This window comes from Streptomyces sp. NPDC059816 (genome assembly GCF_042732055.1).
Classification (GTDB): Bacteria; Actinomycetota; Actinomycetes; order Streptomycetales; family Streptomycetaceae; genus Streptomyces.
The window spans coordinates 57,672-115,342 of sequence record NZ_JBHWIQ010000021.1; the positions used below are offsets into that span (position 1 = coordinate 57,672).

Sequence of the window (57,671 nt, forward strand, 5' to 3'; positions counted from 1 at the left end):
TCTGCTGCGGGCCGGCCGGATACGGCCCGAGGAACTGCACCCGCTGGTCGCCGCCGCGCTGTTCCCGCACGCCGGCCCCGTGACCGGCCCGCCCGACCCGCGGATGCCCGAACCCGTCAGGGTCCGCTGCGGCGGCGCATGGCACGAGGTCGTGTCGCGCGACGGCGTACTGGCCGGCCCGCACACCGAACAGGAACGCCAGCGCGAGCTGGCGCTGCGCGCCTTCGGCGGCACCATCAGCGGCTGCTTCGCCGCGCAGGTCAAGTGGACCAGCGGCGAGGGACAGCTACCGAAGGCCCTGCGGGAACAGCGCAACGCCCTGTTCCTGCACGCCCAGCACGGCGACACGCCCGCCGTGACGGCGCTCCTCGACGCCGGCACCGACCCGCACGTCCGCGACCGCAAGGGCCGCGGCCTGCTGCACGCCCTCCACCTCCTCGACCACCGCGCGTTGCTGCCGCGGCTGCTGGCCGCCGGGCTGGACCTGGAGGCGCAGGACGGAGCGCACCGCACCGCGCTCCAGAACGCCGTCAACGAGGGCGGTTCCGCCGACCTGGTCAGGGATCTGCTCGCCGCCGGCGCCAGGATCGACGTCATCGACGAGATGGAACTGTCCCTCGCCCAGGTCATCCGCCGCTACGAGCGGACCGATCTGACGTTCCTGCGCATGCGCGTACTGCGGGAGCACCCGGGCATCGGCTCCGACTGGTTCGACAGCCACCTGGACGAGCGGTACTCGGCCGATGCCGACGTGGACGCCGACTGGGACGAGGAGGAGCCGGAGGAGGACGAGGAAACGGCCGGGGAACCGGACCCCTCCGCAAGCCCGAGCGAGGACCGCACCGCCGGCGACCCTGCGGCAGACGACGAGGACATGCAACCGTGACCGCCCCCGTACACGCAGCCCTCGCTGCCGCCGACGACCTCAACACCCGCCTGGGCACCACGAGGACCGAACCGGCCACCAACCCCCAACTGGAGGCCCTCGCCCTGGCAGTGACGGCGAACCAGCCCGTCCTGCTGTGGGGCGAGCCGGGCATCGGCAAGTCCGCCGGCATGGAACAGCTCGCCGACGCCCTCGGCGTACACCTGGAGACCGTGGTCGCCAGCGTCCACGAACCGTCCGACTTCGCCGGACTCCCGATCGTCGGCGACGACCCGGCCGGCTCGGGCGTGCCGATGGCGCCGCCGGACTGGGCGGTCCGACTCGCCCGCACCGGACACGGCCTGCTGTTCTTCGACGAACTGTCCTCGGCACCACCGGCCGTGCAGGCCGCCCTGCTCCGCGTGGTCCTCGAACGCCGGGTCGGCAGCCTGGCACTCCCCGCGTCGGTACGCATCGTCGCCGCCGCCAACCCGCCCTCCAGCGCCGCCGACGGCTGGCACCTCAGCCCGCCGCTCGCCAACCGCTTCGTGCACCTCGACTGGACGCACGACCCCCGTACCGTGGCCCGCGGCATGGCCGGCACCTGGCCCGAAACCGCCCTGCCGACGGTGGATCGGGGGCGCGCGTCCGGTTCGGTCGCCCGCGCCCGGGGCGTCATCAGCGGATTCCTGACCGCCCGTCCGGGCCTCGCCCACCACATGCCGAAGGAGGCCGAGGGTCGCGGCCGGGCCTGGCCCTCACCCCGTACCTGGGAGATGGCGCTGCGGCTGCTGGCCACCGGATACGCCTCGGGCGCCGGGCGCGAGGCACGGGCCACCGCCCTGATGGGCGCCGTCGGTGAGGCCGCCGGCATCGAACTCCTCGCCTATCTGGAAAACTTGGACCTGCCCGACCCCGACCGGGTGCTCGCCGACCCGTCGGCCTTCGCCCTGCCCGACCGAGGCGACCGCCAGCTGGCGTTCCTCATCGCCGTGGTCGCCGCCGTGCAGAGCGAACCGACCCGCCCCCGCTGGGAAGCGGGCTGGGAGGTCCTCGCCAAGGCGGTGGACGCCGGAGTGCCCGACGTGGCGGCACGGGCGGCCCGTGACCTCGCCGCGATGCGCGAACCGCACTGGCCCATCCCGCCCGGCATCGACGCCTTCCTCGAACTGCTCCAGCTCGCCGGCGCGCTGCCGGGCGCGCGCTGACCGGCCGTCGCTCCGTGACCCCCGCACCGGGCGGCGGCCTCGACCGCGCCAAGCTGCTGGCCGCCCGCTACCAGGCCGCCGAGGCGCGCCCGTACCTCGCCTCCGCCCTGTACGCCCTCACCGTCGTGCCGTCGGACCGGGTGAGCACGATGGCGGTGGACCGCTACTGGCGCTGCTACGTGGCGCCCGCCTTCGTCGACGCGACCGCCGTCGAGGAACTGGCCGGGGTGTGGATCCACGAGGCGGCCCATCTGCTGCGCGATCACCACGGCCGCGCCGACCGGCTGCCGGCCGCGGACCTGCGGGACCACCTCCGGGTCAACATCGCCCAGGACTGCGAGATCAACGACGACCTCATCGCCGACGGTCTACGGCTACCCCCCGGACGTATGGAACCGCAGCTCTTCGGGCTGCCGGCAGGGCGGCTCTTCGAGGAGTACCTGCGGGACGTCCCGGCCTCGCCCCCGCACCCGCCGAACTGCGGATCGGGGTCCCACGGCGTCCCCGCCCCGTGGGACCTGGGCGAGCACGCCGGCACCGGCACGGCCGGTGTCGGCCCGGTGGAGTCCGAGGCCCTGCGCCGCCAGACCGCCCAAGCGGTCCGCGCCCATGCACGGTCCCGGGGAACGGTTCCGGCGGGCTGGCGGCGTTGGGCGGAAGAGCTCCTGGAGCCCACCGTCGACTGGCGCGCGGCACTCACCGGCGCCGTCCGTGAAGCCGCGGCGTGGGCGGGAGGCGCGGTCGACTACACCTACCGCCGCCCCTCACGCCGCACCCCCGCCCTCGGCGGCCGGGTGGTACTGCCCAGCCTGCGCCGGCCCCTGCCCCGCGTGGCCATCGTGGTCGACACCTCCGGCTCGATGGGCGAGGACGACCTCGCCGCCGCCCTCGCCGAGGTCTCGGGCGTACTGCGCGAGGTGGGCGTCGGCGGCAACCGGGTCGCCGTCCTCGCGTGCGACGCGGACGTCCAGGCCGTCGCCCGGGTGACCGCCGTCGACCAGGTCGAACTCGCCGGCGGCGGCGGTACGGACCTGACCGTCGGCATCCGTACGGCACTCGCCGCCCAGGACCCGCCGAACATCGTCGTCGTCCTCACCGACGGCTACACCCCCTGGCCACCGGAGCCCGTCTCCGCCCGGCTGATCGTCGCCCTCATCGGCGAGGACCCGCCCCAGCCCCCGCCCTGGGCGGAAACCGTACGCATCCCCAACCCCGCTTGACGTGCGCGCTGGTCCCGGGCGGTGGGGGGATCACGGCGCGACCACTTTCGATCATTCAACATCTGACGTTGCGCTCGGGTTCATGCCGCGTGCACGAGGGGCCTCGACCGTGAGTCCCGGCCCGCTCCGCACCGTGAGCGGGTCGTGGACGCAGGTGGTTGATGGAGGTCACTGATGGTCAGGCGTCGTGAACTGCTCGGGATGGTCGGCGCGACCGTCGGAGCGGGAGTACTGGCAACGGGCGCGGCCGAGGCCGCCCCCCGGGGTGGGCGGAAGCACGGTGGGCCCTCACACCGCAAGCTCAAGGTCATGCAGTTCAACATCTGGCTCGGCGGCAGCCGGGTGCCGGGCGGGCGGGCCGGCATCGCCGACACGATCGCCGCGGTCGAACCGGACGTGGTGATGCTCAGCGAGTCGAACCCGGAGCGGGTGGCCCATCTCCTGGCCGATCTCGCCGACCGGGGGCTGACCTACTTCGACAACGAGAACCCGGTCGATCCCGCGGTGATCTCGCGCTACCCGATCATCGAGCACGCGTCGTTCCCGTCCTGGTCGAAGGCGGTCGTCTCGGTCGACGGCACCGAGGTCGCGGCGTACTCCGGGCACTTGGAGTACCGCTACTACGTCACCTACCTGCCGCGCGGCTACGGCGGCGGCACCCCGTCGCCCCTGGAGACCTCCGAGTACGGCTGGGGCGAGATCCCGACCGGTCCGATCACCGATGTCGACCTGATCACCCGGCTCAACACGGCCTCGGGACGCACGAAGGCGACGAGGACGGTGCTCGCGGATGCCGCGAAGGAACGGGCCAGGGGCCGGCTGACGCTGTTGGCCGGTGACTTCAACGAGCCCTCGCACCGGGACTGGAACCGCCGGACCCGCAACCTGTTCGACCACAACGGCGCCGTCGTCCCGTGGTCGACGACTAAGGCGATCGAGGACGCCGGTTTCCGCGACAGCTACCGCGTGATCCATCCGGACCCCGTCCGCAGGCCGGGCTTCACCTGGCCGAGTGACAACCCGGGCGTCGACGTCGGTCAGCTCACCTGGGCGCCGAAGGCCGACGAGCGGGACCGGATCGACTTCGTCTTCTACCACCCGGACCGGCGGATCCGGCTGCTCGACAGCGTCATCGTCGGACCGTCCAGCACCATCGTGCGCAACGAGCGGGTCGAGGAGTCGGGCAGGGACAGGTTCTGGGAGCCCACCTGGACCTGGCCGACCGACCACAAGGCCGTACTCAGCACCTTCCGGGTCACCACGCGCTGAGCACGTTCGCGCCCCGGTCCGGCCCTGCGCCGTCGCGCCCCGGCGTTCGCCAGCGACGCGCAGGGGCAGCGGGCCCGTTGACCCACCGGTGCAGCGCGGCGACGGCCTCCGTACGGTGACCGGGGGACAGGCCCGCGATGGTGACGTGGTGGTTGCCGCCCTCGACCCACCGCACGCGAAGCTGCGGGGTTCGATGGCGTTCGGGTACTTCAGGAGTCCGTTCAGATGATCGGTGGGCACGGTCAGGTAACCCATCTGGGTGCCGAGTTGGTACCAGTAGGGAATGAAGTTCCGGGTCGGCGCTGCCGATGATGCGGAAGGTGTCGTGGGCGGCGGCAGCCCATGCCTCGTAGCGGGCGACCAGGTGCGTGCGACGCAGCAGTACCTCCCGCTGCGCCGCCTTCAGGGCGTCGCGGGTGGCTGCGGGGCCCACCCGTTCCAGGAACCGCACGTAGGCGGAGTCCTCGTGGTCGTCGACGTTGTTCGGGGCGGAGTAGGCGACGGTGCCGTCCACGTCGTGGGGGTGGAAGCGGCGGTGGTGCACGCTGGCCATGCCGCCCTTGCTGCCGCCGGTGGATATCCATGCGCCGGGGTAGATCCGACGGAAGAGCTGGACCACTCGGTGGTGATCGTCCGCCGCTTGACGGATCGTCAGGTGAGTGAAGTCGTCGACCGTCGGACGCGAGGCCCCGAAGAAGCGGTGCTCGATGCCGAGTTGGTTGCCGTCCAGGAGGACCGTCGGTTCGGTCCGCCGCGCGGTGAGCGGCACTTCGTAGCCGGTGCTGAACAGGATCGTGGGGCGATCGGGGGATCCCCCGGGCGAGGGAACGGCCTCCCTCTGCCGGGGGAGACTCCCCCGAACGGCGATGCGTCGGCGTGCGATCCGCCCGGCCCGCGCGGGAATAGCGGCCCTGGGAGCCCGAGTTACGGAAAGCACGGCATCCGTACGGCAATTCGGGAGGGTTCATGACAGTTCAGGGCACGGTGGTCGACGGATTCGAGGGGGTACGGGAGGAGTTCGCCGCCTTTCTCGCGGGTGAGGAACACGCTCCGGGAGCACAGTTGGTGGTGCACCGGGGCGGCGAGCAGGTGGTGGACCTGTGGTCGGACGGGGTGACCGGGGAATCGCTGCTCGGCGTCTTCTCGTCCACCAAGGGCGCGGCCTACCTGGCGACCGCGCTCCTGGTCCAGGACGGCCTGCTGGACCTGGACCGCACGGTCGCCTCGTACTGGCCGGACTTCGCCGCCGAGGGCAAGGACGGGATCACGCTGCGCGAACTGCTCGCGCACCGGGCCGGGGTGCTCGGCCTGGACGCCGGGCTCACCCGGGAGGAGCTGGCCGACGACCGGGCGATCGCGGCCCGGCTGGCCGGGCAGCGCCCGTTCTGGCAGCCGGGGCGGGCCTTCGGCTACCACGCGCTCGTGATCGGCGCGCTGGTCGGCGAGGTGGTGCTCCGGGCCACCGGGCGCACTCTTCAGGAGTGGTACGAGGAGCGGATACGCGCCCCGTACGGGCTGGACCTGTGGCTGGGCCTCCCGGAGCGAGAGGAGCCGCGCTTCCTGACCACCCTGCCGATGATGCCGACGCCGGAGCAGGCGGCAGAGATCGAGGCCGCTGCCTACAGCCCGTACAGTCTGACCGGAATCGCCCTCAACGAACATGCGCCGGACCACGCCGAGCTGTACTCCCTCCCGAACTCCCGTACCGTCCGCGCGAAGGGCCAGGCGTCGGCGGCCGGTATCGGCTCGGCGCGCGGTCTGGCCGGCGTGTACGCGGCGGCCGTGTTCGGCCTGGACGGCCAGAGTCCGCTGCTGAAGCCGGACACGGCGGCCGAGTTCGCCCGGGTCCACTCCGAGGGCAAGGATCTGGTGGGCGGTGAGCCGGATGCGTTCGGCCTGGGCTTCCTCGCCTTGGACGTGCGCTTCCCGTTCCTCGGCGCCGGCTCCTTCGGCCACGGCGGCGCCGCGGGCTCCCTCGCCTTCGCCGATCCGCGGCAGGGCTTCGCCTACGCCTACACCCGCCGCCGGTACGCCTTCCCGGGCGGCCCGGCCCCGGAGAACGACCGTCTGCTGCGCTCGGTGGTCCGGGTGCTCGGCTGACCGGGCCGGCCTGCTGCTCCCTCAGGACGGCGTCGACTCCGCGCGCGGCAACTCCAGGACGAAGGCGGTGGCGCCCGGCTCGCTGCTCAGGGTCAGGGTGCCGCCGTGCGCGGCCACCAGGGAACGGGCCACCGCGAGGCCGAGACCGGTGCCGCCGCCCTCACGGCTGCGGGCCTTGTCGACGCGGTAGAAGCGGTCGAAGATCCGACGCTGGTCGGCGTCCGTGATGCCGGGCCCCGTGTCGGCCACGACCACCCGGGCGGACTCCGGCGTCAAGTCCACCGTCAGGGACACCTGCGTCCCCTCGGGAGTGTGGACGGCCCCGTTGGTCAACAGATTGTCGAGCACCTGGCGAACTCGGACGGGGTCCAGGCTCAGCGGCAGCGACCGGGGCCCGATGTCGAGGGTGAGCGGACGGCCGGGGTGGGCGGCGCGGAAGGCGTCGGCCGCCTGCCGGGCGAGGTCCGCCAGATCGCACGGTTCCAGGCGCAGCGACGCGTCCACCTCGGCGGCGTCGAGTCGGGCGAGCAGCAGCAGGTCGTCGAGGAGGACGCCCATGCGGGCGGCTTCGGAACGCAGTCGGGCGAGGTGCTTGTCGCGTTCCTCGGGGACGTTGGCGGCGGCGTACTGGAACAGGTCCGCGTAGCCGCGCACCGACATCAAGGGAGTGCGCAGCTCGTGTGAGGCGTCGGCGACGAAGCGGCGCAGCCTCTGCTCGGCCTCGGACCGCACGGCCAGGGAGTCGTCGATGTGTTCCAGCATCGTGTTGAAGGCGGTGCGCAGTTCCTCGACCTCGGGTCCGCCACCGGACCGGTCGGCGCGCAGGGGCAGCCGGGCCGCCGACTCGGTGAGGTCGTGCGAGGCGATGCCGTGTGCCGTGTGCGCCATGTCGCTGAGCGGTTTCAGACCGCGCCGCAGCAGGAGCCGTCCGGAGACGACGAGGGCCAGCAGGGCGACCGTGAACGCGATCACCTGGACCGTGATCAGTTGCTCCATCGTGTCCTCGGTCTCCGCCATCGGGGCGGCGCTGACCAGGACGACCCCGGGCACGACCTCGCAGGCCCGCAGCCGGTAGGCACCCATTCCCCCCACGTGCGCGGTGCTCGTCACATCACCGGTGGAGTCGGCGCGCCGCTGGGCGAGGGCAGTGAACTCCTCGATGTCGTCCGGCACATCGGCTGGTCGGCGCAGCGCCGCGGTGCCGTCGCGGACGTCGTACACAGCCGTGTACCACCCGTAGTACGGCTGACGTGTGACCGTGCCGTTCTCGGCGGCGTCCTTGGCCTGTACGTTCTGCACCAACTTCAGCTGGGCGATCTGCTGGTGTCCCAGGTAGTCGCGCATGTACGCGGTGAGGGCCGTGCCGACGACGGCGAACGCCACCAGGGAGAGCACGCCGAGACCGAGAGCGAGCCTGGTTCCGAGGCGGAGCCTGCGGTAGGTGTGGCGCAGCCGTGCGCTCATTCGGCTCGCCTGACCACGTAGCCGAAGCCGCGCACCGTGTGGATCAGTGGACTGCCGGTGGCGTCGAGCTTGCGGCGCAACCTGCTGACGACGAGCTCGACGACGTTCGAGCGGCCGCCGAAGCCGTACTCCCACACATGGTCGAGGATCTGCGCCTTGGTGAGTACGGTCGGGGACTTGCGCATGAGGTAGCGCAGCACGTCGTACTCGGTCGGGGTCAGTATCAACCGGCTTTGCCCACGCCGCACTTCCCTCGTGTCCTCGTCCATCGTCAAGTCGGCGACCCGTAGGAAGGACCGCTTGGATCCCGGCCCGGTGCTGCGCCGCAGCACGGTGCGGAGCCGGGCCATCAGTTCCTCCACCGCGAACGGCTTGACCAGGTAGTCGTCACCGCCGCGGGTGAGCCCCGCGACCCGGTCGGCGACGGTGTCGCGCGCGGTGAGGAACACCACGGGCACCATCGTCCCGGCTGCGCGCAGCCCGTCGAGCACGCCGAAGCCGTCGAGGTCGGGCAGCATCAGGTCCAGGACGACGATGTCCGGGGGCAGGCCGGCGGCCGACCGCAGCGCTTCGCGGCCCGAGTTCGCCGTGACCGCTTCCCAGCCCTCGTAGCGGGCAACCGTCGCGACGAGGTCGGCGATCGCCGGGTCGTCGTCCACGACCAGCACTCGTATCTTGTCCACCCGTCCATCCTGCGGCACACGGACGGCAGCGCGACCCCTGCTGGTCTGCGCCGGGGCACTTCGACACGGAGTTGAAAGTCCCCTGACAGGGAATCGACAGGTCCCGGCGGTCAAGCTCTCTCCACCGACTCGATCCAGGAGGTACCGGCCCGTGACCGTTGTCCCCTCGACGTCCGCACCGCCGCCCCCCGCACCGGCTTCGCCCGTTCCCCCCTCTTCGCTGCGCCCCCGGGTGGCGGCCAGAGCCGGCCTGTACGCCCTGCTCGGCGCGAACGCGGCGGCCGTCGGGTACTTCTTCTCCCAGGCGGGCTTCGCGTCCAACGCACTGATCGTGCTCGGTCGTCTCTGCGGCCTCTACGGCGCCCTGTTCATGGCCTTCCAGCTGCTGCTGGTCGCCCGGCTGCCCTGGCTCGACCGCCGCATCGGCATGGACCGGCTCACTGCCTGGCACCGCATCACCGGCTTCGGACTGCTGTGGTCGCTGGTCGGACACGGCGTCTTCATCACCTTCGGCTATGCCCAGGCGTCCTCGCTCGATCCGGCCGACCAGCTGATCGACCTGGCCGAGACCACCGAGGGCGTGCTGCGGGCTGTCGTCGCCATGGTCCTCATCCTGGTCGTCGGCGGGGCCTCGGCCCGCTGGGCGCGACACCGACTCGCCTACGAGACCTGGTACTTCATCCATCTCTACTCCTATTCGGACACCTCCGTCCCTCCGTCGACCTCCTCCGGCACCCGGGTGAACACCGGGGCGACCATCCCGACCGAGAAGGGTGACGTACAGGTCGAGGTGACGCTGACGGCAGGCAGAATCACTGCGGTCAAGGCCCTCAAGGCTCCCGCACACCCCCAGACCACGGCAGCCCTGCCGAAGCTGATCGAGGCGACCCTCGAAGCCCAGAGCGCCGACATCGACGCGGTGACCGGGGCGACGATCACCAGCGACGGTTACCGGGAATCCCTCCAGGCGGCCCTCGACCAGATGAGCGGCACCTGACGTGATCCGAGTCGAACACGTCATGGGTCTGCCGGTCTCCCTGCGCATCGACGACACGCACGTTCCCGCGGGGGCCGCGGACGCGGTCTTCGCGTGGCTCCGGGAGGCCGACGCACGGTTCAGCCCGTTCGCCCCCGACAGCGAGGTGTCCCGCCTCAACCGGGGCGAGCTGAACCTCACCGACATCAGCGCCGACCTCGCCCGTGTCCTGGAACTGTGCGAGCACTACCGGCGGGCGAGCGGCGGCGCCTTCGACGCGCGCATGCCGGGCCGGGAGCTCGACCCGTGCGCCGTCGTCAAGGGCTGGTCGGTCCAGCTCGCCGCCGAACTGCTGACGGCAGCCGGTGTACGAAGGTTCTGTGTGAACGCCGGCGGCGACGTGGTCGTCGGCGGCGGCCCCTGGAGGGTGGGCATACGCCACCCCGAGGACGCCAGCCGACTCTGCGCGGTGCTGGAGCTGACGGATGCGGCTGTCGCGACGTCCGGCCACTACGAACGCGGCGCCCACGTCCTCGACGCCCGGACCGGCCGCCCCGCCACTGGTCTGCTCTGCGTCACGGTCGTCGCGCCGACGCTCACGGAAGCGGACGCGACGGCGACAGCGGCGTTCGCGCTGGGTACGGAGGGCGTCGCTTGGGCGGCCGGGCGCCCGCACTGCGAGGTGTTCGCCGTCGACACGAGGCGCAAGGTCCTGAGCACGGCGGGGCTACCCACGCCACGCACACCCGCGCGTACCTCTTGACGGCCGCTGCTCCAGGTACCCCTCCCTGCACGTCTCGCTATCCGTCCAGTCGGATCCGGATGCCCACCGAGCGCTCGGAGCCGCCGCGCAGCCTGCTGCCGAGCAGCCCGACGCGGGCGATCAGCCCGTACTTCCGCTTCATCAGACCGGTGACGTGCGCGCTCTCATCCGGCGCCAGCACCTCGGCGAAGCCGGGTACCGAGGCGCCGAGCGGCCTACCCCGCACGTCACAGGGGCCGACCGTGACCTGACCGCCGTTACGGATCCGCTTCACCTTCCCGGAGTCCGCCGCGCTCCACACCGCCAGCGTCTGACCGTCGAGCATGACCCAGACGGGGGTGGGGACTGCTCTGCCGTCCCTGCGGAAGGTGGTGAGGAGCAGGTACTTGCCGGCGGCCAACTCATGCAGGACCGCGTCGATATGAGTCATAGCCGTAGGGTAACCGGTTAGTCAATTAGACTGCCGCCGGTACGGCCGACGGATGCGAACGACGCATTCGCGGTGTCCGCCATGGGTCGGGCCCGGTTGCGCTGGCAGTCCTGGCGGGCTCGCCGGAAGTCGTCGTCCGCGGTACGGGCGGGCTCGGCGACGGGCACACCCTCCGGCAGCGCAACGCCGGTTCGGACGGCCGCGGGCGGTCGGCTCTCCGGCCCCGCAGGGCGGCGTGCGCGCCGGATCTTCGAACGGTACGGCGTGGTGGGCTTCGGCATCGTCGGCCCCGCCCTCTTCGGCACCTGGGGCTCGTCCCTGCTCGGCGCCGCGCTGGGCATCCCCCGTTGGCGCCTGATCCGCTGGCTGATGGCCGGGGTCACCCTGTGGTGCACCGTCATGCTGTTCGCTTCGGATGCGGCCTTCGACGCCTTCGGATTCGGATGACCTGCCTGTGCACAGCCCCGTCCACGGCACTGCGTCGACCGGGTGGTCCCCCACTACGATGACCCGCATGTCCCGAGCCGAAGCCACCAAGATGCGTATCCTCCGGGCCGCCACCGACGAGTTCGCCGCGCACGGCATCGCCGGAGCCCGGGTGGACCGGATCGCCAAGGCGGCGTCGGCCAACAAGAACCTCATCTATGTCTACTTCTGCAGCAAGGACCGGCTCTTCGACACGGTCTTCGACACCCATGTCACCCACGGCCTGAACACGGTGGCCTTCACCCCCGACGACCTCCCTGGCTATGCGGGGCGCCTCTTCGACTACGGCCAAGAGCACCCCGAGGTCATCCGGCTCGCCATCTGGCACCGCCTGGAGCGCGGCGACAGCCCAGACCGGGACCCGGCCGCCGCGGCACCGACACGCGACGCCAAGCTGGAGGCGCTCGCCGCAGTACAGAAGGACGCAGGCATCGGCGCCGCCTTCTCGCCCACCGCGCTGCTCACCCTCGTGCTGAGCCTTGCCCTAGCGTGGAACCCCGGCAACGCCACCGGCATGTCCGCCGCCACGATCGAGACGGAGAGCACCGACGACCGCCGCCGCTCGATCGTCGAGGCCGTGCGCCGCCTCCTGTGAGTACCGGTCGCACCGGAGAATACCCGCACAGATACGAGTCGGGCCGACAGGGCGTGAACCTGTGACCCTTGACCCCCAGGAGTGCGGTTCACCAGGAATGTACGGAGATAACAGACTTAATGCGGGGGCAGGTTGTGCATGGAAGCCCCTCGCACGCCCCGACAGGACAGCCCGGCCCTGCACATCCGCTCGCACCAAGGGGCACCGCGAAAGGACAGCAAGCGCTCACCGCAGCCTTCCGGGAAGCGCGAGGGCGGGGACATTCACTGGCTCCCTCCGCGGCACTCCGCCTGCGGGATGCCGCACCGACCGGGCAGGGTGCTGGTAGAGGCCGTCCGCGGTCGCTCCGGACGGTCCGAAAGACGACGACGGCAGCTGCTGCCACGTGCAGCCTGACGTGGCAACGAACACGATCGCGGCCAGCACTTCCCGGTCGCCGTGCCGATGTCGACCACCGCCCTGCACCCGCGACGGCGCCTCTGGCGCCACTCGCTGGGACGACCCCACCACTCGTCCGGCGCCAGCCGCTCAACGATTCCCACGCCGGGCGGCTACCGACCGCAAGGCAATGAGTTGCAGTCAGCGGCCCATTCGGCGCTGCTCGTCGAACCGAAGCAGCACCCGCACCAGACGCCATACTCCGGCCACCGCTCCGAGCAGTGCACCCCCTACCCACACGCCTCTCCCCGTCGATCCAGAGAGGTCAAGGACCAAGGCGAGAGCCCAGGCGGCGGCAAAGATCACTCCAGCCAGCACGGCGGCCGTCACCAGGGCGAAAACGATCTCCACCGTCATTGCGTCCTTCTCCCACCGCGACTCACGCCCCATGTCCATGCTTCAAGTCTCACACCACGTTCAAACCAACGGGCCCGCCTTGGCCTCCGATGTGCACGGGCGGCTCGGTCACCAATGGAGATGACTTCTTGGTGTCGGGTCCGACCGACCTCCCGGTGACGGGGAGTGTCCGCACCCTCGTCCGCGCGTGCTGCCCGGCGCTCTGGGTCCGCCCGGCGGGACCACCGGCGACCCTCCGCTGCGGGAACGGCGACTTCGGCGGTGGCCCGCGTTCGGTGCGGCTGGCGCGCGGGACGGATGGCCGTAGCCGATCGGGCCATCGGCCGTCCTGCCCGCGCGACTCCCCGGACGCACAGCGGCCTGCGGTGCGGGTCGCGGGCGCACCACCCCGGGGAGCGACTCTTTCGCGAAGGTCGAGTTTCAGCCGCCGCATTCATCTCCGCCGTGAACTGTTCGTGATCACGCTCTACCGACTACCTCCCTTGACTGGCGGTTTAGAGATCACGTAACGTAATTCACGCAGCACGGTTGGTGCAGCGAAGTCATTCGAGAATGAACACCGATCCCAGGAGTTCCCTCTCAAATTCCTAATGGTGTGCGAACGCAACGAACGCGGAGGAAGCGTGAAAGAGCCGCCCCGCGATGACAGAACCGAAGAGAGTCACCGACTTCCCCTCGGTCGCGGGCTCTCAAGGGTCGACACACCAGCCGTGTTCTTCTTTCCGGTGACGAACCGGCATGCTGCATCGGCGAACCACTCATGAAATCACCACGTCCCCGTCCGGCTGTGTGCGGCCGAGCCTCAGTAACGACCGGCGGTGAATGTTGTTTCACCTCCGGATGCAGACAAGATTTTCCTTGTTCGTTTGTTTGCGCGGAAATCTCTTCCCAGGGGGATCGCAAAAAATGATCAGAACTCGGGCGGACCTGTCCAGCACCCGAAGCAAGGAACAACGGGCGCCCAATTCACCTCCCGGCACAGTACGCAACGGTCGGCCCGAGCCGGAACAGCTCCTCATGACGAAGGTCGGGCTGCGCTTTCCTCCGAATCTGAGCTTCCATGAGTGGGAACGAGCCGGGCGGCGTCTCTCCGACATCGTGGACTCGTCCTCCTGGTGCTTGGGCGACTGGCTGATCTACGGGAAGGAGCACTACTCCGACCGGTATCAGCGGGCCTTGCGGGCGGCCGGGCTCCAGTACCAGACGCTGCGCAACTACGCCTGGGTCGCCGGTCAGTTCCCCCTGGCGCAGCGGCGGTGCGGGCTGAGCTTCCAGCATCACGCTGAAGTGGCGTCGCTCGCGCACGACGAGCGGGACCGGCTGCTCGACAAGGCGGAGCTCAACCAGTGGACGACCAAGCAGTTGCGTGCCCGTATCCAGGTGGAGCGCTCGGGGTGCGGGAGCGAGACCCCCGATCTCGCGATCATCCCGCGTATCCAGGTGCCCAGCAGCAGGCTGGTGTCCTGGCGCCGGGCCGCGGACCACAGCGGCAGCGACTTCGGGAGCTGGGTGCTCTCCGTGCTCGACCACGCGGCGGAACAGACCCTCGCCGAGGGGACCGAGCCGGCGGCCTGAACGCCCCGCCCGGCGAACCGGGTCGGTACCCCCGGGGCCGGAACCGAGCACGGTTCCGGCCCCGGGGGTCACTCTTGCGGCGGGTCAGGCACGCGGCCCGCTGATCGAGTACGGGTCGAGCAGATCCTCCGGACGGCCCTCGATCGAGACCTTGGTGCCCAGCCCCAGTTCCTTGGCGAGGTCCATGAACACGTCCAGCGCCAGATGGTCCTCGAAGGCGAACCCCGTGGAGTCGAAGACCGTCAGCCGGTCCCGGTACGCCTCGTCGGGCGAGGCGCACACCTCGGCCAGCGTCGGGCCGATCCCGTCGTCCGCCAGCTGCTGGCACTCCCCTTCGCGCAGCGCCTGGCCGCGGTGGTCCGGGCAGACCAGCGCCCGCCGTAGCAGGGTGACCGGTAGTTCGGTCTTGCCGATCTCGTCCGCGCCGATCGAATTGATGTGCAGATGCGGCGCGTGGTCCCCGTCCGGGAACACGGGCCCCGCCCCGACCGGTACCGAGGTCGCGGTGCACAGCACGTCCGCCGCGGCGAGGATCTCGCCGGGTCGGGCCGAGCGGACGTCGAGGCCGAGGAAGTCCGCCCGCCGGGCGAAGGTGCGCTCGTGCGCCGGGTCGATGTCGTGGACGAGGACCCGGTCGATGTCCAGCACCAGGCTGAGGCCGTGCAGTTGGGTGACCGCCTGCGCGCCCGTGCCGATCATGCCGACGGTCCGGGACCCGGCGTGCGCCAACCGTGTGGTCGCCACGGCGGACGCCGCACCGGTACGGATGGCCGTCAGCAGGACCCCGTCGGTGAGGGCGACGAGCCGACCCGTGTCGTCATCGACGCGCGCGATCGTGCCGAGGATCGTCGGCAGATGATGGTCAGCGATGTTCCGGGGGCTGTAGGAGATGGTCTTGACGGTGACCCCGGCCCGCGGTTCGCGGTGCGGCATCGTCTCTATGACGCCGGGGACGTCTCCTGTCCGGGTGAAGCCGGTGCGTATCGGTGAATCGGACCACAGGCCCTGCCCCAGTTCCGTGAAGCCTTTCTCCAGAGTGGAAATCATGCGGCGCATCAAGGCGTCGCGGCCGACGATGTGCAGGATGCGCGCGACGTCGTCCTGACCGATCAGCCAGGTGTTCTCCACAGAGCACTCCTCACCTCAGTTCGGTGGCTGCACGACGCCCAGAAATCCGGCAGCGTGCTGTGATCCGATGACATTCCGGGACAACGGGCCGAGGGAATTCCCCATATGGCCGGTGGATCGCGGCCGGCGGTCCCGCAGACGGCGAACAGCCGCCGGGTAGCAAAGCGAAAGGTCACGCTAGCAGCCGGTCGGCGCCCTTCGCGAACACGTGGACGATCCCTTTCCCGGTATTCCGCGCACCACCGGCGCTGTTCGTCCTGTCGACAGGACGGCACCCACCTGTCGGCAAGCCTGCCCCAAGTCTTTCAAGCGAGTTGACCACCTGGTGCGCAGCCCTGAGTCTGAGGGCCTCCGCGCGATCTCCAGTTCCCGCTTTCCGCCGTTGAGGAGATGTCCGCATGCGTTCTTTGAGTGTGTCGTCGGCCCAGGAGCGCTTCTGGCTGGCGCAGCAGTTGACGCCGGACGTACCGAACAACGTGACGGCGCTCTGGGACGTCGCGGGCACGGTCGACACGGAAACGCTCGGCGCCGCCCTGCGGGAAGCCTTCGCGTCCACACCGACCCTGCACGTCAATTTCCGGGAGGAAACGAAAGGATTGCGCCAGGTCACCCGTGACCTCGGGGACTGGCAGCCCTTCTCGGTCGATCTCCGCGCGGAGCCCGACCCGGAGGCGGCGGCACGGGACCTGATCACCGGACTGATCGCTCAAACGTTCGATCTGGCCCATGACGTGCTGTTCCGCGCCGGGGTGGTCCGACTGGCCGCAGATCGCTGTCTGTTGGCCCTGGTGTTCCCCCATGTCGTCACCGACGCGCATGGGGTGTTCACCCTGCTGTCGCACCACATCGCCCGGGTGTACTCCGCGCTGCGGGCCGGGACCCCGGTACCGGAATCCGGGTACGCGGAGCCCGGGGTCCTCGCCGCCGCGGACGCCGACTACCGTTCCTCGCCCCGGTTCACCCGCGACGTTGAGTTCTGGCGCGGCTACCTCACGGACACCTCGCAGGCGGCCCGGCTCCCCCGCGACCTCGTCTCGGCGCCCTCCGCGCCCTCCGCGCTCTCCTCCGCCCCCGGCGGGGGCCGGGGCGCGCCCCGGCGGCATCCGCGCGACTGGGGCGAGGTGACCCGCGTGCTCGGCGTCGGCAACCACACCGTGGCCGTTCCCCGGCGGGACACCGATGCCTGGGCCCGCGCGGCCCGGGAGGCGGGCATGGACCTGGCCGGCCTGCTCGGCGCGGGAACCGCGCTGTTCCTGCGCAATCTGAGCGGACTGCCCCAGCCGCTCTTCTCCGTGACGGTCGGCAACCGCTTCGGACCAGGACGGCTGACCCCGGGCGTGCTCTCCAACATCCTGCCCCTGCGGCTGCCCGTCACCCCGGAACAGAGCCTGGGCGACGTGGCGCAGGCCCTCGGCGACGCCCGGCGCCGGGTGTTCCGGCACGCCGGGCTCCAGGTCTCGGAGATCCGCCGGGCCACCGGGCCGACCGGCTCCGGGCGGAGCCCGTTCGGCGCCATCGTCAACGTCATGCCCCCCGTGGAGCCGCTCGACCTCGCGGGCACCCCGGCCACCTTCGTCGGCGGCTCCTTCGGAGTGGTCGACGAGGTGATGGTGTCGACGTACGGCGACGGCCACGAGGACGGTGAGCTGTACGTCCGGGTCGACACCCCGCCCGGTCTGTACCGGGACACCGACGCGGCCGTCCTGTGCGAACGGCTCGTCGCGTTCCTGCGCACCTGCGCACAGGCCCCGGCAGCGCCCGTGCGGGCCCTCGGCATGCTCGGCGACGACGAACAACGGCGACTGCTCACGGAGTTCAACGCGACGAGGACCCCCGGGCCCGGGGACAGCATCCCCGAACTCTTCGCGCGGCAGGCCGCCGCCACCCCCGACGCCGAGGCCGTGCGCTTCGAGGGCGCCACCCTGACCTACCGCGAACTCGACGCCCGCTCCCACCGGCTGGCCCGGCTCCTGCGGGAGCGGGGCGCGGGCCCGGAACGGATCGTCGCGGTGGCGCTCCCCCGCTCCCCGGAGCTGGTGGTGTCGCTGCTCGCGGTCCTCCGGTCGGGGGCCGCCTATCTGCCCGTCGACCCCGGATACCCCGCGGACCGGGTCGGGCACGTACTGCGGGACGCGGCGCCCGCGCTGCTGCTCACCACCACCGGTCTGGCGGACCTGCTGCCGGCCGCGGACACCCCGCGACTGACCGTGGACACGGTCCTCCCCACCCGGCACCGCCCGGACGACACGGACGATGCGGGGCCCGACCGGCCGCCCGCCCCGGCCCATCCCGCGTACGTGATCTACACCTCCGGCTCCACCGGACAGCCCAAGGGCGTCGTCGTGTCCCACGGCGCGATCGCCAACCGACTGCGGTGGATGCAGGAGGCGTACGGGCTCGATGCCACCGACCGGGTGCTCCAGAAGACCTCCGCGGGCTTCGACGTGTCCGTGTGGGAGTTCTTCTGGCCGCTCGTCACCGGAGCCACCCTCGTGGTCGCCCGTCCGGAGGGACACAAGGACCCCGCGTACCTGGCCGGGCTGATCCGGCGCGAGGGCGTGACCACAGCACACTTCGTCCCGTCGATGCTGGCGGAGTTCCTCGGTGATCCGGGCGCGGCCTCCTGCACCAGTCTGCGGCGCGTGGTGTGCAGCGGTGAGGCGCTGCCCGCTGAACTCGCCAACCGGTTCCGGCACGTGCTGGACACCCCGCTGCACAATCTGTACGGGCCGACCGAGGCGGCCGTCGACGTGACCGCCTGGCAGTGCCGCGCCGGGGTGTCCCCCGTACCGATCGGGCGCCCCATCCACAACACCCGGCTGTACGTCCTGGACGACTGGCTGCGTCCCGTACCGCAGGGCGCGCCCGGCGAGCTGTACCTGGCGGGAGCGGGTCTGGCCCGCGGCTACCTGGGCCGGCCCGCACTGAGCGCCGGGCGGTTCCTGGCCGACCCCTTCGGCGGGCCGGGAGAACGCATGTACCGCACCGGTGACCTCGCCCGGTGGAACGACGACGGCGAGATGGAGTTCCTCGGCCGGGCCGACCAGCAGGTCAAGATCCGCGGGTTCCGGATCGAGCCGGGCGAGATCGAGGCGACGCTGCTGCTTCATCCCGGGGTGGCGCGGGCCGCGGTGGTCGTACGGAACAGCCCGGCGGGCGGTGGCCATCAGCGGCTGGTGGCCTACGTCGTCCCGGTGGGCTCCGGAGGGGTCGGCAGCAGTGTGGCCGGCCGGGCCGGGGACATCGACTTCCGGGCGGGTGTCGACGCGGGTGAGCTGCGGACCTTCACCGCTGCCCGGCTGCCCGACTTCATGGTGCCCGCGGCGTTCGTGACGCTGGACCGGCTGCCGCTCGGCCCCAACGGGAAGCTCGACCGGGCCGCGCTGCCGGAGCCGGAGTCCGGCGGGGGCGTCCGGCGCGCACCGAGCACCCCGGAGGAACGGGTCCTCGCGGAGGTGTTCGCCGATGTCCTCGGGCTGGACGGGGTCGGCGCGGACGACGACTTCTTCACTCTGGGCGGCGACAGCATCCTGGCGATCCAGGTGGTGTCCCGGGCCACCGGGTTGGGGCTGCGGCCCCAGGACGTGTTCCTGCACCGGACCGTCACCGCACTCGCCGGAGCGGCCCGGACCGCCACAACCGCCGGTGCCGACGGTCCCGTACCGGAGCCGGCGGGCACCGGACTCGGCCGGATGCCGCTGCTCCCGGTGGCGGCGGCCCTCGCCGCACGGGGCCCGGGGCTGGACCGGTTCGCCCAGTGGATCGCGCTGGACCTGCCGTTGGGCATCGACGCGGACGGTCTCGCGGCGACCCTCGGCGCCGTGCTCGACCGGCACGACGCGCTGCGCGCACGGCTCCTGCCCGCGACCCCGGAGACCCCCTCGGTCCCCTTGGGCACACCGGCCCTACCGGACGCGCCCGACGCGCCGGCCCCGGCAAGCGCGCCGGGCGGGAGCGTTCCGGCCCGCGAGGACGGTGCGACTGACGGCACGGACGATGACCGCGACGGGAGCAGTGGGCCGTACGGGAGCCTGCTCGTGCCCCCGCGCGGCAGCACGGACGTACGGCGACTCGTCCACCGGGTCCGCTGGCATCCGGACCCGGCCGACGACGGCGAGGGCGGCCGACCGACCGACGACCTGATCCGGCGCGAGGCCGCCGCGGCCGTGGCGCAACTGGACCCGGCGGCCGGGGTCATGATCCGCTTCGTCTGGCTGGACCCGGGGCCCGAACGGGCCGGACAGCTGCTGGTCGCAGTGCACCACCTGGCCGTCGACGGGGTGTCGTGGCGGGTGCTGCTGCCCGATCTCGCGGACGCCTGGCGGCAGGTCGCCGCGGGGGAGAGCCCCGAACTGCCGGACGTGGCGACCTCGTTGCGCGGCTGGACGCACGCACTGCTGGCGGAGGCCGTCCGACCGGGACGCACCGCGGAACTGCCGCTGTGGCGCCGGATCACCGAGGCACCCGAACCGCTGCTGGGGACACGGCCCGTCGATCCCGCCGTGGATCTGATGTCCACGGCGGACACCGTCCGGGTGGAGCTGTCGGCCGCGCTGACCCGCGCCCTGCTCACGGAGGTCCCCGCGGCCTTCCACGGCGGTGTCGAGGACGTCCTCCTCGCCGCGCTGGGGATGGCCCTCGTCCGCCGCCGCCGGAGCCGGGGGGAACGCGGCACCTCGGCACTGATCCGGATGGAGGGCCACGGCCGCGCCGAGGACATCGTCCCCGGCGCCGATCTGTCCCGTTCGGTGGGCTGGTTCACCACCGTGTTCCCGGTCCGGCTCGACCTCGGCGACAGCGACCTCGACCAGGCGTTCGCGGGCGGCACCGCAGCGGGCGAGATGATCTCAGCGGTGAAGGAGCAGGTACGGTCCGTCCCCGACAAGGGCATCGGCCATGGACTGCTCGCCTACCTCAACCCGGAGACGGGTCCACAGCTGCGGCAGTGCCCGCCGGGACAGATCCAGTTCAACTACCTGGGCCGGTTCTCGCACACCGACATGCCCGCCCGGCTGCGTGGACTCGGCTGGACCCGGTCGGCCCGGACCCCCGAACCGGTCGCGGCACCCGGCCCGGCGACCCCGGTGGCGGCCGCGCTGGACATCGGGGTCGTCGTCACCGGCGACGGACCGGGCACGGAGCGGCTGACGGGGCTCTTCACCTTCCCGACCGGGGTCCTGTCCCGTACCGAAGTCGAGGCGCTGGCCGGGCACTGGTCCACCGCGCTGAGCGGGCTCGCCCGTCATGTCACCGAGCACGGCGGCGGCGGTCTGACCCCCTCCGACCTGCCGCTGGTCCAGGTCGCAGCGGACACCGTCAGCGCCTGGGAGCGGCGCTTCCCCGGCCTGTCGGACGTATGGCCGCTCACGCCGCTCCAATCCGGGCTGCTGTTCCACACCCGGTTGTCGGACGAGTCGTCCGACGCGTACCAGATGCAGTACGTCCTGCATCTGAGCGGTCCCGTCGACCCGGAACGCCTGCGGACCGCGGGCCGCCGGCTCCTCAACCGCTACCCGAACCTGCGGACGGCGTTCGTCACGGACCCCGCGGGCGATCCGGTGCAGCTCGTCATCGACGGGGTGGCCCTGCCGTGGCGGCAGGTGGACCTCAGCGGCCTGCCGGAGGCGGAGCGGGACGCCGCGTTCGAGGAGCTCCTGACCAACGACCTGGCGACCCGTTTCGACCCCGCGGCGCCGCCCCTGCTGCGGATGACGCTGGTGACCCTCGGGCCGGACCGCGCCGAACTGGTCCTCGGGGTCCACCACGTCCTGCTCGACGGCTGGTCGCTGCCGGTCCTCATCGGTGATCTGCTGCGCCTGTACGCGGAGCGGGACACCGCTGCCGCGACGGCCCCGGACCGGGGGTACCGGGAGTTCCTGCGGTGGCTGTCGGAGGTGGACCGCGAGGAGTCGCTGCGGGCGTGGGCCGAGGAGTTGGCCGGGGTCGCGGAGCCGACGATGCTCGCGTCGGCCCTCACGACCCGGCCCGCGGCATCCGGCGTCGGCCACACCGACGTACCCCTCGACGCGACGGACGCACGGGCGCTGGCCCGCTGCGCGGCCGGGGCGGGGGTCACCCTCAACACCCTGGTGCAGGGCGCGTGGGCGGTGCTGCTCGCGGAGGTGACGGCCCGTGGCGACGTCCTGTTCGGGACGACCGTGTCGGGACGTCCCGCCGGGCTGCCCGGCGCGGACACCATGGTCGGGATGTTCGTCAACACCGTGCCGGTACGGGTGCGGTGCGCCCCCGACGGGCCGTTCGGGCCGCTGCTCGCGGGCCTCCAGGAGCGGCAGGCCGCGCTGCTGGAGCATCACCACTGCGGGCTGGCCGACATCCAGCGTGCCTGCGGGCACGACGCGCTGTTCGACACGCTCGTGGTGTTCGAGTCGTTCCCGGTGGACCGTGCCGCGCTCAGCGACGCCGACGCCTCGGCCGGGCTCACCGTCACCGGTATCCGTCCCTTCGCGGCCACGCACTACCCGATGACCCTCCTCGCGGTGGCCGACCCGCTGCTGAGACTGTCCCTCCAGTACCAGCAGGACGTGTTCGACCAGGGCACGGCCGACCGGCTCGCGCGGCGGCTGGCCCACGTGCTGCGCCGGGTCGCCCGGGACCCCCGGCTCCCGGTCCGGGAGATCGGCGTGCTGGAACCCGCCGAACAGGAGCTGCTCGACTCCTTCAACGACACCGCGGAGCCCACCCCGGAACTCACCCTCGTCGATCTGTTCGAGCGCCGGGTGGCGGCAGCGCCGGACGCCCTCGCCCTGGTCTGCGAGGACGTGTCCCTGTCGTACGGGGAGCTGAACGCACGGGCCAACCGGCTCGCGCACCAGCTCATCCGGCGCGGCATCGGCCCGGAGTCGGTGGTGGCGGTGGCGCTGCCCCGGTCGGCGGAGCTGATCGCCGGCCTGCTGGGCGTCCTCAAGTCCGGTGCCGCGTACCTGCCGATCGACCCCGAGCACGGTTCGGCCCGGCTCGCAGCGGTGCTCGCGGCGGGCTCCCCCCGGCTGGTACTGACGGACACCCCGAGCGGGGCGGTGCTGCCGGACACCGAGGCGCCCCGGCTGTACCTGGACGAGGTGGGGCACGGCGACGGCTGGGACGACGATCCCACCGACCGGGACCGTACGGCGCCCCTGCGGCCCGGCCTGCTCGCGTATGTGATGGGGACCTCCGGGACGACCGGGGTGCCCAAGGGTGTGGCCGTCACCCACGGCGGCGCGGTGAACGCCGTGCTGCGGATGCCCGACTGGCTCGCCGTGCCCGAGGGCTCACGGATGCTCGCGGGAACGTCCGTCGCCTTCGACATCTCCGTGTTCGAGGTCTTCGCGCCGCTGTGCTCCGGCGGCGTCCTCGAACTGGTCCGCGACGTCCTGGTGCTGGCCGAGCGCGACGGCTGGGCGGGCGGGGTGATCAGCACCGTGCCCTCGGCGTTCGCCGAACTCGTGGAGCAGATGACGGGGCGGATCAAGGCGGACACCGTGGTGTTCGGCGGTGAGGCACTCCCCGCCGACCTGGTGCGCCGCGTCCGTGAGGCGATCCCCGGGGTCCGGGTGGTGAACACGTACGGTCCGTGCGAGACGTTCTACACGAGCGCGTTCACGGTGGCCGGGCCACGACCGTGGGACGGTACGGGCAGTGTCCCCATCGGGACCCCGCTGCCCAATCTGCGCATCCACACCCTCGGCCCGGGGCTGACTCCGGTGCCCCCGGGAGTGGTGGGTGAGCTGTACATCGCGGGGGACGGCACGGCCCGCGGCTACCACGGCCGCCCCGGCCAGAGCGCCGAACGGTTCGTCGCCGACCCCTACGGTCCGCCCGGCACCCGTATGTACCGCACCGGTGACCTGGCCCGGCTCGACACCGACGGGCAACTGGTGTTCGTGGGCCGCGTCGACCACCAGGTCAAGATCCGCGGCCATCGCGTCGAACCCGCCGAGGTCGAGGCGGTACTGACCCGGCGGCCCGGTGTCGCCCAGGCGGTGGTCGTCGCCCGGGAGAGCCGCGCGGCGGGCGGCGGACGCTATCTCGCCGCCTACGTGGTGCCCGGGGAGCCCCGCACCCTGCCACGGCCCGGCAGCCCGGACCCGGCCGGCGACCCGGCCGACCTGAACGGTGAGGTGACCGCGTCGGCCCTGCGCACCTACGCGGCCGGCGCCCTGCCGGACTACATGGTCCCCGCCGCGGTCCTGGTCATGGACCGGCTGCCGCTCACTCCCAACGGCAAGCTCGACCGGTCGGCGCTGCCCGAACCGGAGTTCACCGGCGGGACGCACCGGGCGCCGCGCACCCCGCGCGAGGAAGTGTTGTGCGCCCTGTTCGCCGAGGTGCTCGGGGCCGAGCGGATCGGTCTCGACGACGACTTCTTCGCATGCGGGGGCCACTCGCTGCTCGCCACCCGGCTGGTGGGCCGCATCCGCGCGGCGCTCGGTGCGGAGATCCCCGTCCGCTGGGTGTTCCAGGCCCCGACGGCCGCCGCACTGGCTCTGCGGCTGACGAGCGGCGGACGGGTGCGGCCCGCGCTGGGACGCCGGGTGCGGCCGGACCGAGTGCCGCTGTCGTTCGCCCAGCGCAGGCTGTGGTTCCTCCACCGCTTCGAGGGGCCGTCGGCCACCTACCACATCCCCATGTCCGTGCGGCTGCGGGGCGAGGTGGATCTCGACGCGCTGGCGGCGGCGGTCGGGGACGTCGTCGAACGGCACGAGAGCCTGCGCACCGTGTTCCCCGAGGACGCCGACGGCACCCCGTACCAGCGGGTCCTCGACCCGGAACACGCCCGGCCCGCCGTCCCCGTCCACGAGGTCACCCCCGGCCTGCTGTCACAAACGGTGGACGCTCTCGCTCGACGGCCGTTCGACCTCTCGGCGGACGTGCCGCTGCGGGCCGATGTCCTGCGGACCGGACCCCGGGAGCATCACCTTTTGTTGACGGTCCATCACATCGCCGCGGACGGTGCCTCGATCGCACCGCTGACCCGCGATCTCTCCACCGCGTACGCAGCCCGCCGGGACGGGACGCGGCCCGTGTTCCCCGAGCTGCCCGCGCAGTACGCCGACTACACGCTGTGGCAACGTGAACTCCTCGGGGACGACAACGATCCGGGAAGCATCGCGGCGGTCCAGGCCGCCCACTGGCGGGACCGGCTCGCCGGGGTCCCGCAGCCGCTGGCACTTCCCGCCGACCGGCCACGGCCCGCCGTCGCCGGGCACCGGGGCGAAACCCGTTCCTTCCTGCTGGACCCCGCGCTGCTGGGCGCGGTCGAGGAGTCGGCCCGCGAACGGGGCCTGACGACGCCGATGTTCCTCCAGTCCGCACTGGCCGTCCTGCTGCACCGGCTCGGCGGCGGCTCCGACCTCACGATCGGCTCGCCCATCGCCGCGCGCACCGACGAGGCGCTCATCGATCTCGTCGGCTTCTTCGTGAACATGTGGACGCTGCGGGTCGACCTCGGTGACGACCCGACGTTCAGCCAGCTCCTGGACCGCACGCGTGACACCTCGCTCGCGGCCTACGACCACCAGGACCTGCCCTTCGAACGGCTGGTGGAACTGCTCAACCCCGCGCGCTCGACCGCGTACCACCCACTGTTCCAGGTGATGTTCGTCTGGCAGAACACGGCCCGGCCCGAACTGGAGTTGCCGGGTTTGGATGTGACGCTCGATCCGGTGACGACGGGTACGGCCAAGTGCGACCTGTTCTTCAATCTGGCGCCGGGGACGGACGGGGGTGCGGTCGGGGGCATCGAGTACGCGACGGACCTGTTCGACCCCACCACCATCGAACTGATCGCAGAACGCTACGTCCAGGTACTCCACCACCTGGTCCACAACCCCGACCAACACGTCTCCCGCATCGACGTCCTACTCCCCGGCGAACGCGAACGCCTACTCCACACCAGCAACGACACAGCCCGAGAACTCCCCGACACCACCGTGCCCGACCTCTTCGAAACACAAGCAGCCCGCACCCCCAACGCCCTCGCAGTCGTCTGCGGCAACGACGAACTCACCTACCACCAACTCAACACCCGCGCCAACCACATCGCCCACTGGCTCACCGAACAAGGCGTCGGACCCGAACAACGCGTCGCCATCAAACTCCCCCGCTCCACCGACCTCGTCGCAGCCCTCCTCGCCGTCCTCAAAACAGGCGGCGCCTACATCCCCATCGACCCCGAACACCCCACCCACCGCATCAACCACGTCCTCCACGACAGCCAACCCATCGTCACCCTCGAACCCACACACCTCGCGCTGGACCTCACCGGATACCCCACCAACAACCCCGACCGAACCACACTCCACCAACACAACGCCGCATACGTCATCTACACATCAGGCTCGACAGGCAAGCCCAAGGGCGTCGTCATCCCCCACCAAGCACTACTCAACGTCCTCATCGCCATGCAAGACCACCTCCACCTCACACCCAACGACCGACTCCTCGCCCTCACCACCATCGCCTTCGACATCGCCGCCCTCGAAATACACCTCCCCCTCACCACCGGAGCCACCACCCACCTCGCCCCCCAACACACACTCAAAGACCCCACCACCCTCACCCAACTCATCCACCACACCCAACCCACCCACATCCAAGCCACCCCCTCCCTCTGGCACCTCCTCACCACCCACAACCCCCACACCCTCCAACACATCCACGCCCTCACCGGCGGCGAACCCCACCCCCACACCCACGCCACCACCCTCAACCACCACACCAAACAACTCACCAACCTCTACGGACCCACCGAAACCACCATCTGGTCCACCCACCAAACCCTCACCACCCACACCCTCACCACCACCCACACCCCACCCATCGGCACACCCCTCCACAACACCACCCTCCACACCCTCGACCACCACCTCCAACCCACCCCACCCAACACACCCGGCCACCTCTACATCGCCGGCACCGGACTCGCCCGCGGCTACCACAACCAACCCACCCTCACCGCAACCCACTTCATCCCCAACCCCTACGGCCCACCCGGCACCCGCATGTACCACACCGGCGACCTCACCCACACCACCACCCACGGACACCTCCACCACAACGGACGCACCGACCACCAACTCAAAATCCGCGGCCACCGCATCGAACCCGCCGAAATCGAAGCGGTACTGACGGAACATCCGGGAGTCTCACGAGCGGTCGTCGTCGCCCGGGACAGCCGCGCGGAGAACGGCGGCCGGTATCTGGCGGCCTATGTCGTACCGACGGACCAGGTGGACCGGCTCGACCCGGTGGACCGGCCGGACCCGGCGGCGGGGAGTGTCGCCGCGGCGAACGGGGCAGCGGCCGTGCTCCCCGGTTCCGCGGCGGTGAGCGGGCCGGAGCTGCGGGCCCACGCGGCGGGGCGACTCCCCGAGTACATGGTCCCGGCGGTCGTCGTGACGTTGGAGCGGCTGCCGCTGACCCCCAACGGGAAGCTCGACAGTGCCGCGCTGCCCGAGCCGGAGTTCTCCGGCGAAACGTACCGGGCGCCGCGCACCCCGCGCGAGGAAGTGCTGTGCGCCCTGTTCGCCGAGGTGCTCGGGACCGAGCGGATCGGTCTCGACGACGACTTCTTCGCATGCGGGGGCCACTCCCTGCTCGCCACCCGGCTCGTCAGCCGCATCCGTACCGAGCTGAAGGCCGACGTACCGATCCGCACGCTCTTCGAGGCCCCGACCGTCGCCGCGCTCACCGACCGCTGGCAGGACCTGGCCGCGTCCGCACGCAAGCCGCTCCGCAAGATGATCGAAAGGTGAACGTGAATGATTCCGTTGTCCTTCGCGCAGCGCCGCCTGTGGTTCATCCACCGGCTGGAAGGCCCCTCGGCGACGTACAACCTGGCCGCCGCGCTGCGGTTGCGGGGCGACCTGGACGTGGCGGCGCTGGTGGCCGCCGTACGGGACGTGGTGGGACGCCACGAGAGCCTGCGGACCGTCTTCCGTGAGGACGGTGACGGCACCCCGTACCAGCACATCCTCCGCCCGGACGAGGCCCGCTTCGACATACCGCTGCACGAGATGGCACCGGGGGAGCTGGCGTCCGCGCTCAGGGAGCACGCCCGGTACGGCTTCGACCTGTCGCACGACCTGCCGCTGCGGGCCACGCTCTTCCGTCCGGCGCCCGGCGAACACGTCCTGCTGGTGACTCTGCACCACATCGTCGGGGACGGGGCCTCGATGGCCCCGCTCGCCCGTGACATCTCGGCCGCGTACGCCGCACGCCACCGGGGCACCGCGCCCGACTTCGTGGAGCTGTCCGCGCAGTACGCCGACTACACGCTGTGGCAGCGTGAACTCCTCGGGGACCACGCCGATCCCGGCAGCCTGGCCGCGCGGCAGGCCGCGTACTGGGGCGAGCACCTGGCCGGCCTTCCCCAGCCGCTTCCGCTGCCCACCGACCGGCCCCGCCCGGCGACCGCGACCTATCACGGCCGGACCCACTCCTTCGAGGTCGGCCCCGATCTTCTCACCGAGGTCGAGCGGCTGGCGCGGGAGCGGAGACTCACCGTACCGATGGTGCTCCAGACAGCACTCACGGTGCTGCTCCACCGGCTCGGCGCGGGGGACGACATCACCATCGGCTCGCCCATCGCTGCACGCACCGAGGAGGGTCTCGCGGATCTCGTGGGGTTCTTCGTGAACATGTGGGTGCTGCGTTCCGACCTCAGCGACGATCCCACGCTCGGCGATCTGCTGGGCCGCACCCGTGACGCCTCGCTGACCGCGTACGACCATCAGGATCTCCCCTTCGAGTACCTGGTGGACGTGCTCAAGCCGGAGCGGTCGACGGCCTACCACCCCTTGTTCCAGGTGATGTTCGCTTGGCAGAACACCACACCTCCGGAGCTGGAGTTGCCGGGTTTGGATGTGGTGCTCGATCCGGTGACGACGGGTACGGCCAAGTGCGACCTGTTCTTCAATCTGGCGCCGGTGGCGGACGGGGGTGCGGTCGGGGGCATCGAGTACGCGACGGACCTGTTCGACCCCACCACCATCGAACTGATCGCAGAACGCTACGTCCAGGTACTCCACCACCTGGTCCACAACCCCGACCAACACGTCTCCCGCATCGACGTCCTACTCCCCGGCGAACGCGAACGCCTACTCCACACCAGCAACGACACAGCCCGAGAACTCCCCGACACCACCGTGCCCGACCTCTTCGAAACACAAGCAGCCCGCACCCCCAACGCCCTCGCAGTCGTCTGCGGCAACGACGAACTCACCTACCACCAACTCAACACCCGCGCCAACCACATCGCCCACTGGCTCACCGAACAAGGCGTCGGACCCGAACAACGCGTCGCCATCAAACTCCCCCGCTCCACCGACCTCGTCGCAGCCCTCCTCGCCGTCCTCAAAACAGGCGGCGCCTACATCCCCATCGACCCCGAACACCCCACCCACCGCATCAACCACGTCCTCCACGACAGCCAACCCATCGTCACCCTCGAACCCACACACCTCGCGCTGGACCTCACCGGATACCCCACCACCAACCCCGACCGAACCACACTCCACCAACACAACGCCGCATACGTCATCTACACATCAGGCTCGACAGGCAAGCCCAAGGGCGTCGTCATCCCCCACCAAGCACTACTCAACTTCCTCATCGCCAGGCAAGACCACCTCCACCTCACACCCAACGACCGACTCCTCGCCCGCACCACCATCGCCTTCGACATCGCCGCCCTCGAAAAACACCTCCCCCTCACCACCGGAGCCACCACCCACCTCGCCCCCCAACACACACTCAAAGACCCCACCACCCTCACCCAACTCATCCACCACACCCAACCCACCCACATCCAAGCCACCCCCTCCCTCTGGCACCTCCTCACCACCCACAACCCCCACACCCTCCAACACATCCACGCCCTCACCGGCGGCGAACCCCTCCCCCACACCCTCGCCACCACCCTCAACCACCACACCAAACAACTCACCAACCTCTACGGACCCACCGAAACCACCATCTGGTCCACCCACCAAACCCTCACCACCCACACCCTCACCACCACCCACACCCCACCCATCGGCACACCCCTCCACAACACCACCCTCCACACCCTCGACCACCACCTCCAACCCACCCCACCCAACACACCCGGCCACCTCTACATCGCCGGCACCGGACTCGCCCGCGGCTACCACAACCAACCCACCCTCACCGCAACCCACTTCATCCCCAACCCCTACGGCCCACCCGGCACCCGCATGTACCACACCGGCGACCTCACCCACACCACCACCCACGGACACCTCCACCACAACGGACGCACCGACCACCAACTCAAAATCCGCGGCCACCGCATCGAACCCGCCGAAATAGAGGCCGCGTTGACCGGCCATCCGCAGGTGCGTCAGGCCGTTGTCGTGGCCCGGGAGGAGCAGGCGGACGACCATCGGCTGGTGGCGTACGTGGTCCCGGACACCCGGTCCGGGCCGCGCGGCGGAACGGCCGACGGCACCGACGAGGACGACGTGGACGTCCGCACCGGCGAGCAGGTGCGGGAGTGGCAGCAGGTCTACGACCGGGCGTACGCGGAGTCGGCCGAAGAGCCGTTCGGCGAGGACTTCGGCATCTGGACGTCCGCCTACACCGGGGAGCCGATCCCGCTGGAGGAGATGCGGGCCTGGCGGGACGCCGCGGTGGAGCTGGTGCGCTGCTGGTCACCGCGCCGGGTGCTCGAACTGGGCGTCGGCACGGGGCTGGTGCTCGCGCAGATCGCCGGGGAGGTGGACGAGTACTGGGGCACGGACTTCTCACCCTCGGTCGTCGACCGGCTGCGCGGCCAGGTCGCGGACGCGGGCCTCGCCGACCGGGTGCGGTTGCACTGCCGGAGCGCCGACGACATCTCCGGACTGTCCAGCGGGCACTTCGACACCGTGGTGCTGAACTCGGTGGTGCAGTACTTCCCCCACGCTCGGTACCTGGAAGAGGTGCTGGTAGGGGCGTGGGAGCTGCTCGCGCCGGGCGGCCGGATCGTCGTGGGTGACGTCCGGCGGGCCGCCACCCTGCGGCTGCTCCAGGCCGCGGCGCGTCGGGTGTCGCACCCGGACGGCGCGGCGGGGCCCGCCCGCGCCGCGGTGGAACAGGCGGTATTGCTGGAGCGCGAACTCGTCATCGAACCGGAGTGGTTCGCACGCTGGGCCGCGCCGCGCGGGGCGGCCGTGGACATCCGGCTGAAGCCGGGACGCGACCACAACGAACTGACCCGCCACCGGTACGAGGTGGTGCTGCACAAGACGCCGGCCGATCCGCTCCCGCTGACCGGTGCCGATCCCCTGACGTGGGGCGTCGACGTCTCCTCGCTCGACGCCCTGGCGGCGGCGCTGCACGGACGCGACCGCCCCCTGCGGGTACGCGGGGCGGGCAACGCCCGGCTCGCCGGCGAGGCCGCGCACGCCCGGACCCTCGGTCTGGCGGCCGGGTCGACCGGTGCCGCGCCGGACCTCGACCCGGAGGAACTGCGGGAGTGGGCCCTGGAACGGGGCTGGGAGGCGCTGACGACGTTCTCGCCGCTGGGCGCCGACCGGTTCGACGCGGTCCTGTTGCCCGGGCCGCCGGTGCCCGGCCGTACCGTCGACGGGACGTACGAGGGGGCCGGGGCAATCCCGTCGGCGGCCGACCGGGACCTGGTGAACGACCCGGCGGCGGCCCGGGAGATCGGCCCGCTGACGACGGCCCTGCGCGAGTGGGTGCGGGAGCGACTGCCCGAGTACATGGTTCCGGCGACCGTGGTGCCGATCGGTGAGGTGTCGCTGACGCCCAACGGCAAGATCGACCGGGTGGCGCTGCCGGCCCCGGACTACGCCCTGTCGGGCGGGGGCCGTGCCCCGGCGACACCGCAGGAGCGTGCGCTGTGCGCCCTGTTCGCCGAGGTGCTCGGGGCCGACCGGGTCGGGGCCGACGACGGATTCTTCGTGCTGGGCGGGCACTCGCTGCTCGCGACCCGGTTGGTGAGCCGCATCCGCACCGAGTTCGGCGTGGACATCCCGCTGCGGGTCGTCTTCCAGGCCCCCACGCCCGCCGGGCTGGCCGGACATCTGGCGGGCGGCGGGCGGCAGCGCCCGCCCTTGCGGGCGGCCGAGCGGCCGGAGCGCGTACCGCTGTCGTTCGCCCAGCGCCGGATGTGGTTCTCGCACCGGTTGGAAGGCCCGTCCGCGACCTACAACTGGCCGCTGGCCCTGAGGCTGTCCGGGGAGCTGGACGGGGCGGCGCTGCGCGCGGCGCTGGGGGACGTGGTCACCCGCCACGAGTCGTTGCGGACGGTGTTCACCGAGGTGGACGGCCACCCCTGTCAGCGGGTGCTGCCGCCGGAGGCGGTGGAAGTGCCGTGGCGGGAGCGGCGCGTCGATGAGGCCGAGCTGGCGGCGGTGATGGCGGAGGCGGCCCGGGAGACGTTCGACCTGTCGGCTGAACTTCCGCTGCGGGCGTGGCTCTTCGAGTGCGGCCCGGGGGAACACGTCCTGTTGGTGCTGTTGCACCACATCGCGGGGGACGGGTGGTCGCTGGAGCCGTTCGCGCGGGACCTGATGTCGGCGTACGGGGCGCGCCGGGAGGGCCGGGCAGCGGATCTGCCCGCGCTGCCGGTGCAGTACGTGGACTACACGCTGTGGCAGCGGGAGCTGCTGGGCGACCGGGAGGACCCGGCGAGCCCGTACAGCCGTCAGCTGGAGTACTGGAGCGCGCAGTTGTCGGGGCTGCCGGAGTCGCTGGAGCTGCCGGGTGCCCGGCAGCGGCCTCCGGTGGCCTCGCACCGGGGGGATCTCGCGGGCTTCTCGCTGGGGGCGGGGTTGACGGGGCGGCTCCAACGTCTGGCGCGGCGCTGCGGCGCGACGACGGCGATGGTCCTCCAGGCGGGGCTGGCCGCGTTGCTGTCCCGGCTGGGGGCGGGTGACGACGTGCCGATCGGGTCGCCGATCGCGGGGCGTACGGACGAGGCGCTGGACGATCTCGTGGGCTTCTTCGTCAATACGTGGGTGCTGCGGGCGGACACCTCGGGCGATCCGTCGTTCACCGAGCTGGTGGGCCGGGTGCGGGCGACGAGCCTGGCGGCCTACGAGCACCAGGACCTGCCGTTCGAGCAGTTGGTGGAGGTCCTCAATCCGGCGCGTTCGACGTCGCATCATCCGTTGTTCCAGGTGGCGCTGGCGTTGCAGAACAACGCACGGCCGAACTTCGAGCTGCCGGGGCTGCGGGTGCGGCCCGAGTCGGCGCCGACCGGTACGGCGCGGTTCGACCTGTTCCTGAGCCTGAGCGAGCACCATGACGAGCTGGGCAACCTGACGGGTGTGTCGGGAATCGCCGAGTACGCCACCGATCTGTTCGACGCGACGGCGGTGGAGGCTCTGCTGGCCCGCTGGCGGCGGTTGCTGGACGAGCTGGCCGCCGACCCGGACGCCCCGATCGGTCGGGCCGAGCTGGTGACGCCCGGCGAGCGGCAGCGGTTGTTGGAGTGGTCGGGCGGCAGCCGGGAGGCGGTGCGTTCCGAGGCCACCGTGCCGGAGCTGTTCGCGGCGCGGGTGGCGCGGGCGCCGGGTGATCCCGCGCTGGTGCTCGGCGACCGTACGTGGTCGTACGCGGAGCTGGACGTGTGGTCGAACCGGATCGCGCACCGGCTGACCGGTCTGGGTGCCGGCCGGGAGCGCCGGGTGGCGCTGCGGATGCGGCGGTCCCCCGCGCTGGTGGCCACGATGCTGGGGGTGCTGAAGGCGGGCGCCGCGTTCGTGCCCGTCGACCCGGACCATCCGGCCGGTCGCGTCGCGTACATGCTGGCGGACAGCGATCCGGTGGTGGTGGTCGACGACGTGTGGGCCGGGGAGCCGTTGGACGGGTTCCCCGAGGAAGCGCCGGAGCCGTCCGCCAGGGCGGACAACGCGGCGTACCTCATGTACACCTCGGGTTCGACGGGGCAGCCGAAGGGGGTCGTGACGACCCATCGCAACATCGTGGACCTGACGGCCGACGACTGCTGGGGGGAGGCCCATCGGCGGGTCCTGATGCACTCGCCGCACACCTTCGACGCGTCGACGTACGAGCTGTGGGTGCCGTTGCTCAGCGGGGGCACGGTGGTGTTGGCTCCACCGGGGCGTACCGATCCGGCCGTGCTGGCGCGTACCGTGGCCGAGGGCCGGGTGAGCGCGCTGTGGCTGACGGCGGGGCTGTTCGCGGTCGTCGCGGACGAGCATCCGGCAGCCCTCGACGGGGTCCGCGAGGTGTGGGCGGGTGGTGATGTGCTGCCGCCCGACTCGGTGCGGCGGATGCTGGCCGCGCATCCGGGTCTTCGCGTCGTCAACGGCTACGGTCCGACGGAGACCACGACGTTCGCCGCCCGGTATCCGCTGTCCTCGGCGGAGGACCTGGGCAGCGGGTCGGTGCCGATCGGCTCGCCCCTGCGCGGCGGGCGGCTCCTCGTCCTCGACCGGGGGCTGCGCCCCGCGCCGCCGGGTGTGGTGGGTGAGCTGTACGTGGCGGGCGACGGGCTCGCGCGGGGATACGCGGGACGGCCCGCGTTGACGGCGGACCGGTTCGTGGCGTCCCCGTTCGGGCCGGTCGGGGCGCGGCTGTACCGGACCGGTGACCTGGTGCGCTGGGACCGTGACGGGCGGCTGGTGTTCGTGGGGCGCGCCGACGAGCAGCTGAAGCTGCGGGGTTTCCGTGTCGAGCCGGGCGAGATCGAGACGGTGCTCCGGGAGGAGCCCGGGGTGGCCCGCGCGGTGGTGGTGGCGCGGGCCGACCGGCTCGGGGAGCGGCGGCTGGTGGCGTACGTGGTGCCGGACGAGGACGCGGCGGCGGAGAGCGAGGCCACCGAGCAGGTCGGCGAGTGGCGGGAGATCTACGACGGGATGTACGGGGGCACCGGGGACGGCGCCCTCCCGCTGGGTGAGGACTTCACCGGCTGGAACAGTTCGTACTCGGGGCGGCCGATCCCCGTCGCGCAGATGCGCTCGTGGCGGGACGCGGCGGTGGCGCGGGTCCGGGAGGGGCGGCCCCGGCGGGTGCTGGAGATCGGGGTCGGCTCGGGTCTGCTGTTGGCCCCGCTGGCACCGGACACGGAGGTCTACTGGGGTACCGACTTCTCGGCGCCGGTCGTGGAGCGGCTGCGCGGTCAGGTCGACGCGGACGGGGCGCTGCGCGGGCGGGTGGAGCTGCGCTGCCAGGCCGCGGACGACGGGACGGGGCTGCCGCGCGGGTTCTTCGACACGGTGGTGTTGAACTCGGTGGTGCAGTACTTCCCCGACACCGCGTACCTGGAGCGGGTTCTGGAGCTGGCGATGGAGCTGCTGGCGCCCGGGGGGCGGGTGTTCGTGGGCGATGTCCGCAACCTGGCCACCCTGCGGTCGTTCCGGACCGCGGTGCACCGGGCCCAGTATCCGCAGGACCCGCCGGCCGCGGTCCGTGCGGCGGTGGAGCGGGCGGTGCTGGGCGAGAAGGAACTCGTCCTGGACCCGGGGTTCTTCACGGCGTGGGCCGAGGGCCACCGGGAGGCGGGCGGTACGGACGTCCGGCTGAAGGACGCCGCCGGGCACAACGAGCTGACGCGGCACCGCTACGAGGTGGTGGTGCACAAGCGGCCGGTGGAACGGGTCCGGCTGGCGCAGGCGCCGGTCCTGGTGTGGGGCCGGGACGTGCACGGCACGGAGGGTCTCGCGCGGGCGTTGGAGGCCCAGCAGGGGCCGGTTCGGGTGACGGGTGTGCCGAACGCGCGGCTGGTCGGCGAGGGGGCACCGGTCACGGACGGCGCGGTGGCCGCGGACGCCCCGGACGTCCCGGTGGCCGGGGTGGACCCGGGGGCGCTGCGGGCCTGGGGCACCGAGCGGGGGCTGACGGTGCTGTGCACCTGGTCGCCGGAGGCGGCGGACCGGTTCGAGGCGGTCGTGGTCGACGGCACGGGCACCGGACGCTGGGACGGGGTCCTCCTGCCCGCGGCCGGGGCCAGGGCGTCCAATGCGCCCGCGGTGTCCCGGAGCGCGGCCCGGCTGCCGTCGCTGCTGCGTGAGCGGTTGTCGGAGCGGTTGCCGGAGTTCATGGTCCCGGGGGCGTTCGTGGTGGTCGACCGGCTGCCGCTGACGGCGAACGGCAAGTTGGACCGGGCGGCGCTGCCCGAACCCGACACGGCCGGGGACGGTTACCGGGCGCCGGGCGACGAGCGGGAGGAGGCGCTGGCCGGTCTGTTCGCCGAGGTGCTGGGGTTGGACCGGGTCGGTGTCGACGACGACTTCTTCGCGCTGGGCGGGCACTCGCTGCGGGTGATCCGACTGATCTGGCGCATCCGGGAGGTTCTGGGCGCGGAGGTGCCGATCCGTACGGTGTTCCGGTCACCGACGGTCGCGGAGCTGGCGCGGCAACTGCTGCCGGAGGGCGGGGAGTCCGCGCCGGGCGACCCGTACGCGGTGCTGCTGCCGATCAGCACCGAGGGTGAGCGGGCGCCGCTGTGGTGGATTCACCCTGGTGGCGGACTGTGCTGGCCGTATCTGGGGTTCGCCCCGCACCTGCCGGGTGACCGACCGGTGTACGGGGTGCAGGCGCGGGGGTTCCAGCCGGGCGCGGTGCGGCCCGAGTCGATCGAGGAGATGGTCGACGACTATCTGGAGCAGGTGCTCGCGGTGCAGCCGCGCGGGCCGTTCCATCTGCTGGGGTGGTCGTTCGGTGGCACGGTGGCGCACGCCATGGCGGCGGAACTCCAGCGGCGGGGGCACGAGGTGGCGCTGCTGGCGCTGCTGGACTGCGTGCCGAGCAGTCATTTCGCCCGGTACGACGCGCCCGACGAGGCGTCGGTGCGGGAGTTCCTCGCGCATTACATGGGGCATCTCGACGGAATGGAGGAGTATCCGTTCCTGGTGGAGACCGCGGCGTCGATCCTGGTCGACCACACGGTCCTCATGCAGAAGTTCGAGCAGCCGGTGTTCGACGGGCAGGCGGTGTTCTTCGACGCGCTGCTCGATCCGGCGACCCGTGCGCCCCGGCAGTTGGACGACCAGTTCTACGACCTGTGGGCGCCGCATGTGGCGCGGGGCGTGCGGACGCATCCCGTCTCCTGCACGCACCAGGAGATGTACTGGCCCGCCAACGCCGTTGAGATCGGCGCGGTCATCGGCCGGTTGCTGGCCGGACAGTGACGCGTACCGCCCCGCGCGGGGCGGTGTGCGGACCGCGGGCCCGGGGCAGTGACCGGGACGCGGGGTTCCATCAGGAGTACCGACACCCAACCGAGTCTCTGGGAGGACCGGATGAGCACCAACCCGTTCGACGACGAGGACGGCCGTTTCCACGTGGTGGTCAACGACGAGGAGCAGTACTCGCTGTGGCCGACGTTCGCGGACATCCCCGCGGGCTGGCGGGCGGTCTTCGGCGAGGAGAGCCGCGCCGCGTGCCTGGCCTATGTCGATCAGCACTGGACGGACATGCGTCCGCGCAGTCTGCGGGAGGCGATGGCCGCGGACCAGGTCTGAGGGGCCGGGGGCCGCTCCGAGGTCCGGCCGGGCGCGGGGTGGGGCGGCGCCCCGCCCCGCGCGGCGTCCGCGGACCGCGGCGCCGTTCGTTCGTGTGACGGGCCGCCATCCGCCGGAGCGGAATGTTCCGGATGGCGCAGCGGATACACGATCAACTGTAGTATCCCTGCTACAAAAGACAGTTGAGGAACCATCAACATCGTGGAGGGAGAGGGGGAGCATGGCCCTGAACACCGCACCGGACGCGGTCCCCGGCGAGGTCAAGGAACCGCCCGACGGCGAAGCCGTCATCGAGACGCGCGGCCTGCGGATGCGCTACGGCACCACCGATGTGCTGACGGGTGTCGACCTGACGGTGCGCCGGGGCGAGGTACTGGCCCTGCTCGGGCCCAACGGAGCCGGCAAGACGACCACCATCGAGATCCTCGAAGGCTTCCGGCGGCGCTCCGCCGGGGAGGTCCGTGTCCTCGGCACCGACCCCGACGACGGCGACGAGGCGTGGCGCGCGCGACTGGGCGTCGTGCTCCAGTCCTGGCGCGACCACGCGAAGTGGCGGGTGGGCGAGCTCCTCGACCACTTCGGCCGCTATTACGCCCCCTACAGCTCCGAGGGCCGGGTCCGGCCGTACGACGCGGCCGAGCTGATGGACCTCGTCGGACTCACCGAACGCGCCGGTGCCCGGGTGGGCACCCTCTCGGGCGGGCAGCGCAGACGCCTCGACGTGGCCGTCGGCATCGTGGGCCGGCCGGATCTGCTGTTCCTGGACGAGCCGACGGCCGGATTCGACCCGCAGGCCCGTCAGGACTTCCACGACCTGGTGCACCGGCTCGCGGATCTGGAGGAGACGACCATCCTGCTCACCACCCACGACCTGGACGAGGCGGAGAAGCTCGCCGACCGGATCGTGATGCTGGCGGGCGGCCGGATCGTGGCCGACGGCAGCCCCGCCGAGCTCGCCCGCGAGGTGTCGAGCAAGGCCGAGGTGCGCTACAGCCGCGACGGCGAGCACTACGTGCACGCGGCGGACGACGCTACCGCGTACGTCCGCAGGCTGTTCGAGCAGTACGGCGACGCCGTCGGCGATCTGGAGGTGCGCCGGGCCAACCTGGAGGACGTCTACATGGCCCTGGTGCAGGAGTACGAGTCGGGGCAGCGCGCCGGTGTGCCGCCCCAGTTGCGGGAGGCGGCGTCGTGAATCCTGGTGCGGTGGCCCTGCGGGCCGGACTCCATCGCGGCTGGATCGAGTTCCGGCAGAACGTGAGCAACTCCCAGGACATCTGGGGCGCCGTGTTCCCCCCGGCCGTGTCGCTGGCGGTGATGTACATCCTGCGGGACAACACCGTGCCGGGCACCGACGCGTCCCTCGGCTCCCAGGCGGTCCCCGGCATCCTCGCGATGAATGCGATGCTCACCGGGCTCATGGGACTCGCCATCGCGCTGACGATGGACCGTGAGGACAGCACCCTGCTGCGGGCCAAGGCGGTACCGAACGGCGTGCTCGGCTATCTGACGGGCAAGGTCGTCAGCCGGGCCGCGGTGACCGCCGCGAGCCTGTTCGCCGTGCTGGTCCCCGCCTCGTTCCTGTTCGGCGGGCTCGAACTGGGCCGGGCCATGTCCTGGGTGACGCTGACCTGGGTCCTGGCGCTCGGGCTGTTCGCGACCCTGCCGCTCGGTGCGATCCTTGGTTCCCTGTTCAACAGCGCGCAGAGCATGAGCTTCACCACGCTGCCCCTGATGGGCCTGGTCGCGATCTCCGGGGTCTTCTACCCGATCAACGGATTCCCCGACTGGCTACAGTGGCTGGCACAGGTGTTCCCCGTGTACTGGCTCGCCCTGGGTCTGCGGTCCGCGCTGCTGCCCGACGAACTGGCCGCCGCCGAGATCGGGGAGTCCTGGCGGCACGCCGAGACACTCGGAGTGCTGGGTCTGTGGGCGGCTCTCGGGTTCCTGTTGGCGCCCGTCGTGCTGAGCCGGATGGCCCGGCGCGAGTCCGGTTCGAGCGTGGCCGCCCGCCGGGCGAAGGCCGAGCAACGACCGATGTGAAGCGAAGTGACCATGAGCGAGACGATCCACAACCGGATCACCATGCTGCGGGCCGAGCGCCGGATATCGCGCCGCGAACTGGCCGACGCCCTCAGCGTGCACTACCAGACCATCGGGTACCTCGAACGGGGCGAGTACAGCCCGAGTCTGCATCTCGCCCTGCGGATCGCGACGTACTTCGAGGTGCCCGTCGAGGTGGTCTTCTCCATCGAGCCGTTCCCCCGGCTGGGCAGCGAAGCGGTGTGAGCACACCGTCACGACACACCGGCCGCGCCCGGGACACGGCACGGTCGGACCGCACTGAGCCGGCAGGAGCCGGCAGGAGCCGGAAAGAGGTGTAATCAGGAATGCCGCTCGACAAGCAGGACCACACCGCGCTGACCCTCTGGGCCGTCGACTGCGCCGAACACGTGCTGGCGCACTTCGAGGCGGAGCGCCCCGACGACGACCGGCCGCGCAAGGCCGTGGAGGCCGGACGCGCCTGGGCCCGCGGGGAGATCACCATGGGCGCGGCGCGCACCGCCGCGTTCGCCTCGCACGCCGCGGCCCGTGAGGCCGGACAGGCCGCCGCCCGGGCGGCGGCGCGCGCCGCGGGCCACGCCGCGGCCACCGCGCACGTGCCCACCCACGCCCAGCACGCCGCGACCTACGCGGTGAACGCGGCGACGCACGCGGGGGCCGCCGTCCAGCTGTCCGCCGAGGGGGCCCCCGCGTACGCCGTGGCCCCGACCGATGCGGGCGCCACCGAACGCGCCTGGCAGGTCGGGCACCTCCCGGAGCATCTGCGCACCGCGGCCTTCCCCGCCAAGGGCTGACCCGTTCCTGGGCCGAGCACGAGCGCACCGAAACGGAACGCGGGAGGGGGCCAGTGGCGTTGTCGCCACTGGCCCCCTCCCCTGCGTCCCGGTCCCTCCCGCGCCCGCCGGGTCAGGACCGGGGACCCGCGGTGAACCTCTCGTGCAGTCGCGCCCGGGTCTCCCGCAGTTCCGGGAAGGGCACCGTGATCCGTCCGGCGAGGAAGGCCGCCCCGCTGGACCCCCCGGTGCCCGGCAGACTGCCCAGCAGCTTGGTCATCAGCACCAGATGCGCCACCTTCCAGCGCCAGTACGAGTTGGCGATGTCCAGCAGCGACTCACTGATCCGGTGATGGACCCCGGCGGCGGGCCCCAGCCCCGGCAGCTCCGCGAGCGGTATCCCCGCGTGGTCCAGCGCCGCGGTGAACGCCTCGTACAGCCTTCCCGGCCGCTGGTCGTCCCCCATCAGCTTGTCGAGCTGGCGGAACTGCGCGGACTCGGCGCCGCTCGCACTGTCCAGATGGGGCCGGAACTCGGCGAAGTGCCGCAGTGGGAGCCGTTCCAGGGCGACGAGCTGCCCGTAGAGCACCCACAGCAGTTCGTCGGCCCGGTGCAGATACTCGGCGCTCAGCTCGGCGGCGCCCTCCTCGAACCGGGATCCGAGGGTGTCGGCGGCGGCCTCCAGATCGGCGATGATCTGCTTGAGCCACAGCTCGCACGACTGATGGGCGACGATGAAGAAGTGCTCCGACAGGAGCACCGCCCGGTCCGCCGTGTCCGGGGTACGGGTCGCCTGGAGGGACAGCAGGGTGTTCAGCCCCAGGTAGTCGGAGTAGGTCAGACGGGCCATCTCAGCGCTCCATGTCACGGACGAAGTCGAGGAGGCGCGCCACCCCGGTCGACAGTGCCTCCGGGTCCACGCAGAAGGCGATCCGGATCAGACTCCGCGACCAGGGCGGGAAGGCGGTCGAGGTGATCCGGCCGAATTCGTCGAGTCCGGGGCGCATCGCGAACCCGGCGCCCGCGACCACGGCGACCTGGTGCGTGCTCAGTAGCCGTTCGGTGAACGTCTCCGCGTCCAGCCCGGTCCGCCCGATGTCCGCCATGGCGTACCAGCCGCCGGCCGGGAGCCCGCGGAGCAGGCCCGCTTCGACGAGCGGCGCCAGCGCGGTGTCCCGGTTGTGCCGGACCAGTTTGCGGTGCGTGTCGGCGGCGCCCGTCAGTCCCAGGGCGGTGACCCCCGCGTGCTGGACGGGTGCGGACGGTCCGATGATGCTCGCCTCCTGCACCACCCGCAGAGCCTTCGCGGTGCGCTCGTTCGCCGCGACGACGTACCCGAGCCGGTACCCGGTCATGGCCATGCTCTTGGAGAAGCTGTAGGTGCTGTGCACGATGCGGTCGGCGGGCGGCACCTCGCGTTCCAGTGACGCCAGCGCGACATGGGCGCCGTCGTAGACGTAGTGCTCGTACGCCTCGTCGCTGATGATCTGCCAGCCCTCCTGGCGGGCGACCCCGTACAGCTCGCCGAGGAGTGCCGCGTCGAGCACCACGCCTGTGGGGTTGGCCGGGGAGTTGACCAGCAGCACCCGGGTACGGGGCGAGGCAGCGGCGCGGACGCCTTCCGGGTCGGGCCGGAAGTGTTCGTCCAGCGGGTAGAAGACCGGCCGGAACCCGGCGAGCAGGGCCTGCTGGAGATGGACCGGCCAGTGCAGCTCCGGCAGCAGGATCTCCGCGCCCGGCTCCGCCAGGGTGTGCAGCAGTGCCGACAGGCCCTGGCAGGAACCCGGGGTGATGAAGACCCGCGACGGGTCGGTGTCGGCGCCGCCGGTCACCGCGAGCTTGTGGACCACCGCCTCCCGGAGCGCGAGCAGCCCCTCCACCTCGGTGTAGGAGGTGCGGCCCCCGCGTACGGCGTCCACCAGGGCCTCGGCCACGGCGGGCGGCGGCCCGAAATAGGGCTCCCCGACATGGAGTTTGATCACCTCGGTGCCGGCCCGTTCCGCGCGGTCGGCCGCGCGGAAGATGTCGTGCAGGCACGACGACGGGATCGTCGCCGCGACGGACGAGAGGCCCGGCTCCTCGGTCACTGGAATGTGCGCGCTCATGCCACCTCCACTTGAACGGACAACTTGGGATGTCGATCGGTCATGCCGTCCGGCCGCCGTCCACCGGCAGCAGCGCGCCGGTCGTCCAGCCGGACTGCTCCGGGTCCAGGAGGAAGCACACGGACCGGGCAATCTCGTGGCCCTCGCCGAAGCGGCCCATCGGGGTCGCGGCGAGGAGCGTGTCACGCAGCGCGGCGGTCTGTGCCGCGCTCATCCCCGCCTCGTGCCACATGGGGGTGTCGACGGGTCCGGGGAGTACCGCGTTGACCCGTACGTCGGGGGACAGTTCACGGGCCAGTGAGCGGGTGAGACTGTTCAGCGCCGCCTTGCTCGCCCCGTAGAACGACCGTCCGGGCATCGCGAGGACACCGCCCACCGACGACACGTTGACCACCGCGCCGCGCCGCGCCCGCAGTTCGGGCAGCGCGTGCCGTACGACCGCGGCGGGTGCCCGGACATGGAGCGCGAACATGGCGTCCAGATCCGCCGGGTCGGCGTCCTCCAGCCGGGCGAAACGGGCCGTACCGGCGTTGTTGACGACACCGTCCAGCCGTCCGTACCGCGCAACGGCGGCGTCGACCGCGCGGGCCGCGGCGCCGGGTTCGGTGAGGTCCTCGCCGACCACCAGCACGGGCCCGTCGATCAGGGCGGCCAGCTCCTTCAGCGGCTGCTCCCGGCGTCCGACGACGGTGAGGAGGGCGCCCCGTTCGGCGGCGAACCGGGCGATGTCCGCCCCGATCCCGGAGCCTGCCCCGGTGACGATGACCGATCTTCCGACGAGACCCATCGCGTACCCCTTCCGTCAGACACCCGTGCCCGCCATGGGCAGGACCGCCGTCACGGCGGCGGCGAGATCGGCGGTGCCGCCGACGTAGAAGTGCCCCCCGGGACGCACGTCCGTGACGAGTCGGCCCGAGGTGACCGCGGCCCACCCGGCGAGGTCCGCCGCGCCGACGAGCGGGTCGTCGGCGCCTCGGAAGGCGTCGACGGGGCAGTGCAGCCGTCCGGACGTGGGCCGGTACGTCTCGTGCGCGGTGACGTCGGAGCGCAGCGCCGGGAGCAGCAGTTCCCGCAGTTCGTGGTCGTCCTCCAGATCGGGGGCGACACCGCCGAGTCCGGCGACCGCCGACCACAGCTCGTCGTCCGGGGCCCGGTGGGTGCGTCCGCCCGCGGCCCCGGCAGGCGCCTTGCAGCCGGACACGCAGAGCCGGTGCGGGGCGTGTCCTGCGGCCTGGAGCGCGAGGGCGGTCTCGAAGGCGACGAGCGCGCCGAGGCTGTGGCCGAGCAGGACGGACGGCAGTGGTGCGAGGGCAAGGAGCTCCCCGGCGAGCGCGGCACTCATGGCGCGGACGTCGGGCACGGGGGGTTCGGCGAGCCGGTCGGCGCGGCCGGGGTACTGCGCGGCCAGCAGGTGCGTGCCGGGCGGGAGGGCGTCGGCCCAGGGCAGGAAGCCGCCCGCCGAGCCGCCGGAATGCGGGAAGCAGACCAGCCGGGCGGCGGGCGCCCGCGGTGTGTTCCCCAGTGTCCGCAACCATGTTCTGCGAGGCATTCTCAAGCGTCCCCCGATTTCTTCCGGCGCGTCCGGGTTCCGACGCGGGTTCTCCTTCCGGACCTCCGCTCCGGTAATGGCGAGAGTCCCACGGGTTTTCTCCACCCGCCGTCAATCTTTCCCCTATCAGTCAGTTCCGGGGCCGGGGTGAAAGACCTGGGCAAGGGTTTCCGTATTCGGCGAACGGTGGCGGTGACGATCCCGGGGACAGGCGCGGCGAAGCCGGGGTGTCGTGGGACAGGACCGGCACGATGAATAAGGAGAATCCCTTATGGAACTGCCGATTTCGCTCGTGCGCTCGCTCGATCTCACGGACCCGCTCACCTTCGCCCGGTACGATCCGCGCGATATCTGGCCGCAGGCGCGTCGGCACGCCCCGGTGTTCTGGCATGAGGCGAGGGACGGGAAGCCGGGGTTCTGGGTGGTGTCCCGGCACCGGGACGTGCAGGCCGCGTACAACGACGCGCAGGGGCTGGCGTCCGGCCGGGGGACGGTGCTGGACGTGCTGCTGCGCGGGAACGATCCGGCCGGCGGGAAGATGCTCGCCGTCACCGACCGGCCCCGGCACCGTCAGTTGCGCCGGCTGATGCTGCGGGCGTTCTCGCCCCGGGTGCTCGGCACGGTGGCGGCGGGGATCGCGGAGCGGACCTCGCGGCTGGTGGAGTCGTTCACCGGGGGCGGGGCGTTCGACTTCGCGGCCGAGGTCGCCGACCGGCTGCCGATGACGACGATCTGCGATCTGCTGTCGGTGCCGCGGGCCGACCGGGCGCAACTGCTGCGGTGGAACAAGATGGCGCTGTCGGCGCAGGCACCCGGGGACGACGGGCTGGACTCGCTCGGGGCGCGCAACGAGATCGTCCTGTACTTCATGGATCTGGCACTGGAGCGGCGGGCCGCGCCGGGCGACGACGTGATCAGCATGATGGCGACCGCGGACGTGGAGGGCGAGCGCCTCACGCCCGAGGAACTAGCACTCAACTGCTACAGCCTGATCCTGGGCGGCGACGAGTCGTCGCGGATGTCGTCACTGGTGGCGGTGCACGAACTGGCCGGGCATCCGAAGCAGTGGAGTGCGCTGCGCGACGGCGAGGTGCCGGTGGACACGGCGGTGGAGGAGGTGCTGCGCTGGGCCACCCCGGCGATGCACTTCGCGCGGACCGCGACCCGTGACCTGGACCTCGCGGGGCAGCCGGTCGCCAAGGGGGACATCGTCACCCTGTGGAACACCTCGGCCAACGACGACGAGACGGTGTTCACCGACCCCCGCTCCTTCGACCTGGCCCGCACCCCGAACAAGCACATCAGCTTCGGGCACGGCGCCCACTTCTGTGTCGGTGCGTATCTGGGGCGGGCCGGGCTCCGGGCGCTGCTGTCGTCGCTGGCGGCGACGGTCCGGGAGATCGAACCGCACGGGGAGCCGGAGCGGATCTACTCGACGTTCCTGTTCGGCTACCGGACGCTGCCGGTCGCGTTCACGCCCCGCTGACCGGTGCGGTCGGCGGGCCGCTCAGCCGGTGGTGGAGGGGGTTCCCGACTCCCTTACCCGGCGGGCCAGTTCCCGCAGGTCCTGGGCCTCGAAGATGGCGCGCATCGGTACGGTGACCGCCAGTTCGCGGCGGATGCGGCGGGCGAGATGGGCGGCGAGGACGGAGTGTCCGCCGAGGTCGAAGAAGTTGTCCCCGGGACGGGCCGCGGGCACCGCGAGGATCTCCGCGACCAGCCCGCACACCGTGCCCTCCACTCCCCCGCCGTCGTCCGGGGCGGGCGCGTCGCCGTCCTCGCGGGGGCCGTCGGCGGGAGCGGTGGCCGCCGGGGCCGCGTCCTTCAGTGCGGACCGGTCGATCTTGCCGTTGACGGTGGTGGGGAACCGGTCGAGTGCGACCACGACGGAGGGCACCATGTGCTCGGGCAGCGCCTCGGCCACATGACGGCGCAGCGCGGCGGGCGAGATGTCGGCGCCGTCGGCGGCGGTGACGTACGCGACGATCCGCGCGTCGCCGAGTCCGCCCTCGACGGCGGCGACGGCGAGGCCCACCGACGGATGGCCGGTCAGCCGGGTCTCGATCTCGCCGAGTTCCACCCGGAAGCCGCGGACCTTGACCTGGCCGTCGGCACGACCGCCGAAGAACAGCTCGCCGTCGGCGCGGCGCCGTCCCAGGTCGCCCGTGCGGTACATCAGCCCGCCGGCGGGTCCGAAGGGGTCGGGGAGGAACTTCAGGGCGGTGGCACCGGGGCTGCCGAGGTAGCCGCGGGCGAGTCCGCTGCCGGCCACGTACAGCTCCCCGTCCGTGCCGTCGGGGACCGGGGCGAGCCGTGCGTCGAGGACCCTGACCTGGTTGCCGGTCCAGGGGGTACCGATCCCGGTCTCGTCCTCGCCGGTGAGGGGACCCGCCACGGTGGCGCCGACGGTCACCTCGGTCGGCCCGTAGCCGTTGAACATCCGTCTGCCGCGTGACCATTCGCGGACGAGGGCGCCGGTGCAGGTGTCCCCGGTGGACATGACGGTGCCGCCGAGCAGCACCTCGTCGCTGTCGGTGACGCTGAGGGCCACCGGGGGCAGGACCGCGTGGGTCACGTCGTGGCGCAGCAGGGTGGCCTTCAGCGGCTCGCCGGGCAGCAGGTCGTCCGCGTCGGCCAGCACCAGCGCGGCGCCGGAGAGCAGTCCGAGGGTCAGGTCCCAGAACGCCGCGTCGAAGCTGATCGACGCCCACTGCAGGACCCGGTCGCCGGGGCCCGCGCCGACCGTCGCCGCTTGGGTGGCCACCATGTCGGCCACCCCGCTGTGTGGTACGGCGACCCCCTTGGGGACGCCCGTGGAACCGGAGGTGTAGATCACGTACATGAGGTGGTCGGGACGCAGCGGCGCGCGGCGGTCGGCGTCGGTGAGGTCGTGGGTCGGTTCGCCGGCGCAGCGGGCCGCGAACCCGGCTTCGTCGAGGACCAGTTCGGGAACGTTCCCGGACGGCACGTCCACGGTGTCCGCGCGCAGCAGGAGCCGGGGCCGCGCGTCGTCGAGCATGTGGGCGAGCCGTGGTGCCGGGTAGGCGGGGTCCAGCGGGAGGTACGCCCCGCCGGCCTTGAGGACGGCGAGGACGGCGGTGACCAGTTCGACGGACCTCGGTACGGCGATCGCGACGAGGGTGTCGGGTCCCACTCCCCGCGCGACCAGCCGCCGGGCCAGCTGGTTGGCGCGGGCGTTCAATTCCGGATAATCCACCGTGGTGTTGCGGAAGATGACGGCGGGTGCGTCACCCGATCGCGCGACGCTGGATTCGAATAGCTGGGGCACCGTCTTCACCGATCGGCCCTCTCGTTCGGGGAGTTCACGATTTCGCACCGCACCCGGTCATCATAGAAGTCCGCTCACGGTGATCGGTGGAAGATGAAAGAGGGGCGAAAGGCTGGGCGCGGGGATATCCGGCCGGGCGCACAATCACGGCAGCCGACCTGCCCGGTCGGGTGTGCGTCCTCCACCGAACGGGAGTGGAATCATGCTTGATGGCTGCGTACCATGGCCCGCCGAACTGTCCGAAGAATACCGCCGTGCGGGGTACTGGTCGGGCCGGCCGCTCGGTGAACTCCTCGCGGAGTCCTGCGCGGCCAACGCCGATCGGGTGGCAGTGGTGCACGGGGAACGCCGGGTGACGTACGGGGAACTCGGTGCGGCGTCGCTGGAGACGGCGGGCGGGCTGCTGGCGCTGGGGATCGGTCCGCTGGACCGGGTGGTGGTGCAGTTGCCCAACACCCCGGAGTTCGTGGTGGTGGTCCTGGCGCTGCTGCACGTGGGGGCGATACCGGTGCTGGCGCTGCCGGGTCACCGCAAGAGCGAGATCACGCATCTGTGCGGACACTCGGGGGCGGTCGCGTACGTGGTGAAGGACGTCCACGGGGGCTTCGACCACCGGGAGCTGGCTCGGGAGGTGCTCGCTGCGGTGCCGGGAGTGCGGCATGTGGTGGTGGACGGTGACGCGGCGGAGTTCACGGCGCTGGACTCGCTGCGCGCGGGGTCCGCGGACCTGCCGCGGGTCGATCCGTCGCAGCCCGCGCTGTTCCTGCTGTCGGGCGGGACGACGGGCCTGCCGAAGCTGATCCCCCGGACCCACGACGACTACGCGTACAACATGCTGGCCTGCGCGCGGGCGCTGGAAGTGGACGCCGGCAGCGTGTATTTGGCGGTGAACCCGGTGGCGCACAACGCGGCGCTCGGCTGTCCCGGTGTGCTGGGCACCCTGCTGGTGGGCGGCCGGGTGGTGATGGCCGGGGGGCTGCGGCCGGACGAGGCGTTCGCCCTGGTGCGGCGGGAGGGGGTCACCTTCACCACCCTCGTGCCGCCGCTGGTGCGGATGTGGGTGGAGGCGGCGCAGAAGAGCGGGGCGCGGATACCGGACGTGCTGCTCCAGGTGGGCAGTTCGAAGTTCAACCCGGCGGAGGCCGAGCGGGCGCGGAAGGTGCTGGACTGCCGCCTCAGCCAGTGGTTCGGGGTGGGCGAGGGGCTGCTGACGTACACCAGGATCACGGACGCGGACGAGGTGGTCCTGCACACCGAGGGCCGTCCGCTGGCGGACGCCGACGAGGTGCGGATAGCCGGACCCGCGGACGAGGAGCTGCCGCCGGGGCGGGAGGGCGAGTTGCTGGTGCGCGGTCCGTACACGATCCGCGGCTACTACCGGGCCCCGGAGCAGAACGCGCGGGCGTTCACCGACGACGGGTTCTTCCGGACGGGGGACCTGGCGGTGCGGCGGGCCGACGGCAACCTCGTGATCACGGGCCGGATCAAGGACGTCATCAACCGGGTCGGGGACAAGGTCCCGGCGGAGGAGGTCGAGCGGCATCTGCTGGCGCACCCGGGGATACGGGACGCGGCGGTCGTCGGGGTCGAGGACCCCGTACTCGGGGAGCGCTGCTACGCGTTCGTCGTGGGGCGCGGGGAGGAGCTGCGGGCCCCGGCGCTGAAGGCGTTCCTGCGCGGTTCGGGGCTCGCCACGTACAAGGTGCCGGACCGGATCGTGGTGTTGGACGCGTTCCCGCACACGGCGGTCGGCAAGGTCGACAAGGGTGCGCTGCGGGCGTCGGTGGCCCGGGGCTGATCCGGGCCGGGGCGGGGGCGGCGGTCATCTGGGCGCGCCGGCCCGGCCCGCGGCGAGCAACTCCAGGATGCTCCGATTCACCGGTCAGCGTGTGGAGGCGGTCCGGGACCCGGGTGAGCCGTTCCTGGGCGAGGACCCCGGGGCACTCGCCGCTCGGTGGTGTCCCCCGGCTGTCCCCCGTGACGACGCGGTGTCCGGCAGCCGTGAGTACGGGCACCTGGTACGGGTCCACACGCTGCCGCCCGCCCCCAGGCCCGTGATCATCAGTATCGGCGCGCGCGCTTCGCCGGGTCCCCGGGCCGGCGCGGGGACCCGGCAGGGTGGTCGTCGAAGCGGATGCGGACGCCGTCGAGGCGGGCGACGGGCACGGGCAGCTCCTCTCTAGACGCAGGTACGTTCCGGTTGGACCGACCGGTCCTGGGGTTCCAGCAGATATCCCTTGCCCCAGGCGGTGCGGATGGAGAGGTGGACCGGGTCGAGGCGGCGGCGCAGCCGCATGATGTGCAGGTCCAGGGAGTTGCGGGTGGGGTTGCACTCCGCGGCGCCCGCCAGCCGCCGACGCAGTTCGTCGCGGTGGACCACGGCTTCGAAGCGCTCGACGAACAGGGCCATCAGTTCGGTCTGGGTGGTGGAGATGCTCACGGACCGGGTGGCGTAGTAGAGCGTTCCCGAGGCGTCCAGGACGGGGGTCCGGCGGCTGGTCGCGCGGTGCCGCAGGGCGGCGACCCGGGCATCCAGGTCGATACGGGATATCGGCGCGCGTACCCAGTCCTCGTGCGGATCGCTGCAGAGCGGGGGTTCCGCGCCGCCCTCCACCACGAGCAGACAGGGAATTCCCTCTCTTTTGCAGTGGTCGCGTAAGTTCGCCTGGGCGGGCCAGCGCACGAATCTGACACTACTGTTGGAGTTCCTGAACACCAAAGCTCCCCAGGGCAGCTCTCCGATCACGGCCACGGAACACTAGCAAGCCCGCCAATCCCGGACAAGAAGTGTTCGGGGCAGCCGGACCGCGTTCGGCGCATTACCTTCGCCGACGAATTAGCCGGTCCCTTCCGGTGCGGTGTCCAAGACTTCGGACGGGGCATCTGACGACGCGTCGGAGGAAGGGGCGGGCGGTGGTGGTCCGGCCGCCTCGTGCTCGGTGTCCTGTCGACGGGACGCCCCGCCGGCACGCCGGCCGGAGTAGCGGGCCCGCAGGGGTGCGCTCGCGGCGGGCCCGGCGGTGAAGACGTGGTGCGCGGTGTCGACGCGCAGACCGGTGGCCCGGTCGACGACGACGGGTTCGACCTCGCGGCCGGTGCGCGCGTCGACCAGGATCATGCTGCGGTCCTGCGGTGGCAGCCGCTCGTTCACCCAGGCGGCCATGGCCAGCAGCAACGGCCGCAGGGCGCGTCCGGGGCCGGTCAGCAGGTACTCGTGCGCCTCCTGTGTCCGGGGCTCCGACGGGCCGGAGTCGGTGCGACCGGAGCCGTCCGGGCCGGGCCGCGGGTCCTGCCCCGGGCAGGGACGGCGGGTCATGAGTCCCTGCCGCACGAGGGTGTCGAGCCGGGTGGCCAGTACGTCGGGCGGGGTGCCCAGACTGGCCCGGAACTCCTCGGGACGGGTGAGTCCGTCGAAAGCGTCGTGCAGCAGTTCCAGTGTCCACCAGTCCCCGATGTGTTCGACGGTCGCCGCCAGTGGGCAGTCCTTGATCCGGGCCTTCATATCCTCTCCCTCTGAATGCCGTGCTTTCCGGTGGAACGATCCGGCCGTGAATTTTGCCAGGTGTTCCGTTGCGGCACCACACTAATCTCCGGAACCCGGCAGGAAAATGACGCAGGCACTCGGGGAAAGAGCTGCCGGGTACGAGAATGGGGCTGGGCCTATTGATCCGAAACGACTTGGGTTCGCGCTTATTGACCTTGCGTGAGCGATCCGGTAGGGGATGCACGGACCTGGTCGCCGGACACGCAGGAGCCGTGAACCAGGCCGGGCAGGTCGCTCGCCGCCCAGCGTCCGGTGCCGGTGACGTCGGGCACCCCGCCCGCCCACGGGCCGCCGTCGCGCGAGGTGCGGACGGAGCGGATCTCCACGAAGGTGACGAGGCCGGCGCCTTGGACATCCGGCCCGACGGCGATGACGCCGACCACGACCGCGCTCGGGGCCGCTCGATCCGCGATCGCGAAACCGACCGGGCAAGACGGCACGTAACAAGGCGTCAGGGCTTTCGGCCCAGCCGTATGGATGGCGTAAGGGACCAGGAAACCATCGATTTCGGGGTCTAACGTCCATCCTTTCGAGCAGAAAGATGCACCTGACATGAAACCCCTCTCCCGTCTGAGGAGCGCCCTGGCCTGCGGGGTCGCCGCGGTCGTCGTCGCCTCCGGCCTGACCGTGTCGCCGGTCCTGACCGCGCCGGCCCAGGCCGCGCCGACGCCGTTCCCCGTGGACAAGACCTGTGGGACCCCGGCCGTGCCGGGCGGTGGCAACTGCATGACCTCGCTGATCGGTGCCTCCTTCGACGTGATCAAGGGCATGCGCAAGGCGGCCAACCTCAACAAGCTGACCAACGCGGAGTTCACCCAGGGCACCGCGGCGAAGCTGAGCGAGAAGTTCCCGGGGTTCAACGTCATGGTGTTCAAGTCCGTGGGCACCGCCCTGTACGACACCGAGTGGTTCCACAACGAGCACAAGGCCGACATGAAGGGGGTGCTGCTCGACACCACCTACAAGCTCAACCACTTCATGGACCAGGAGAAGAAGGAACCCTCCGGCTACGACGTCTTCAGGATCTGGGTCTTCCAGGGGGACTCCACGTTCCGCAACCGGGGTGACGGCGGCTACATGAACTGGGCGTTCGTCGGCCACGACAGCGACACCGTCAAGAAGGAGCCGTGGACCTGCCGGGCGAAGACCGCGCGGCCCTACAAGTGCGACGGAGACGTGCGCACCATCCACTTCCCCGCGCGGTCCGGCCACGGCAGCAGGACCGGCAGCCTGACCCCGGACTCCAGCGCCCCCGGCTACCGGGCCTGCCTGGACGTCAGCGGCAACGGCACCGCGAACGGAACCCCCGTGCAGCTGTGGGAGTGCAACGGCGGCAACGCGCAGAAGTGGACCTACAACGGCTACAAGCTCCGCGCGGCCAACGGTAAATGTCTGGACCTGGCGGGCAACAACACCGCGAACGGGACGAAGCTCCAGGTCTGGGACTGCCTGGAGATCCCCGGTCAGCGCTGGCACATGTCGCACAGCGGCAGCCTGCGGAGCATGTCGCACCAGGAGGACCGGTCCAAGGACGTCTGCGTCGACGCCCTGTACGGCCGGACCGGCAACGGCAGCACGGTGGCGGCCTGGGCCTGCGGCTCCGAGACCAACCGGGACGCGCCCAACCAGAACTGGGCCTGGGGCGGCAACATCCCCTCCAAGCCGACGAACCCGACCACACCCGGCAACGGCGCCGACGCGCATCTGAAGCTCTCCAACGGGCTGGGCGCCGTCCCGACCGGCGGTTCCGCCGGCGCAGCGGTCGTCCCCGGGATCCGGGGCGGCAACGAATCCAAGTGGAAGGTCGCCTCGGCGGGCGGCGGCCGTTACCGGATCACCAGCTCCCACGGCTTGGAACTCACCAAGAACTCCGGCAGCTACCTGGCCGAACTACAGCCGTGGAGCAACTCCTCCAGGCAGAAGTGGGAGTTCGTCGACCTCGGTAGCGGCAAGTACCGGATCCAGATCTCCGACGACGACTGCCTCACCCACCACTCCGACTTCAAGCAGCTCGGGGTGTGGACCTGCAAGGGTGGTTCGAAGCAGGAGTGGTCCCTCCAGCTCCGCTGATCAGCACCTCTGAGCAGAACCTGCCCGAGCAGGACCGAGAGGCCCTGTTGTCCGTTGCGTACGCGGGTGCGGCTGTCGGCTTGGGCCCGCCCGCCCCGATCGTCCTGCACCCGCACCGCAACGCTGCCGACCGCCGCGCGGGGACGTCAGCCGCGCGGCGCCGGCACCGCCGCCAGCAGTTCGCGGGTGTACGGGTGCCGTGGTGCCCCGAGGACCTGCTCGACTTCGCCGTACTCGACCAGCTCGCCGAGGTGCAGGACGGCCACCCGGTCGCAGAGGGCCCAGGCAAGCCCCACGTCGTGGGTGATGAACAGCAGTCCGATGCCCTCGTCGCGGCGCAGCTCGGCAAGGAGTCCCAGGACTTGAGAGCGGATGGAGACGTCCAGCGCGGAGACGGGTTCGTCGCAGATCAGGGCCTCGGGACCGAGTGCGACGGCGGCGGCGATCACCACTCTCTGGCGCTGGCCGCCCGAGAGCTGGTGCGGGTAGCGGTGCCAGTAGCGGTCGACCGGGGCCAGCCCGCAGCGTTCCATGGCGGCGACCGCGAGGGCGGTGCGCTCCTCCCCCGGCGTGCCGATGCCGTGGACGTCCAGCCCTTCGAGTACCTGCGCGCCCACGGTCCGGCGGGGGTTGAGGGACTGATAGGGATCCTGGAAGATCATCTGAACTCTGCGCCGGAAGTCCCGGCCGCGGCGCCCCGTGAGCGGCTCGCCGCGGAACCGCAGACTTCCTCCGCCGGGCCGCTGGAGCCCCATCAGGGTCCGGCCCAGGGTGGACTTGCCGCTTCCGGAGGCCCCCACCAGGCCGAGGATCTCGCCCTCGGCCCAGCTGAGGTCCACACCGCGGAGTGCGTGGACGGGCTCGCCCCGGCCGGGGAAGGTCACGCCGAGGCCCTCGGCCTCGAAGAGCGGATGGGCGGTGGCGGTCATCGGGACGTCTCCGGGTTCGTGACGGGCCAGAGCAGGAGATGGCAGCGGACGGTGCGGTCCGCCCCGCCCGGGTCGCCGGCGGCCGGCGGAGCGGAGGCGCGGCACCTGTCCTCCGCCCGGTCACAGCGAGGGGCGAACGCACAGCCGGGTTCGGGCGCGGCCGGGTCGGGGGGTGAGCCGGGGATCGGCGGCGGCAGTTCGCGCGGGCCTCCCACCGTGGGGAAGGAGGCGAGCAGCCGCTGGGTGTAGGGGTGTTCGGGCGCTCCGTACACCTGATCCACGGTGCCGGTCTCCACGACCCGTCCGGCGTACATCACCGCGATCCGGTCGCAGGTTTCGGCGAGGACGGACAGATCGTGGGTGATCAGCAGTACCGAGAGGTCGAGTTCGCGGCGCAGCTCGTCCAGGAGTTCCAGGATCCGGCGCTGGGTGATCACATCCAGCGCGGTGGTCGGCTCGTCGCCGATGACCAGATCGGGTTCGCAGGCGAGGGCGAGCGCGATCATGAGGCGCTGCCGCTGTCCGCCGGAGAACTCGTGCGGGTACGAGCGGATCCGGAGCGGGTCGAGCCGTACCTGTTCGAAGAGTTCACGCACCCGGGCGGTGACCGCGGTCCGGTCCAGCGCGGGACGGTGCAACCGGACGGCCTCACCGATCTGCTCGCCCACCCGCATCACCGGGTCCAGCGCGTTCATGGCCCCCTGGAACACCATGGAGACGCGCCGCCAGCGCACGGCCCGCATACCGCGTGGCGACAGGGTGTGCAGCGGACGCGGCCCCCGCCCCGAGTCGAGGTGCATCTCACCGGCGGTGCGCACCAGGCCGTCGGGCAACAGGCCCAACAGCGCCAGCGCGGTCGTCGTCTTGCCGCAGCCGGATTCCCCGGCGAGCCCCAGGGCCTCGCCACGGCGCAGCTCGAAGCCGACGGAGTCGACGATCCTGGCGGTGGGCAGGTCCCGGCGGACGACCGTGAGGTCGCGGACCGAGAGCAGCGGAGGGTCGGTCGGGGACGGGGCGGGGGCGGTCATCGGACCGCCGTCCTTGCTGCGGGTGTCGCTCATCGCTGCTCCCTCAGGCGTGGGTCGACGCGGCTCTCGATGGCGTGGCCGAGCAGGGAGAACCCCAGCACGACCAGGGTGATGCCCAGACCGGGGGCGAGGAAGTAGCCCCAGGCCCCGGTGCTCATCGCCCCGGCTTCCTGAGCGGACTGGAGCATCCCGCCCCAGGAGAAGCGGTCGGGGTCGCCGAGGCCGAGATAGGACAGGGTCGATTCGGTGAGTACCGCCAGCGCCACGTAGACCACGGCGTTGGCGAGGACCAGCGGCGCCACGTTCGGCAGGATCTGGGTGCGGATCACCCGCAGCTGTCCGGCGCCCAGCACCACGGAGCGTTCCACGAAGGCCCGGTGTTTGAGCGAGAGCACCTCGGCGCGGACGATCCGTGAGGTCCCCGCCCAGCCGAACAGTCCGATGACCATGATCAGTACGGTGGTCCGGCCGAGCGGGAGGTGTGCGGCGCGGTTTCCGAGCAGGCTGGCCGCGAGCACGGTCACCGGGATCATCGGCAGGACGAGGAACCAGTCGTTGAGGATGCCGAGGATCCGGTCGGTCCACCCGCCGAACCAGCCCGCCGCTATGCCCACGGCGGTGCCGATGACGGAAGAGACCAGCGCGGCGGTGAAGCCGACCAGCATGGTGTCCTGTGCGCCGAGGAGCAGTTGGGACAGCAGGTCGCGGCCGTTCTCGTCGGTGCCGAGCCAGTGCGCCGCGCTCGGGTCGGCGAGGATCGCGGACGAGAAGGAGCCGGCCGCCCTGGGGTCCTGCGGGGCCAGCCAGGGGGCGAGCGCGGCGATCAGCGCGAACGCGGTGAGCAGTCCGGCGCCGATCGCTCCGCGCCGGTCCCGCAGTACGCCCCGGACGGCTCCGGCGGCGCGGGCGCACCGCCCGCTCCGTCCCTCGCCGAGCAGCCGCCGGGCGGTCGCACGGTGCTCGTCGGTCGCGGCGAGGCCGGCCCCTCCCGGTGTTTCCCGCTCCATCCGGCCCTCCCGCACTCGGTCCTCCTCCATCCGCCGCTTTCTCTCGCGTCCGTTCTCCATGAGCGGTGTCACTTCCGGATCCGGGGGTCGAGCCTGCTGTAGAGCAGATCGGTGGCCAGGTTCATCGCGATCACCAGGGCGGAGGAGAGCAGGAACAGGCCCTGCAGCATCGGGTAGTCCTTGCCGTTGATGGCCTCCATGGTCAGCAGGCCGAGGCCGGGCCAGGAGAACAGGGCTTCCACGGTGATCGCCCCGCCGAGCACGAAGCCGAGGTTGAGACCGATCACGGTGACCACGGGCAGCATGGCGTTGCGGACGATGTGCCGGCCGCGGACCTGGCGCGGGGCGAGACCGATGGCCCGTGCGGTCAATACGTAGTCCTCGCGCATCGTGTCCACCACCGCGCTGCGCATGTTGACCGCGTACTGGGCGAGTAGGCCCAGGGTGAGTGTGGCGACCGGCAGAACGGCGTGCCGGGCCACGTCCCGGGCGTGGGCCCAGCCGGTGGCGGTCGATCCCGGGGTCGAGGCGAGGCCGGTGGGCAGCAGCTGCCACCACTGGGAGAAGACCGCGATCAGCACCATGCCCAGCCAGAAGCTCGGCATGGAGTAGAGCACCACCGCGCCCTGGGTGAGCACGGTGTCGCGGGTCCGGCCGCGTTTCCAGGCGGCGAGCAGGCCGATCCACGGCCCCAGCAGCGAGGCGAGCACGGTGGCGAGCCCGGCCACGATCAGGGTGTTGGGCAGGGCGTTCAGCAACTCCTCGGCGACGGAACGGTTGGTGATGAAGGAGGTGCCGAGGTCGCCGGTGAGGGTGTCCCGGAGATAGCGGGTGAACTGGACCCATTCGCTCTCGTCCAGCCCGCGCTGCTGGATCAGAGCGGTCTGCGCCGCCTCCGTGAGGTGCGGATTGCGGGCCAGGTCGTGCTTGGGGTCGCCCATGGCGCGGAAGATCACGAAATTGAGCACCAGGACGAAGGCGAGGGTGCCCAGCGCGGTCAGGACGCGGCCGGTGAGGCGGCGGAAGGTCGTCATCTCGTCGCTCCCGCGCTACTCGTCGGTCCAGTCGCGGACCTCGGCCGGGGCCGATCCGCGCCGGCGGCCGAACAGATAGCCGGCTCCGGCCGCGACCAGGGCGACAGCCAGCCAGGCCGGTGTGCTCATGGCCGCCGCAGGTGCCGCCGCGGCGGTGACGGTGCCCGGCGCAGGACCGGCCCGCAGCGACGTCAGCTGGAGCCAGTTGGCACCGAACGGCGATCCCGCGCCGGTGGCGGGGGAGGGTTGGTGGGCGTGCCAGGTGTCGTTGCGGGTGAGCATGATCCTCACCGCGAAGACGGTGGGGACGTAGGGCAGATCGGTGAGGGCGATGCGCTGGGCCTCGTGCATGGCGGCGACCCGTCGCGGCATGTCCATGGAACGCACCGCGCTCAGTGAGGCCCGGTCGTAGGCGGGGTTGGAGTAGTACGAGTCGGACCAGGAGTTGCCGGTCCGCAGCACCTCCAGGTTGAGGTCGGGGGTGCCGATGTCACCACTCCACGCCCAGTAGAAGGCGTCGTAGCTCGGGGCGTAGCGGCCCTTCTTGGAGCCCGGGTTGTAGATGGTGTTGTTGAGAGCGTCCTCGGTCACCACGGTCATGGTGATGGCGATGCCGATCTGGGAGGCCCAGGCCCGGATCCGGCGGACGGCGTTCTGGTCCTGGGAGGAGGTGGAGCGGACCAGCATCTCGAACTCGGCCTTGACCCCGTTTCTGACGCAGGGGGTGGTGTCGCACCGCCAGCCACCGGCCCTGAGGATCTCGCGGGCTCTGGCCGGGTCGTATCCGTAGCCGACCTCCGGGTCCTCGGCGAAGCTCCGGTAGTACGACGAGTAGTAAGGGGAGATCAGGCCGTCGGCGGGTGGGTTCTGCCCGGCGTAGATGGTCCGGGAGAGGTTCTCGCGGTCGATTCCCCAGGCGAGCGCCTTGCGGATGGCCGGGTTCTGGACGACGGCGGTACGGACGTTCTTCGCCGGCCGGGTGCAGGAGCCGGCTCCGCCGGGCGGGCAGGAGTTGAAGGCGATTTCGGAGTAGCCGGGTGACGGCGCCGTCCAGACGGTGATGTCCTTGTCCTTCTTGAGTTTGTTGACCCAGCTGCTGTCGCCGTCCGCGATCATGTCCAGGCTGCCCAGCTTGATGTCCCGCAGCGCGGCCTGGCTGCTCTGGTAGTGGACGAACAGCACGCGCTTCACCTCTGGGCGGTCTCCCCGGAAGCGCGGATTGGTGTCGAGGACGGTGGTGCCGTTCTTCTGGTACGAGGTG

39 protein-coding genes and 2 pseudogenes (2 of these 41 cut by a window edge) are annotated in these 57,671 nt (G+C 71.6%); 21 read left to right on the forward strand and 20 right to left on the reverse strand.

The window, feature by feature from the left end; translation table 11 throughout:
- From ACFV88_RS25610 to ACFV88_RS25625, 4 genes are all read left to right on the forward strand, one after another.
- Window positions 1–886, forward strand: partial view of an ankyrin repeat domain-containing protein gene (locus ACFV88_RS25610; protein WP_385494232.1) — the 3' portion only. 1,028 nt of this gene lie to the left of the window's left edge; 886 of the gene's 1,914 nt are visible here — the last part of the coding sequence; the start codon falls outside the window, past its left edge; it ends in the stop codon at window positions 884–886.
- The gene (locus ACFV88_RS25615) at window positions 883–2,073 is read left to right on the forward strand and encodes an AAA family ATPase (protein ID WP_385494233.1); all 1,191 of its coding nucleotides are present in this window, start codon (window positions 883–885) and stop codon (window positions 2,071–2,073) included. Before ACFV88_RS25610 ends, ACFV88_RS25615 begins: the two co-directional genes overlap by 4 nt.
- Window positions 2,074–2,087: 14 nt before the next feature.
- Window positions 2,088–3,293, forward strand: a complete 1,206-nt coding sequence (locus ACFV88_RS25620) for a VWA-like domain-containing protein (protein WP_385494234.1) — start codon at window positions 2,088–2,090, stop codon at window positions 3,291–3,293.
- A 174-nt stretch (window positions 3,294–3,467) separates the two neighbouring features.
- Complete coding sequence (locus ACFV88_RS25625; RefSeq protein ID WP_385494235.1) at window positions 3,468–4,562, forward strand: endonuclease/exonuclease/phosphatase family protein; 1,095 nt, start codon at window positions 3,468–3,470, stop codon at window positions 4,560–4,562.
- Here the strand turns inward: ACFV88_RS25625 and ACFV88_RS25630 are convergent.
- Entirely contained in the window at window positions 4,549–5,499 is a 951-nt protein-coding gene (locus ACFV88_RS25630) for a S28 family serine protease (protein ID WP_385494236.1), read from the reverse strand. The two genes, ACFV88_RS25625 and ACFV88_RS25630, sit on opposite strands and share 14 nt — an antisense overlap.
- A 29-nt stretch (window positions 5,500–5,528) precedes the next feature.
- On the opposite strand from ACFV88_RS25630, the gene ACFV88_RS25635 reads away from it, so the two are divergent.
- Window positions 5,529–6,662, forward strand: a complete 1,134-nt coding sequence (locus ACFV88_RS25635) for a serine hydrolase domain-containing protein (RefSeq protein WP_385494237.1) — start codon at window positions 5,529–5,531, stop codon at window positions 6,660–6,662.
- Window positions 6,663–6,683: 21 nt separating this feature from the next.
- On the opposite strand, the gene ACFV88_RS25640 is transcribed toward ACFV88_RS25635, so the two are convergent.
- Both ACFV88_RS25640 and ACFV88_RS25645 read right to left on the reverse strand, forming a co-directional pair.
- Window positions 6,684–8,126 (reverse strand): sensor histidine kinase, encoded by a 1,443-nt coding sequence (locus ACFV88_RS25640; protein ID WP_385494238.1) that lies wholly within the window; start codon window positions 8,124–8,126, stop codon window positions 6,684–6,686.
- Window positions 8,123–8,809, reverse strand: coding sequence for a response regulator transcription factor (locus ACFV88_RS25645; RefSeq protein WP_385494239.1), 687 nt, complete (start codon window positions 8,807–8,809; stop codon window positions 8,123–8,125). The genes ACFV88_RS25640 and ACFV88_RS25645 overlap by 4 nt, the downstream gene beginning before the upstream one ends.
- 220 nt (window positions 8,810–9,029) lie before the next feature.
- On the opposite strand from ACFV88_RS25645, the pseudogene ACFV88_RS25650 reads away from it, so the two are divergent.
- The 3 genes and pseudogenes from ACFV88_RS25650 to ACFV88_RS25660 form a co-directional block, all read left to right on the forward strand.
- Window positions 9,030–9,506: pseudogene (locus ACFV88_RS25650) on the forward strand (ferric reductase-like transmembrane domain-containing protein); the annotation flags it as partial.
- Between the two features lie 93 nt (window positions 9,507–9,599).
- On the forward strand, window positions 9,600–9,806 hold the full coding sequence (locus tag ACFV88_RS25655; protein ID WP_385494294.1) for an FMN-binding protein: 207 nt from the start codon (window positions 9,600–9,602) through the stop codon (window positions 9,804–9,806).
- 22 nt (window positions 9,807–9,828) lie between these two features.
- Window positions 9,829–10,548, forward strand: a complete 720-nt coding sequence (locus tag ACFV88_RS25660) for an FAD:protein FMN transferase (RefSeq protein WP_385494295.1) — start codon at window positions 9,829–9,831, stop codon at window positions 10,546–10,548.
- Between the two features lie 37 nt (window positions 10,549–10,585).
- Here the strand turns inward: ACFV88_RS25660 and ACFV88_RS25665 are convergent, their stop codons facing one another.
- Window positions 10,586–10,978 (reverse strand): PPOX class F420-dependent oxidoreductase, encoded by a 393-nt coding sequence (locus tag ACFV88_RS25665; protein ID WP_385494240.1) that lies wholly within the window; start codon window positions 10,976–10,978, stop codon window positions 10,586–10,588.
- A 72-nt stretch (window positions 10,979–11,050) separates the two neighbouring features.
- Between ACFV88_RS25665 and ACFV88_RS25670 the strand changes: the two genes are divergently transcribed.
- A complete protein-coding gene (locus ACFV88_RS25670; protein ID WP_385494241.1) occupies window positions 11,051–11,425 on the forward strand; it encodes a hypothetical protein in 375 nt (124 codons plus the stop codon).
- A gap of 67 nt (window positions 11,426–11,492) precedes the next feature.
- Window positions 11,493–12,059 carry a TetR family transcriptional regulator gene (locus ACFV88_RS25675; protein WP_385494242.1) on the forward strand — a complete coding sequence of 189 codons (567 nt, stop codon included), beginning with the start codon at window positions 11,493–11,495 and terminating at the stop codon, window positions 12,057–12,059.
- A 336-nt stretch (window positions 12,060–12,395) separates the two neighbouring features.
- On the opposite strand, the pseudogene ACFV88_RS25680 reads toward ACFV88_RS25675, so the two are convergent.
- Window positions 12,396–12,601, reverse strand: a pseudogene (locus ACFV88_RS25680) (transposase); the annotation flags it as partial.
- 37 nt (window positions 12,602–12,638) lie between these two features.
- Entirely contained in the window at window positions 12,639–12,893 is a 255-nt protein-coding gene (locus tag ACFV88_RS25685) for a DUF6332 family protein (RefSeq protein ID WP_385494243.1), read from the reverse strand.
- A 978-nt stretch (window positions 12,894–13,871) separates the two neighbouring features.
- Between ACFV88_RS25685 and ACFV88_RS25690 the strand changes: the two genes are divergently transcribed.
- Window positions 13,872–14,429, forward strand: a complete 558-nt coding sequence (locus ACFV88_RS25690; RefSeq protein ID WP_385494244.1) for an LmbU family transcriptional regulator — start codon at window positions 13,872–13,874, stop codon at window positions 14,427–14,429.
- Window positions 14,430–14,513: 84 nt separating this feature from the next.
- On the opposite strand, the gene ACFV88_RS25695 is transcribed toward ACFV88_RS25690, so the two are convergent.
- The gene (locus ACFV88_RS25695; RefSeq protein WP_385494245.1) at window positions 14,514–15,557 is read right to left on the reverse strand and encodes an ornithine cyclodeaminase family protein; all 1,044 of its coding nucleotides are present in this window, start codon (window positions 15,555–15,557) and stop codon (window positions 14,514–14,516) included.
- A gap of 398 nt (window positions 15,558–15,955) precedes the next feature.
- Between ACFV88_RS25695 and ACFV88_RS25700 the strand changes: the two genes are divergently transcribed.
- The 7 genes from ACFV88_RS25700 to ACFV88_RS25730 all read left to right on the forward strand — a co-directional run bounded on the left by ACFV88_RS25700 (window position 15,956) and on the right by ACFV88_RS25730 (window position 39,876).
- Complete coding sequence (locus ACFV88_RS25700) at window positions 15,956–27,313, forward strand: amino acid adenylation domain-containing protein (protein WP_385494246.1); 11,358 nt, start codon at window positions 15,956–15,958, stop codon at window positions 27,311–27,313.
- A gap of 6 nt (window positions 27,314–27,319) precedes the next feature.
- Complete coding sequence (locus tag ACFV88_RS25705) at window positions 27,320–36,685, forward strand: amino acid adenylation domain-containing protein (RefSeq protein ID WP_385494247.1); 9,366 nt, start codon at window positions 27,320–27,322, stop codon at window positions 36,683–36,685.
- Window positions 36,686–36,796: 111 nt separating this feature from the next.
- Window positions 36,797–37,018: an MbtH family protein gene (locus tag ACFV88_RS25710; protein ID WP_385494248.1), complete on the forward strand. Its 222-nt coding sequence runs from the start codon at window positions 36,797–36,799 to the stop codon at window positions 37,016–37,018.
- 220 nt (window positions 37,019–37,238) lie between these two features.
- The gene (locus ACFV88_RS25715; RefSeq protein WP_385494249.1) at window positions 37,239–38,213 is read left to right on the forward strand and encodes an ABC transporter ATP-binding protein; all 975 of its coding nucleotides are present in this window, start codon (window positions 37,239–37,241) and stop codon (window positions 38,211–38,213) included.
- Window positions 38,210–39,061, forward strand: coding sequence for an ABC transporter permease (locus ACFV88_RS25720; protein ID WP_385494250.1), 852 nt, complete (start codon window positions 38,210–38,212; stop codon window positions 39,059–39,061). Before ACFV88_RS25715 ends, ACFV88_RS25720 begins: the two co-directional genes overlap by 4 nt.
- A gap of 12 nt (window positions 39,062–39,073) precedes the next feature.
- On the forward strand, window positions 39,074–39,307 hold the full coding sequence (locus ACFV88_RS25725; RefSeq protein ID WP_385494251.1) for a helix-turn-helix transcriptional regulator: 234 nt from the start codon (window positions 39,074–39,076) through the stop codon (window positions 39,305–39,307).
- 101 nt (window positions 39,308–39,408) lie between these two features.
- Window positions 39,409–39,876: a putative immunity protein gene (locus tag ACFV88_RS25730; RefSeq protein ID WP_385494252.1), complete on the forward strand. Its 468-nt coding sequence runs from the start codon at window positions 39,409–39,411 to the stop codon at window positions 39,874–39,876.
- A gap of 112 nt (window positions 39,877–39,988) precedes the next feature.
- On the opposite strand, the gene ACFV88_RS25735 is transcribed toward ACFV88_RS25730, so the two are convergent.
- The 4 genes from ACFV88_RS25735 to ACFV88_RS25750 are packed head-to-tail and all read right to left on the reverse strand — an operon-like array spanning window position 39,989 to window position 43,509.
- Window positions 39,989–40,705, reverse strand: a complete 717-nt coding sequence (locus ACFV88_RS25735) for a tryptophan 2,3-dioxygenase family protein (RefSeq protein ID WP_385494253.1) — start codon at window positions 40,703–40,705, stop codon at window positions 39,989–39,991.
- Window position 40,706: 1 nt separating this feature from the next.
- Window positions 40,707–41,960, reverse strand: coding sequence for a pyridoxal phosphate-dependent aminotransferase (locus ACFV88_RS25740; protein ID WP_385494254.1), 1,254 nt, complete (start codon window positions 41,958–41,960; stop codon window positions 40,707–40,709).
- Window positions 41,961–42,000: 40 nt separating this feature from the next.
- Entirely contained in the window at window positions 42,001–42,747 is a 747-nt protein-coding gene (locus ACFV88_RS25745; protein ID WP_385494255.1) for an SDR family NAD(P)-dependent oxidoreductase, read from the reverse strand.
- 15 nt (window positions 42,748–42,762) lie between these two features.
- On the reverse strand, window positions 42,763–43,509 hold the full coding sequence (locus tag ACFV88_RS25750) for a thioesterase II family protein (protein ID WP_385494256.1): 747 nt from the start codon (window positions 43,507–43,509) through the stop codon (window positions 42,763–42,765).
- 271 nt (window positions 43,510–43,780) lie between these two features.
- Here ACFV88_RS25750 and ACFV88_RS25755 point away from each other — a divergent pair, with 271 nt between their 5' ends.
- Window positions 43,781–44,995, forward strand: a complete 1,215-nt coding sequence (locus ACFV88_RS25755) for a cytochrome P450 (RefSeq protein ID WP_385494257.1) — start codon at window positions 43,781–43,783, stop codon at window positions 44,993–44,995.
- A 21-nt stretch (window positions 44,996–45,016) separates the two neighbouring features.
- On the opposite strand, the gene ACFV88_RS25760 is transcribed toward ACFV88_RS25755, so the two are convergent.
- Window positions 45,017–46,798, reverse strand: a complete 1,782-nt coding sequence (locus ACFV88_RS25760) for a non-ribosomal peptide synthetase (protein WP_385494258.1) — start codon at window positions 46,796–46,798, stop codon at window positions 45,017–45,019.
- A gap of 202 nt (window positions 46,799–47,000) precedes the next feature.
- On the opposite strand from ACFV88_RS25760, the gene ACFV88_RS25765 reads away from it, so the two are divergent.
- Entirely contained in the window at window positions 47,001–48,596 is a 1,596-nt protein-coding gene (locus ACFV88_RS25765) for a (2,3-dihydroxybenzoyl)adenylate synthase (protein WP_385494259.1), read from the forward strand.
- Window positions 48,597–48,977: 381 nt separating this feature from the next.
- On the opposite strand, the gene ACFV88_RS25770 is transcribed toward ACFV88_RS25765, so the two are convergent.
- From ACFV88_RS25770 to ACFV88_RS25780, 3 genes are all read right to left on the reverse strand, one after another.
- The gene (locus ACFV88_RS25770) at window positions 48,978–49,415 is read right to left on the reverse strand and encodes a winged helix-turn-helix domain-containing protein (protein WP_385494260.1); all 438 of its coding nucleotides are present in this window, start codon (window positions 49,413–49,415) and stop codon (window positions 48,978–48,980) included.
- 219 nt (window positions 49,416–49,634) lie between these two features.
- Window positions 49,635–50,300 carry a winged helix-turn-helix transcriptional regulator gene (locus ACFV88_RS25775; protein WP_385494261.1) on the reverse strand — a complete coding sequence of 222 codons (666 nt, stop codon included), beginning with the start codon at window positions 50,298–50,300 and terminating at the stop codon, window positions 49,635–49,637.
- A 188-nt stretch (window positions 50,301–50,488) separates the two neighbouring features.
- On the reverse strand, window positions 50,489–50,896 hold the full coding sequence (locus ACFV88_RS25780; RefSeq protein WP_385494262.1) for a hypothetical protein: 408 nt from the start codon (window positions 50,894–50,896) through the stop codon (window positions 50,489–50,491).
- Here ACFV88_RS25780 and ACFV88_RS25785 point away from each other — a divergent pair.
- Window positions 50,895–52,412: a ricin-type beta-trefoil lectin domain protein gene (locus ACFV88_RS25785; protein ID WP_385494263.1), complete on the forward strand. Its 1,518-nt coding sequence runs from the start codon at window positions 50,895–50,897 to the stop codon at window positions 52,410–52,412. The genes ACFV88_RS25780 and ACFV88_RS25785 overlap by 2 nt on opposite strands.
- A gap of 146 nt (window positions 52,413–52,558) precedes the next feature.
- Here the strand turns inward: ACFV88_RS25785 and ACFV88_RS25790 are convergent, their stop codons facing one another.
- The 5 genes in view from ACFV88_RS25790 to ACFV88_RS25810 are tightly spaced (at most 38 nt apart) and all read right to left on the reverse strand, a layout consistent with a single transcriptional unit that may run on beyond the window.
- Window positions 52,559–53,341 carry an ABC transporter ATP-binding protein gene (locus ACFV88_RS25790; RefSeq protein ID WP_385494264.1) on the reverse strand — a complete coding sequence of 261 codons (783 nt, stop codon included), beginning with the start codon at window positions 53,339–53,341 and terminating at the stop codon, window positions 52,559–52,561.
- Window positions 53,338–54,402 (reverse strand): ABC transporter ATP-binding protein, encoded by a 1,065-nt coding sequence (locus ACFV88_RS25795; protein WP_385494265.1) that lies wholly within the window; start codon window positions 54,400–54,402, stop codon window positions 53,338–53,340. The genes ACFV88_RS25790 and ACFV88_RS25795 overlap by 4 nt, the downstream gene beginning before the upstream one ends.
- The gene (locus tag ACFV88_RS25800; protein WP_385494266.1) at window positions 54,399–55,406 is read right to left on the reverse strand and encodes an ABC transporter permease; all 1,008 of its coding nucleotides are present in this window, start codon (window positions 55,404–55,406) and stop codon (window positions 54,399–54,401) included. The genes ACFV88_RS25795 and ACFV88_RS25800 overlap by 4 nt, the downstream gene beginning before the upstream one ends.
- A gap of 38 nt (window positions 55,407–55,444) precedes the next feature.
- Window positions 55,445–56,410, reverse strand: a complete 966-nt coding sequence (locus ACFV88_RS25805) for an ABC transporter permease (RefSeq protein ID WP_385494267.1) — start codon at window positions 56,408–56,410, stop codon at window positions 55,445–55,447.
- Between the two features lie 15 nt (window positions 56,411–56,425).
- Window positions 56,426–57,671, reverse strand: the 3' portion of a protein-coding gene (locus ACFV88_RS25810; protein ID WP_385494268.1) for an ABC transporter substrate-binding protein. Its footprint extends 638 nt past the window's final position; the window shows 1,246 of its 1,884 coding nt (coding positions 639–1,884); the start codon falls outside the window, past its right edge; it ends in the stop codon at window positions 56,426–56,428.

Excerpts from the sequence above, each read along its gene's own strand:
- ACFV88_RS25685 (WP_385494243.1), bottom strand. The coding sequence starts at position 12,893 with ATGGACATGGGGCGTGAGTCGCGGTGGGAGAAGGACGCAATGACGGTG.
- ACFV88_RS25765 (WP_385494259.1), top strand. The coding sequence starts at position 47,001 with ATGCTTGATGGCTGCGTACCATGGCCCGCCGAACTGTCCGAAGAATAC.
- ACFV88_RS25745 (WP_385494255.1), bottom strand. The coding sequence starts at position 42,747 with ATGGGTCTCGTCGGAAGATCGGTCATCGTCACCGGGGCAGGCTCCGGG.
- ACFV88_RS25780 (WP_385494262.1), bottom strand. The coding sequence starts at position 50,896 with ATGTCAGGTGCATCTTTCTGCTCGAAAGGATGGACGTTAGACCCCGAA.
- ACFV88_RS25775 (WP_385494261.1), bottom strand. The coding sequence starts at position 50,300 with ATGAAGGCCCGGATCAAGGACTGCCCACTGGCGGCGACCGTCGAACAC.
- ACFV88_RS25660 (WP_385494295.1), top strand. The coding sequence starts at position 9,829 with ATGGGTCTGCCGGTCTCCCTGCGCATCGACGACACGCACGTTCCCGCG.
- ACFV88_RS25640 (WP_385494238.1), bottom strand. The coding sequence starts at position 8,126 with ATGAGCGCACGGCTGCGCCACACCTACCGCAGGCTCCGCCTCGGAACC.
- ACFV88_RS25735 (WP_385494253.1), bottom strand. The coding sequence starts at position 40,705 with ATGGCCCGTCTGACCTACTCCGACTACCTGGGGCTGAACACCCTGCTG.
- ACFV88_RS25675 (WP_385494242.1), top strand. The coding sequence starts at position 11,493 with ATGTCCCGAGCCGAAGCCACCAAGATGCGTATCCTCCGGGCCGCCACC.
- ACFV88_RS25730 (WP_385494252.1), top strand. The coding sequence starts at position 39,409 with ATGCCGCTCGACAAGCAGGACCACACCGCGCTGACCCTCTGGGCCGTC.
- ACFV88_RS25795 (WP_385494265.1), bottom strand. The coding sequence starts at position 54,402 with ATGAGCGACACCCGCAGCAAGGACGGCGGTCCGATGACCGCCCCCGCC.
- ACFV88_RS25790 (WP_385494264.1), bottom strand. The coding sequence starts at position 53,341 with ATGACCGCCACCGCCCATCCGCTCTTCGAGGCCGAGGGCCTCGGCGTG.
- ACFV88_RS25625 (WP_385494235.1), top strand. The coding sequence starts at position 3,468 with ATGGTCAGGCGTCGTGAACTGCTCGGGATGGTCGGCGCGACCGTCGGA.
- ACFV88_RS25800 (WP_385494266.1), bottom strand. The coding sequence starts at position 55,406 with ATGGAGGAGGACCGAGTGCGGGAGGGCCGGATGGAGCGGGAAACACCG.
- ACFV88_RS25725 (WP_385494251.1), top strand. The coding sequence starts at position 39,074 with ATGAGCGAGACGATCCACAACCGGATCACCATGCTGCGGGCCGAGCGC.
- ACFV88_RS25690 (WP_385494244.1), top strand. The coding sequence starts at position 13,872 with ATGACGAAGGTCGGGCTGCGCTTTCCTCCGAATCTGAGCTTCCATGAG.
- ACFV88_RS25665 (WP_385494240.1), bottom strand. The coding sequence starts at position 10,978 with ATGACTCATATCGACGCGGTCCTGCATGAGTTGGCCGCCGGCAAGTAC.
- ACFV88_RS25740 (WP_385494254.1), bottom strand. The coding sequence starts at position 41,960 with ATGAGCGCGCACATTCCAGTGACCGAGGAGCCGGGCCTCTCGTCCGTC.
- ACFV88_RS25785 (WP_385494263.1), top strand. The coding sequence starts at position 50,895 with ATGAAACCCCTCTCCCGTCTGAGGAGCGCCCTGGCCTGCGGGGTCGCC.
- ACFV88_RS25705 (WP_385494247.1), top strand. The coding sequence starts at position 27,320 with ATGATTCCGTTGTCCTTCGCGCAGCGCCGCCTGTGGTTCATCCACCGG.
- ACFV88_RS25710 (WP_385494248.1), top strand. The coding sequence starts at position 36,797 with ATGAGCACCAACCCGTTCGACGACGAGGACGGCCGTTTCCACGTGGTG.
- ACFV88_RS25715 (WP_385494249.1), top strand. The coding sequence starts at position 37,239 with ATGGCCCTGAACACCGCACCGGACGCGGTCCCCGGCGAGGTCAAGGAA.
- ACFV88_RS25635 (WP_385494237.1), top strand. The coding sequence starts at position 5,529 with ATGACAGTTCAGGGCACGGTGGTCGACGGATTCGAGGGGGTACGGGAG.
- ACFV88_RS25750 (WP_385494256.1), bottom strand. The coding sequence starts at position 43,509 with ATGCCTCGCAGAACATGGTTGCGGACACTGGGGAACACACCGCGGGCG.
- ACFV88_RS25805 (WP_385494267.1), bottom strand. The coding sequence starts at position 56,410 with ATGACGACCTTCCGCCGCCTCACCGGCCGCGTCCTGACCGCGCTGGGC.
- ACFV88_RS25700 (WP_385494246.1), top strand. The coding sequence starts at position 15,956 with ATGCGTTCTTTGAGTGTGTCGTCGGCCCAGGAGCGCTTCTGGCTGGCG.
- ACFV88_RS25755 (WP_385494257.1), top strand. The coding sequence starts at position 43,781 with ATGGAACTGCCGATTTCGCTCGTGCGCTCGCTCGATCTCACGGACCCG.